The organism is Cellulomonas carbonis (genome assembly GCF_014636275.1).
Taxonomy (GTDB): Bacteria; Actinomycetota; Actinomycetes; order Actinomycetales; family Cellulomonadaceae; genus Actinotalea; species Actinotalea carbonis.
This window is the reverse complement of record NZ_BMEB01000010.1, coordinates 1-54885: the sequence shown is the minus strand read 5'-3', so window position 1 is coordinate 54885 and position 54885 is coordinate 1. Positions and strand designations below refer to the sequence as shown.

48 protein-coding genes are annotated in these 54885 nt (G+C 68.7%); 26 read left to right on the top strand and 22 right to left on the bottom strand.

What is annotated here, in order from left to right:
* Positions 1 to 220 precede the first annotated feature (220 nt).
* Genes IEV86_RS17035 through IEV86_RS17020 form a run of 4 tightly spaced genes read left to right on the top strand, consistent with a single transcriptional unit; the run spans position 221 to position 2271 of the window.
* On the top strand, positions 221 to 418 hold the full coding sequence (locus tag IEV86_RS17035; RefSeq protein ID WP_229734716.1) for an antitoxin VbhA family protein: 198 nt from the start codon (positions 221 to 223) through the stop codon (positions 416 to 418).
* Positions 411 to 1184 carry a Fic/DOC family protein gene (locus tag IEV86_RS17030; RefSeq protein WP_188484820.1) on the top strand — a complete coding sequence of 258 codons (774 nt, stop codon included), beginning with the start codon at positions 411 to 413 and terminating at the stop codon, positions 1182 to 1184. Before IEV86_RS17035 ends, IEV86_RS17030 begins: the two co-directional genes overlap by 8 nt.
* On the top strand, positions 1181 to 1756 hold the full coding sequence (locus tag IEV86_RS17025; RefSeq protein WP_188484819.1) for a recombinase family protein: 576 nt from the start codon (positions 1181 to 1183) through the stop codon (positions 1754 to 1756). Before IEV86_RS17030 ends, IEV86_RS17025 begins: the two co-directional genes overlap by 4 nt.
* The gene (locus tag IEV86_RS17020; protein WP_188484818.1) at positions 1753 to 2271 is read left to right on the top strand and encodes a hypothetical protein; all 519 of its coding nucleotides are present in this window, start codon (positions 1753 to 1755) and stop codon (positions 2269 to 2271) included. The genes IEV86_RS17025 and IEV86_RS17020 overlap by 4 nt, the downstream gene beginning before the upstream one ends.
* A gap of 100 nt (positions 2272 to 2371) precedes the next feature.
* Here the strand turns inward: IEV86_RS17020 and IEV86_RS17015 are convergent, their stop codons facing one another.
* On the bottom strand, positions 2372 to 2713 hold the full coding sequence (locus IEV86_RS17015) for a hypothetical protein (RefSeq protein ID WP_188484817.1): 342 nt from the start codon (positions 2711 to 2713) through the stop codon (positions 2372 to 2374).
* Positions 2714 to 2862: 149 nt separating this feature from the next.
* Between IEV86_RS17015 and IEV86_RS18315 the strand changes: the two genes are divergently transcribed.
* The 7 genes from IEV86_RS18315 (at position 2863) to IEV86_RS16980 (ending at position 9054) form a co-directional block, all read left to right on the top strand.
* A complete protein-coding gene (locus IEV86_RS18315; RefSeq protein ID WP_438820995.1) occupies positions 2863 to 3291 on the top strand; it encodes a MobC family plasmid mobilization relaxosome protein in 429 nt (142 codons plus the stop codon).
* Entirely contained in the window at positions 3288 to 5018 is a 1731-nt protein-coding gene (locus IEV86_RS17005) for a relaxase/mobilization nuclease domain-containing protein (protein WP_188484816.1), read from the top strand. Before IEV86_RS18315 ends, IEV86_RS17005 begins: the two co-directional genes overlap by 4 nt.
* Positions 5019 to 5085: 67 nt before the next feature.
* On the top strand, positions 5086 to 6090 hold the full coding sequence (locus IEV86_RS17000) for a hypothetical protein (RefSeq protein WP_188484815.1): 1005 nt from the start codon (positions 5086 to 5088) through the stop codon (positions 6088 to 6090).
* 76 nt (positions 6091 to 6166) lie between these two features.
* Positions 6167 to 7351 carry an ATP-binding protein gene (locus IEV86_RS16995; protein WP_188484814.1) on the top strand — a complete coding sequence of 395 codons (1185 nt, stop codon included), beginning with the start codon at positions 6167 to 6169 and terminating at the stop codon, positions 7349 to 7351.
* Positions 7348 to 7965 carry a DUF8453 domain-containing protein gene (locus IEV86_RS16990; protein WP_188484813.1) on the top strand — a complete coding sequence of 206 codons (618 nt, stop codon included), beginning with the start codon at positions 7348 to 7350 and terminating at the stop codon, positions 7963 to 7965. The genes IEV86_RS16995 and IEV86_RS16990 overlap by 4 nt, the downstream gene beginning before the upstream one ends.
* A 176-nt stretch (positions 7966 to 8141) precedes the next feature.
* Complete coding sequence (locus IEV86_RS16985; protein WP_188484812.1) at positions 8142 to 8573, top strand: hypothetical protein; 432 nt, start codon at positions 8142 to 8144, stop codon at positions 8571 to 8573.
* A gap of 178 nt (positions 8574 to 8751) precedes the next feature.
* Complete coding sequence (locus IEV86_RS16980) at positions 8752 to 9054, top strand: hypothetical protein (protein WP_188484811.1); 303 nt, start codon at positions 8752 to 8754, stop codon at positions 9052 to 9054.
* A gap of 468 nt (positions 9055 to 9522) precedes the next feature.
* On the opposite strand, the gene IEV86_RS16975 is transcribed toward IEV86_RS16980, so the two are convergent.
* From IEV86_RS16975 to IEV86_RS16930, 10 genes are all read right to left on the bottom strand, one after another.
* Positions 9523 to 14046: an AMP-binding protein gene (locus IEV86_RS16975; RefSeq protein ID WP_188484810.1), complete on the bottom strand. Its 4524-nt coding sequence runs from the start codon at positions 14044 to 14046 to the stop codon at positions 9523 to 9525.
* Positions 14047 to 14057: 11 nt separating this feature from the next.
* A complete protein-coding gene (locus tag IEV86_RS16970) occupies positions 14058 to 14750 on the bottom strand; it encodes an FMN-binding negative transcriptional regulator (RefSeq protein WP_188484809.1) in 693 nt (230 codons plus the stop codon).
* Positions 14750 to 16021, bottom strand: coding sequence for a SidA/IucD/PvdA family monooxygenase (locus tag IEV86_RS16965; protein ID WP_188484808.1), 1272 nt, complete (start codon positions 16019 to 16021; stop codon positions 14750 to 14752). Before IEV86_RS16965 ends, IEV86_RS16970 begins: the two co-directional genes overlap by 1 nt.
* Positions 16022 to 16059: 38 nt before the next feature.
* Positions 16060 to 17403 (bottom strand): acyl carrier protein, encoded by a 1344-nt coding sequence (locus IEV86_RS16960; protein WP_188484807.1) that lies wholly within the window; start codon positions 17401 to 17403, stop codon positions 16060 to 16062.
* A 134-nt stretch (positions 17404 to 17537) separates the two neighbouring features.
* Positions 17538 to 18248: a hypothetical protein gene (locus IEV86_RS16955; RefSeq protein WP_188484806.1), complete on the bottom strand. Its 711-nt coding sequence runs from the start codon at positions 18246 to 18248 to the stop codon at positions 17538 to 17540.
* Positions 18245 to 18967, bottom strand: a complete 723-nt coding sequence (locus IEV86_RS16950) for a class I SAM-dependent methyltransferase (RefSeq protein ID WP_188484805.1) — start codon at positions 18965 to 18967, stop codon at positions 18245 to 18247. The genes IEV86_RS16955 and IEV86_RS16950 overlap by 4 nt, the downstream gene beginning before the upstream one ends.
* 32 nt (positions 18968 to 18999) lie before the next feature.
* Positions 19000 to 23220: an AMP-binding protein gene (locus tag IEV86_RS16945; protein WP_188484804.1), complete on the bottom strand. Its 4221-nt coding sequence runs from the start codon at positions 23218 to 23220 to the stop codon at positions 19000 to 19002.
* Positions 23217 to 23552: a PqqD family protein gene (locus IEV86_RS16940; protein WP_188484803.1), complete on the bottom strand. Its 336-nt coding sequence runs from the start codon at positions 23550 to 23552 to the stop codon at positions 23217 to 23219. Before IEV86_RS16940 ends, IEV86_RS16945 begins: the two co-directional genes overlap by 4 nt.
* 196 nt (positions 23553 to 23748) lie before the next feature.
* Positions 23749 to 24177, bottom strand: coding sequence for a hypothetical protein (locus IEV86_RS16935; protein WP_188484802.1), 429 nt, complete (start codon positions 24175 to 24177; stop codon positions 23749 to 23751).
* A complete protein-coding gene (locus tag IEV86_RS16930; RefSeq protein WP_188484801.1) occupies positions 24174 to 25109 on the bottom strand; it encodes a radical SAM protein in 936 nt (311 codons plus the stop codon). Before IEV86_RS16930 ends, IEV86_RS16935 begins: the two co-directional genes overlap by 4 nt.
* Before the next feature lie 887 nt (positions 25110 to 25996).
* Here IEV86_RS16930 and IEV86_RS16925 point away from each other — a divergent pair.
* Entirely contained in the window at positions 25997 to 26602 is a 606-nt protein-coding gene (locus IEV86_RS16925) for a 4'-phosphopantetheinyl transferase family protein (protein ID WP_188484800.1), read from the top strand.
* A 13-nt stretch (positions 26603 to 26615) separates the two neighbouring features.
* Here the strand turns inward: IEV86_RS16925 and IEV86_RS16920 are convergent, their stop codons facing one another.
* Both IEV86_RS16920 and thrS read right to left on the bottom strand, forming a co-directional pair.
* A complete protein-coding gene (locus IEV86_RS16920; RefSeq protein ID WP_188484799.1) occupies positions 26616 to 28403 on the bottom strand; it encodes an AMP-binding protein in 1788 nt (595 codons plus the stop codon).
* Positions 28404 to 28562: 159 nt separating this feature from the next.
* Positions 28563 to 30476, bottom strand: a complete 1914-nt coding sequence (thrS, locus tag IEV86_RS16915; RefSeq protein WP_188484798.1) for a threonine--tRNA ligase — start codon at positions 30474 to 30476, stop codon at positions 28563 to 28565.
* 530 nt (positions 30477 to 31006) lie between these two features.
* On the opposite strand from thrS, the gene IEV86_RS16910 reads away from it, so the two are divergent.
* Complete coding sequence (locus IEV86_RS16910) at positions 31007 to 32212, top strand: MFS transporter (protein WP_188484797.1); 1206 nt, start codon at positions 31007 to 31009, stop codon at positions 32210 to 32212.
* Positions 32213 to 32367: 155 nt separating this feature from the next.
* Here the strand turns inward: IEV86_RS16910 and IEV86_RS16905 are convergent, their stop codons facing one another.
* Genes IEV86_RS16905 through IEV86_RS18215 form a run of 8 tightly spaced genes read right to left on the bottom strand, consistent with a single transcriptional unit; the run spans position 32368 to position 40870 of the window.
* A complete protein-coding gene (locus tag IEV86_RS16905; protein WP_188484796.1) occupies positions 32368 to 32913 on the bottom strand; it encodes a DUF4913 domain-containing protein in 546 nt (181 codons plus the stop codon).
* Positions 32910 to 34700 carry a type IV secretory system conjugative DNA transfer family protein gene (locus IEV86_RS16900; protein ID WP_438820994.1) on the bottom strand — a complete coding sequence of 597 codons (1791 nt, stop codon included), beginning with the start codon at positions 34698 to 34700 and terminating at the stop codon, positions 32910 to 32912. Before IEV86_RS16900 ends, IEV86_RS16905 begins: the two co-directional genes overlap by 4 nt.
* Positions 34697 to 36205 (bottom strand): putative type IV secretion/conjugal transfer ATPase, encoded by a 1509-nt coding sequence (locus IEV86_RS16895; RefSeq protein WP_188484795.1) that lies wholly within the window; start codon positions 36203 to 36205, stop codon positions 34697 to 34699. Before IEV86_RS16895 ends, IEV86_RS16900 begins: the two co-directional genes overlap by 4 nt.
* A gap of 22 nt (positions 36206 to 36227) precedes the next feature.
* On the bottom strand, positions 36228 to 37739 hold the full coding sequence (locus IEV86_RS16890; protein WP_188484794.1) for an SCO6880 family protein: 1512 nt from the start codon (positions 37737 to 37739) through the stop codon (positions 36228 to 36230).
* Entirely contained in the window at positions 37726 to 39315 is a 1590-nt protein-coding gene (locus IEV86_RS16885) for a TrbL/VirB6 family protein (RefSeq protein ID WP_188484793.1), read from the bottom strand. Before IEV86_RS16885 ends, IEV86_RS16890 begins: the two co-directional genes overlap by 14 nt.
* 3 nt (positions 39316 to 39318) lie before the next feature.
* Positions 39319 to 40071 carry a DUF8175 domain-containg protein gene (locus IEV86_RS16880; RefSeq protein ID WP_188484792.1) on the bottom strand — a complete coding sequence of 251 codons (753 nt, stop codon included), beginning with the start codon at positions 40069 to 40071 and terminating at the stop codon, positions 39319 to 39321.
* Between the two features lie 8 nt (positions 40072 to 40079).
* Complete coding sequence (locus IEV86_RS16875) at positions 40080 to 40358, bottom strand: hypothetical protein (RefSeq protein WP_188484791.1); 279 nt, start codon at positions 40356 to 40358, stop codon at positions 40080 to 40082.
* 14 nt (positions 40359 to 40372) lie between these two features.
* Entirely contained in the window at positions 40373 to 40870 is a 498-nt protein-coding gene (locus IEV86_RS18215; RefSeq protein ID WP_308463450.1) for a DUF6668 family protein, read from the bottom strand.
* Between the two features lie 274 nt (positions 40871 to 41144).
* Between IEV86_RS18215 and IEV86_RS16870 the strand changes: the two genes are divergently transcribed.
* The 11 genes from IEV86_RS16870 to IEV86_RS16825 all read left to right on the top strand — a co-directional run bounded on the left by IEV86_RS16870 (position 41145) and on the right by IEV86_RS16825 (position 51933).
* Positions 41145 to 41408 (top strand): helix-turn-helix domain-containing protein, encoded by a 264-nt coding sequence (locus IEV86_RS16870; protein ID WP_188484790.1) that lies wholly within the window; start codon positions 41145 to 41147, stop codon positions 41406 to 41408.
* A gap of 221 nt (positions 41409 to 41629) precedes the next feature.
* Positions 41630 to 41986, top strand: a complete 357-nt coding sequence (locus IEV86_RS16865) for a hypothetical protein (RefSeq protein WP_188484789.1) — start codon at positions 41630 to 41632, stop codon at positions 41984 to 41986.
* 1 nt (position 41987) lies between these two features.
* A complete protein-coding gene (locus tag IEV86_RS16860; protein ID WP_229734714.1) occupies positions 41988 to 43040 on the top strand; it encodes a M23 family metallopeptidase in 1053 nt (350 codons plus the stop codon).
* Positions 43037 to 43663 (top strand): FHA domain-containing protein, encoded by a 627-nt coding sequence (locus IEV86_RS16855; protein WP_188484788.1) that lies wholly within the window; start codon positions 43037 to 43039, stop codon positions 43661 to 43663. The genes IEV86_RS16860 and IEV86_RS16855 overlap by 4 nt, the downstream gene beginning before the upstream one ends.
* Positions 43664 to 43731: 68 nt before the next feature.
* Positions 43732 to 43968 carry a hypothetical protein gene (locus IEV86_RS16850; RefSeq protein ID WP_188484787.1) on the top strand — a complete coding sequence of 79 codons (237 nt, stop codon included), beginning with the start codon at positions 43732 to 43734 and terminating at the stop codon, positions 43966 to 43968.
* A gap of 397 nt (positions 43969 to 44365) precedes the next feature.
* A complete protein-coding gene (locus tag IEV86_RS16845; RefSeq protein WP_188484786.1) occupies positions 44366 to 46027 on the top strand; it encodes a helix-turn-helix domain-containing protein in 1662 nt (553 codons plus the stop codon).
* A 131-nt stretch (positions 46028 to 46158) separates the two neighbouring features.
* The gene (locus tag IEV86_RS16840) at positions 46159 to 46404 is read left to right on the top strand and encodes a hypothetical protein (RefSeq protein WP_188484785.1); all 246 of its coding nucleotides are present in this window, start codon (positions 46159 to 46161) and stop codon (positions 46402 to 46404) included.
* A 258-nt stretch (positions 46405 to 46662) separates the two neighbouring features.
* The gene (locus IEV86_RS16835) at positions 46663 to 47577 is read left to right on the top strand and encodes a ParA family protein (RefSeq protein ID WP_188484784.1); all 915 of its coding nucleotides are present in this window, start codon (positions 46663 to 46665) and stop codon (positions 47575 to 47577) included.
* Positions 47574 to 48011 carry a ParB family protein gene (locus tag IEV86_RS16830; protein ID WP_188484783.1) on the top strand — a complete coding sequence of 146 codons (438 nt, stop codon included), beginning with the start codon at positions 47574 to 47576 and terminating at the stop codon, positions 48009 to 48011. Before IEV86_RS16835 ends, IEV86_RS16830 begins: the two co-directional genes overlap by 4 nt.
* Complete coding sequence (locus IEV86_RS18310) at positions 48008 to 48238, top strand: DUF6225 family protein (protein WP_438820993.1); 231 nt, start codon at positions 48008 to 48010, stop codon at positions 48236 to 48238. Before IEV86_RS16830 ends, IEV86_RS18310 begins: the two co-directional genes overlap by 4 nt.
* 170 nt (positions 48239 to 48408) lie before the next feature.
* A complete protein-coding gene (locus tag IEV86_RS16825) occupies positions 48409 to 51933 on the top strand; it encodes an RHS repeat domain-containing protein (RefSeq protein ID WP_188484782.1) in 3525 nt (1174 codons plus the stop codon).
* Between the two features lie 320 nt (positions 51934 to 52253).
* Here the strand turns inward: IEV86_RS16825 and IEV86_RS16820 are convergent.
* Positions 52254 to 53413 (bottom strand): IS3 family transposase gene (locus IEV86_RS16820; protein ID WP_188484781.1). Its coding sequence is split into 2 segments (ribosomal slippage): positions 52254 to 53132 and positions 53135 to 53413, totalling 1158 coding nucleotides; the frame shifts between segments, so codons are not numbered across the junction.
* Positions 53414 to 53611: 198 nt separating this feature from the next.
* Here IEV86_RS16820 and IEV86_RS16815 point away from each other — a divergent pair.
* Both IEV86_RS16815 and IEV86_RS16810 read left to right on the top strand, forming a co-directional pair.
* Positions 53612 to 54211 (top strand): recombinase family protein, encoded by a 600-nt coding sequence (locus tag IEV86_RS16815; protein WP_188484780.1) that lies wholly within the window; start codon positions 53612 to 53614, stop codon positions 54209 to 54211.
* Positions 54212 to 54218: 7 nt separating this feature from the next.
* Positions 54219 to 54885: TnsB C-terminal domain-containing protein (locus tag IEV86_RS16810; protein WP_188484779.1), on the top strand; the 667-nt coding region annotated here is incomplete at its 3' end.

The following is a 54885-nucleotide window of genomic DNA, read 5'->3' as shown; positions in this document are numbered from 1 at the left end:
GTCGTCGAAGCCGCCGCCAGCACCCTCGTCATCGGGACCACCTAGACACCGCCATCGATCAGCGCCAGCAGCCCGCCACATACCGGCGAAAGCCACACCGACGTCGCACACGGGGCCGCCCTGACCGAAACCCGTGGCCGAAACGGCCATGACCAAAACGCTCGGTCGACCGTTTTCGGGCAGTGAGGTAGGATGGGAACCCGACGGGGGAGGTGATCCCGTGGCTGACGTCACGGTGAAGACGGACGCGGCGCGCGCGGAGCGGCGCCGTCGTGTGCGGGAGGCGATCCACTCGGGGGAGATGGAGGGCGCGTTCGTGACCGTCGAGGGTCGCGCTGACGCCGAGGAGTACGTCGCCGGCCGCATCGACAGTGACGAGCTGGTCGCACGGGCGCGGGCCCGCTACGGCCTTGCCTGACTTCGTCGACCCTTACACCGATCCGGAGACCGGCCTGCTGGCCAACCTTGTCGGTGCCCGAACGAAGGTCGACCTCGACGACGCCGAGGCCGACCTTTCGTTTGCTCGGCTGGTGCAGCTGATGCACCGTCCGCCACGCATCGACGACGACGTCCTGGGTGGCCTGCGCATGATCCACCGGCGCCTGTTCCAGGACGTGTATGCGTGGGCGGGGCAGGTGCGCACGGTGGACATCCGCAAGAACGTGGAGGGCGCTGAGTTCTTCCTGCCGGTGTCGGTGATCGAGCGGGCTGCTGGGTTCGCGGCCGATGAGCTACGGCGGGATCGGATGCTGCAGGGGATGGCTCGGGACCGGTTCATCGAGCGTCTGGCTCACCACTACGACCAGGTTAACTACCTGCACCCGTTCCGCGAGGGCAACGGCCGGACGCAGCGCGTGTTCTGGAACCTCGTCGCGGAGCAGGCAGGCTGGCGTCTGGACTGGCGTGGTGTCCAGGGCCGGGTCAACGACGCGGCGTGCCGAGCGGCCAGTGAGCGTCGCGACTTCGGTCCGCTGCACGTCATGTTCGACCGGGTTGTCTCCGTTGCTGAGCCGGTGGCTGGCGATGACGCGTGGCGCGCGGTGCAGCTGGCGCGCCTGTCCTTCGCTCGTTCTGCCACCGAGGCGACTCGTCAGTCACCGGGCCCGGGGAGGGTGGCTGATGGCGGTGGTGCAGCGCCTCCACGACCAGGCCTTGATCGCGGGGGAGAGGGGCGAGGCCGGTGAGCAGCGTCGTCGGGTACGCGCGGGTGTCGACCCGTGAGCAGAACGCCGAGGTCCAGGAGGCAGCGCTGCGGGCCGCCGGCGCGGGTCGGGTGTTCGTGGACCGTGGTGAGTCCAGTCGGCGTCGTGACCGCCCGCAGTGGGTGGCGTGCATGGACTACCTGCGCGACGGCGACACGTTGCTGGTGTACCGGTTGGACCGGATCGCCGGGACTACGTCGACCGTCATCCAGGTCATCACCGACCTGGGGGAGCGGGGCGTGAACATCCGCTCCTTGAAGGAGCCGGAGATCGACACGACCAGCCCGATGGGCAAGGCGTTGTTCGGGATCGTGGCTGTTTTCGCCCAGCTGCGTGTGGACACGATCCGCCAGAACACGATCGATGGGTTGGCCCACGCACGAGCCCAGGGCCGCGTCGGTGGCCGCCCAACGGTGATGACCCCGGAGCGGGTCGACGCCGCGCTGCGGCTGCGCGCGGCCGGCACGCCCGTCATAGACATCGCCAGGGCCCTCGGCGTCGGGCGGTCGTCTGTCGCTCGAGCGCTGGCTCGCGTGGATCAGGCCGCAGAGTGAAGCCGTCGATCCGCTTCTACGTGGGTGGCGCGGCTGTCGTGGTGAACGGTGTCTTCGCGGGCGAGGTGTGGGGCTCTGGGTTCGGGGTCGCGTGTCTGGCCACGAGCACGGTGGTGGCTGTAGCCGCTGTCATCCCGTGGCGCTCGCCCTCGATGGTTCGAGCTCTCCGGTTGCTCTCGGGTGGCGTCGCCGCCGTCCTCGGCTCCCTGGTGTCGATCCTGCTCGCTGGTGCAGCGCAGGCAGGTGGGCTGGGTCCGGGCGACCAACGCTTGCTTGTTGCGCTGCCGGGGGCGGTCCTGGTCGCAGCCGGAGGGGCGTGGGTCGCCGACATCGCCCTCGCCGCGAAGGCAGACCAGGAAGCCGCCGACCGCCATGAAGAGTTGTTCGCGCGGCTAGCTCAGGTAGGTGCCAGTACGCCCGCGAGCGAGCACCCGGCTGCCGCGCAGTTGCGTGCTCGGGATGTCGTCCTCGCCGCTCTCGCCGTCCGCGTTGTCAGGAGGCGGCAGCGCCGGTAGCGACTGACGGCCGTGCACATGCGGCCGCCGGGTGATCTCGTCAGTTGCCGGCTGCTCGGCTGCGTTGCCGCCCAACCGGGCCGGTCGCGCAGCGGGACGGTTAGTGCTGCTCGCCGTCAGGCGAGTCCTCAGCGGGAGTCGGCGTACTGGGTGTGTCAGTCGTGTCACCAGCGCGGCGAGCCGCCGTCGCCCGGCGGCGCACTCGCGCCTTCTTCTCCGGCTCGGGGATGCCGAGGCGGCGCAGCTCGTCGGCGGTCCAGCCGTCCGTGATCGCCGCGTTGTAGAGCCGTACGTCTTCGCGTTCGGCCTGCCCGACCTGCTCGCGGAGATCGGCGAGTCGCTGGCGCGCCGCCACGACCGCTCGGACGGAGCTGATGCGCGCGTCGAGGAGTGCGCGTGCCTGTCGTTCTGCGTCTTCGACGCTGAGCCCCCTGGTAGCCATAGTGGCACCGTAGGCCGCGCTGCGCCGTCGGAGCAAGTTATAGGATCAGCACGGCTGATCGGTTGCCCGGCGAGTGGCCCACCGTCCAAACTGGACCGGGATCCGCACGTTGCGGGGTCGCTGCGCTGGGCCGAAGGAGGTGCGAAGACATGGCTGGCACGTCACCTGAGGGAATGGGTGCGGTGACAGTGCCGCGCGCACCGAGGCGACGTACCCGGGTCGAGGGCGGTCGCCGTCACCGGCATGAGGTCAAGGTGACGCCAGAGGAGGAGGGGCAGCTCCTCGCGAAGGCTCTGCGGTACGGGGTCAGCGTGCCGAAGCTGCTGATCGACTCCGCTCTTGCCGATGGTGCTGTGAGCGCCTCGGCGAACGCGTCGGTGCGCGAAGAGCTGCTCGTCGAGCTGTTCCGTGCGCACCGTCTGCTAGCTGGCATTGCGAACAACGTGAACCAGATCGCACGGGCTACGAACGCGACCGGGCAGGTGCAAGACGAGACGTCGGCGACGCTCGCGGCCGTGCGTCGGACGGCTGAACGAATCGATGCGCTGGTGGACGAGGTCGCGGAGGCGCGTCGGTGATCCCGCACATCGTTCGCGGTGACCGGATGGCCGGCCTGATGACGTACCTGGTGGGTGAAGGTCGGCACAACGAGCACACCGAGCCGCACCTGGTCGCCGGCGACGCGGCGATGATGGCGTGGCACGACGACGCCGAGCTGGGACGTGACTCGGCGCTGGCGATCGCGCGTCACCTGGACCGCCCGCGCGCCGGGTTCGGGGTGGAGGTGCAGGGCGGCCACGTCTGGCACTGCTCGTTGTCGCTGCGCGCTGAGGAAGGGCTGCGGACCGACGAGGAGTGGGGCGCGATTGCGCGCGACTTCGTCACCGCGATGGAGTTCGACGACCACGACGGGACCAAGGCGCCGTGTCGGTGGGTTGCGGTGCGGCACGGGGTCTCCCGCAATGGCAACGACCACATCCACATCGCGGTGAGTCTGGTCCGCGACGACGGCACGAAGGCGTCGGTGCACAACGACTTCCGCCGTGCGCAGATCGCCGCCCGCGCGTTGGAAGCCAAGTACGGGCTGGAGCAGCTGGAGTCCGCGACCGCCGAGCGCGGAACACGAGGGTTCAGCCCTGCCGAGCAGGCGCGGGTGGAGGACCGGGCGCGCCGCATCGCACAGCGCAAGTACGAGCAGGACCAGGCGCGCCGCGGACTGACCGCCGCGCCGACCTGGGACCGGTTGAGCCCGCAGGAGCGGCACGCCAGGATCACGGCCGAGGTGCGGCTGAACGTGCCGCGCAACGACCTGGCACGGCGGGTGCGCGGCGCCGCTACCGCGAGTGAGTCCGAGGCGGAGTTCGTGCGCCGGATGCGTCGCGAGGGTCTGCTGGTGCGGCCGCGCTACGCCGACGGTCGCACGGACGTCATCACCGGGTACTCCGTCGCTGCGCGACCTGAGGTCGGGCAGCGGCCGATCTGGTACGGCGGGGGACACCTGGGCCGGGACCTGACACTGCCCCGACTGCGCGACGGGTGGCCCGATACGCCCACCGGTGCCAGTGAGGCGGCGGGGGAGTGGGGCGCCGCCAAGCGCGGCCGGCGGGTGGTCGCGCCGGGGCGGGAGACGCGCGAGCCGAGCCCGGAGCAGTGGCAGCGTCAGAACGACGAGCTGCACGCCCTGGTCGAGCGTCTGCGGTCGGTCCCGGTGCAGGACCGGGACACCTGGGCGACCGTCGCCCGCCAGACCGCGGGAGCGCTGTCGGCGTGGTCCACCGCGACGGAGGAGACCCCTGGGGATCTTGCGGCCGCTGCCGAGGCGCTGTCCCGTTCGGCGCAGACGTACCGGCGCACCGTTCCCCCGGACAAGGCCGGCACGGTCGCGATTTCCGGGGCGGCGATGCTGCTGGCCAGCGCCACCCGGGGCGGGCAGGGGACCGTCCCGCAGGCGGCCATGATCCGTCAGCTGCTGCGCCTGACGCAGGCCGTGCACGACGCCGCCCAGGCGGCTCAGCAGGCCCGGCACGCGCGGCTCCTGGCCGAGGACACCCGGGCGCGCCTGACCCGCGTCCGTGACGCGCTGCCCGCACCTGATGCCCGTACCGCCGTGGCCGCGCCGGGCGCCGCCACCGCCGTGCTCGAGCGTCCCCAGCTGGACCCGGAGGCGCAGGCGGTGCTGGAGCGGTTGCGCGCCAGCCAGGCGCACGAGGCGGCCAGGGCGACGTCGCCGGTGCCGACCACCATCGAGCCGCAGCCGGTTCGCCAGAGGACGACGCCGGGCACCGAACGCGGCCCGGAACGCTAGGAGAAGGGGGACCACCATGGCTGAGGACAGCGACGGGATCGAGGAGGCGTTCGAGGGCCAGCTGCGCGTGCTGGTCACCGCCGCCGGCCAGATCGGTGAGCGGATCGCCCGGGCGCGGGAGGAGTCGCTGCGCCGGGCGCAGGCCCTCAGCGAGCAGCAGGCCCGGGAGCTGGCTTCACGGCTGGCCGCCGAGCGGAGCGCCGCGCGCCTGGAACTCGCCGAGGTGTACCGGGCGCAGTGGTGGGACCAGGCCACCCCGGACCAGATCAGCCACGCCCACCAGGTCGCCCGCGCGTGGTCCGGTGAGGACCCCGAAGCGGTCCGCGCTGAGCAGCGCATCCGCGACGAGGTCCGCACCCGCTTCGGCGTCGACGTCGACGATGCCCACGGGGTCCCGGCCGCCGTGCGGGCCGCCGTGGAACGCGCTGACCTCACGTGGCGCGGCGACGCGCCGTCGCCAGCGCACGCCGGAACCGCGGACGAGCTGCGTCAGGCGCGTGAGTGGTTCGCTCAGCACGACCCGCAGTGGCTCGAGCAGTGGGAGTCCCAGTACCGCGGTGCGGACACCCTCTCCGGGATGCGCAGCGGCGAACGAGCCCTCATCGAGGCCTGGCGATCACGGCTCGCCGCAGCAGAGGTCGCCCGCCCGCACGCTGACGCCGAGCACACCCGCGCAGCCGAGGAGAGCGCGGAGGCGCACCAGCTGATGCAGTTGGCCGACCGAGAGGACGCTGCGGCCGAACAGGCCCGCGCCACGGCCGACCACGAACCGGACCCCGACGAGCGGGCCGCGGCGCTCCGCGACCTCGAGGACCACCACCGCTCTGCGCGGGCTGCTCGAGTGGCCGCGGAGCCCTTGTATGACTCTGCCGAGCGCCGGGGGATCACCGCACAGGAGATGAAAGCCCAAGGCGTGCCGCCGGAGCAGGTCGCGACGATGATGCGCGCCGACGTCAGCCAGGCCAGACCCGCCACCGAGGCGACCAAGAGTCCAACCGGCCGCGCGCCCAAGGCGCGGCGCAGCTCGCGCACCCGGGGCGCGCAGGTCCAGCGCACCGGCCTGGACGGGTGAGACTCACCGCAGGGCCGTTCTACAAACGTCTAGTGGTGTATTCGGATAATCCCAATAGTCAACTAGAGTGCGGTAGATGGACCCATCGCTGAACCCGTACAGTCCGGGCTCCGGGCGGCGACCACCCGAGCTGGTGGGTAGGACGGGGGAGTTGGAGGCCTTCGACACCCTGGTCGCTCGCACCCGCAACCGTCTGTCCGATCGCGGCATCGTCCTGACCGGCTTGCGCGGTGTCGGTAAGACGGTCCTGCTGAACGAGATGCATGCTCACGCCGACCGCTTCGAGTGGCTGACCGTGCGCCTGGAAGCCCGCCGCGACGAAGCCGGCGCAGCAGCGGTGCGCCGGGCACTAGCGCGCGACCTCGTCGCCGCGGCGCGCAAGCTGACCCGACGCTCCGTCGGCGCGCGCATGCGGCAGGCGCTGGAGACGATCAGCGCTTTCAACGCCACGATCGGTGCGACAGGGATCTCCCTGGGGGTGGACCTGGCCAACGGCAGGGCTGACTCCGGTGACCCGGAGGTCGACCTGCTCGAGCTCGTCGAAGACGTCTCCCTCGCCCTAGCCGAGGATGGCCGCGCGTTCGGCCTGTTCATCGACGAGATGCAGGACCTCGACCAGATCACCATGGGGGCGCTGATCGCCGCTCAGCACCTCGCCGGGCAGCGGGGATGGCCGTTCTACGTGATCGGTGCTGGCTTGCCGAACCTGCCGCGCGTCCTGACCGAGACCCGCTCCTACGCCGAACGGCTCTTCAACTACCGCCCCATCGGGCAGCTGCCACCAGGTGAAGCAGCCCGCGCGCTCGTCGAGCCAGCCGAACGGCTCGGCGCTGGGTTCGCTGCCGACGGGCTGGACACCATCCTCGAGGCGGCTGGCGGGTACCCTTACTTCCTGCAGGAGTACGGCCAGGCGATCTGGAACCTCGCCCCCGCCAAGACCTTCACCGCCGACGATGCCGCGGCCGCGGTGCAGTTCGGTCTGGAGCACCTCGACGCGGCGTTCTTCCGCTCACGCTGGGAACGTGCCACACCAGCCGAGCGCCGTGTCCTGCTCGCCATGGCCCAGGACCACGATGCACCGTCGCAGACCTCCGACGTGGCCCGACGAGTCGGGCTGAAGATCACCAGCCTCGGGCCGTACCGGGCCAACCTGATGGCCAAGGGCCTGATCTACTCGCCCGAGCACGGGCAGGTGGCCTACACCGTTCCCGGTATGGCGGCGTTCGTCGACCGTCACCGCGACGACCTGGACCGCGCATGACACCAGGGGACTGGATCACCCTGGCGGCCGTCGTTGTCGCCATCGTCGCGGTCGTTGTCGCCATCGTCGCGACCGTGCCAGCTTGGGTATCGCTTCGCTTCACCCGGCAGGCGGCCGCCGCCGCGTCTGCACAGACTGAGCTGCAGCGGCAGGTCGCTCAAGAGGCTCGCCTCCCGTTGCTGTGGGCGGACGTACGTCCCGACGAGCATCGCCTGCCGATGATGCTTCTCGTCGTTGGGAATAGTGGCCCCACCGTCGCGCGGGACGTGCGCGTCGTCATCGAGCCCCGGCTGCGTGCACCCGCCAAGGCCTTCAACTGCGATAGGGCGCAGGACGACGCCGCCGCCGGCATCACGGCGCTGCCGCCTGGCCGCGTGCTGTCATGGACGATCGGGCTCGGTCCGGAGCTGCTCGAGGCTCAGCAAGGTATCGACACCTTCACGATGACGCTCACTGGCACGGCGGCCGACGGCACGCCGCTCGCGGACTCCTTCGCCTTCCGTCTTGAAGACCTCCGCTACACCGACGCGACGGCCGGCCCCGCACAGGCCACCGTCGACCAGCTGAAGCACGTCGTCACTGAACTCCGCACGCTTGTGAAGAAGATCGAGTGAATCCGGTCACGACTCTCCGAGCCGGTAACTGCTGAACACGGATGCCAGCGCCGACATCTCGCTCGGGTCGCTAGTACGTCGCGGCGCTCTGCGGGGCGTCTCGGGCCAGGCCGTCCCCAGAGCCGACCTTCGCGAAGTTCCCTCTGATTGGACGAGGTAGGGGGCACGATGGTGGCATGACGACGATTACGTTCGAAGGGCCAATCCGGGGTGGTGGCGCGCCACCGTGTGCAGTGCTGCGGTGCAGTGCCGCTGCTGAGTGGGTGGCCGCCCTGGCGACGCGGGCGACGGGCCGCACGGAGACGCTGCTGTGCGGCGCACACAAGGCGCAGGTGGACGGTGGGACTCCGTGGCGGTGGGACAGCGCCGAGCGCGTCTTCCTTGTGGGGCCTGACCGTCTCACGGCGGGGCCAACTCCCGTGGACGACTATCGGTTCAACGTTCAGGTGGGCGACATCGACAGCGCAGTTGGGCCCGCCCCGGTGGTGCTGAAGCTGACGGCGGGTCGCGACGAAGTGCCAGCGGTGATGATGAGCCGGGAGACCGCGGCCGCGCTCGGAAGGGCGCTACTAGACATCGGTGAGCCGGGGTGGCGAACGCAGCGCTGACAAACGCAGATCTGGCCGGGCGACGTCCGACATAACGTAAGTTATCGGAACTCCGACGGCACCTCACCGCTGTCGCCTGGTTGGATACCCCGGGGGGGTATGGCGTGTCCACGGTGGGCGGTCAACCGTGGAACGATCCTCAAGTCTGCAAGACGACGTGGAAGAAGAGGGTGCGCAAATGAGTGTGGTCGTGACGGTGAGGGTCGATGTGTACGACTCGAAGGACCAGTACCTCGGATCACTGTCCCGCGAGGGGGTGCGGCTCGAAGCTGCACCGAGAGTCGGAGAGAAGATCGCACTCACGGCCTTCGGCCTGCCGCTCGGCGGCCCAGTGGATTTGGAGCCAGTGCACTCTGTGGAGCACCACCCGTCCGGCCAAAGCCTCGCGGTCGTCGTGCGTCGCCACGCGCAGGGTGAGGCGGCGTTTGCAGAGCAGGTCAGTGCCGCTGAGGCTGAGTGGAAGCCGTTCGAGGCTTTCTAGCCAATCTCGACGGACGGGGGCTGCGGGCTGTGCTTCGACTGCAGAGCGCGAGCCAGCCGGTCGCGACTGACTTGCCCGACGCCCCCTTGATGGGCAACGCGTCAGGACGCGGCCCCCCTGCGAGCGACGCTCCCACACTCGCGACCAGCCCGTCGCGATCTGAACATAAGTCCTCTATCCGTGCGCGATCGCGCCGGCCGATATCCGTCGCCGACGTCTGACTGACACATCCCCAGTTGCGCCCCTCGGCAGCGCATAGCAGCCGGTCGCCACCGATAGACCATCTCGTAGTCATTCCGAACTCGGTCGGGATCGCTCAGTACATGGGGGCGCTCTTCTCCCTCCAGAGTGCCGGCGCGTGCTCAGCTCCCGTTCGACATCTCCCCCGGCATGCTCCGTCCCCGCCCTGGAATGCCTCGGGAGTTCCCGGGTTATCGACGTGCCCCTGACGCGGCCGTCCGAACCCGCCTACATCTGCAGGTCCTCGACGAGCCGCCTGAGGGAAGAGTTGGAGAGAATGGCCGAGAGAGGAATGTGCAGGCCCATCCTGTTCGCCACCGTCGCTTGCAGGCGGAGGGCGCTCAGCGAATGCCCGCCAAGCTCCAAGAAGTTGTCGTGCGGACCTACAGCGTCCACCTCCAGGACATCACGCCACGTGGCTGCCAGCGCCGCTTCCAAGCCGGCCCGCAGGTTGGACGACCCAGGTGGAGTGCCCGGAACGTCGCGATGTTGCTGCGGGAGCAGCCTCTGATCGATCTTCCCGTTCTCCGTGAGCGGCAGCTTCTCGACACGGACGAGACGCGGCACCGAGGCAGGCGGGAGCCGGTGCTTCACCCACCGGGCGAGAGCCGTGACGTCCAGAGACGTCTTGACATAAGCCTCGACCTCGCTTTCACGCGCCCGTTCCGTGAGAACGGCCACACAGTCGCGAACGTCCGGGTGCCTCAGGAGCACGTCCTCGATCTCGCTCAGATCGACGCGGAAGCCCCGCACTTTGACTTGCCTGTCCTGCCTGCCGAGATAGTCGAGATTGCCATCTCGAGACATGCGCACCATGTCTCCCGTCCGGTACACGCGGCCGGACCCGAACGGGTTGTCCATGAAGCGGCTGGGGGCTCCGTCGTTACTACCGCCGTATCCGCGGGCCACCGCTGCCCCAGACAACCACAACTCGCCTATCTCGCCACGCTCGACGACGCCGTTGTCGCCGACGACATAGGCGGTCACATTTGGGAGCGGCCGCCCGATAACGTTCCGATGGCCGGGAAAGACGGTTCGACCGCTGTGCACCACGTAGCAGGACACGGGAGCGATGGTCGCTTCTGCCGGGCCATAGCTGTTCATCACCGCCACGCGGGGAGCGAGTCGGCTGATGAGATCGAGACGCGAAGGACGGTACGCCTCGCCTCCGATGATGATGAGTCTCAAACTTGGCGGCGGCGCTTCTCTGCACTCCTCCAGGTGGTCTACGAGCAGGTGGAAGAGAGCCGTCGTCATGCCGATGACGGTCACGGATTCGCGTCGTGCCAGATCCATGAGTGCCGCCATTCCTTGATGCGCATCACCCACCACGAGCCGGGCCCCCGCCGCGAGGGGGCTCACTGTCTCCTCCCAGAAGGCGTCGAAGGCAAAGGACGAGAGTGTCATGAACACATCACCCGAGTGGAGGCCGGATGCCTGAACGAAACCCGCCACATGATTGGCGAGGCTCTTGCGATCCACGAGTACGACCTTCGAGGTGCTCGACGAGCCAGACGTCCTCACCGCGTACGCGACATCACGGTCCTCCGACAAGGCACTCGACGTTGGATGGGGCGACTCTTCGCTGTAGGGCGCGGTCGGGCGTCGCTGGTGGAGACGTCGCAGGACCTCCACCACATGCTCGGCGGATCGCTCGCGGAACGACAAGGCACAAGGGCTGGGCTCGTCGCGACGCATGATTCTTCCCAGTTGCCGCCAGGAGACGACGGTGCCCTCGCTCGACACCGCTGTATCCGTGTCCTGTCGCGCGACGAGGCGCGCGGTGATCTCCTCAATGGTCTCCACCTCCAGTGCAGGGCCCTCGATCGCGCTGGCCAAACCGGGCGGTTTCATCGAGGTTTCCCCCAGGTCGTGAAGGGCCCCCTGGAAAGCGAGCCAGAGAGAGTCCATCTGCGCGTCGTCGAACATGTCCCGCGCATACTCCCAGCGCACTTCCCAGTCCTCGTCCGTCGACGCCTCGTCGGAGATGACCGTCACATCGATCGGCGCCTTCACCCATCCGTTCGACTCGAAACTGGCGGCCACTCCTCCAGCTGCCGCGAAGTCCTCACGAGGAAAGGCGCCTTGATGCATGCTGAAGAGGGCGTGGAAAGGAACGACGTCGGGCCCCTGCCGCTTACGCAGCCGCTCGAGCACGTCGCGATAGGGCGTGATGCCTCGCATCACCGCATGAGCGACGGACACCCTGAGGCTCGCCAGCCCTTCCTCATCCGTCGCGGTGGTGTCCAGACGGAGACATGCCGTGTTCACGAACATGCCCACGACCGACTCGCTTTCGCTGGACCGTCCCGACACGGCCGTCCCGAGAACGACGTCCGGTTCGCCGCTCGCCGCCGCCAGCGCCTTGGCGAAGGCCCAGGCGAGCACATCGAAAGCGGTTGAGCCCCTGAAGCGCGCCTGCGCCGCGTCGAGGACCGAGCGCGGCATGGCGTAGGACCGGCTCCGAGCCGCCTGCGGGCCCTTTCCGGCCTCCGACAGCGGAGTCGGTCCTGCTGGAGGCCGAGGCACGTCGTGGAGGTACTCCTCCCAGTACGTCAGATCGGCAGACGGATCATGCCGTTCGTAGCTCATCGTCGCCGAGGCGTAGTCGCTACCCGCCGGTACCAGTCCGTTCCGGTAGTGGCGGAACACCTGTCCCGCCAGGATCGAGAAGGACAGGCCGTCGTGGACGAAGTGATGCTCCGCCTGGCTGACGCGCCAGTGCCCGCCCGGGAGAGAGACCAGTCGCAGCCGGATCAGCGGGCCGCTCTCACGATCCCACGGCTCGGTCGCTGCGTCGTCGAGCCACGAATCCGCGGACTCCAGCGTCTCCGCCATTTGGAAGCTGGCATCGAACCTCGTCTCTTCCCACGGAACCACGCGAAGGGCTGACCCGTCGTAGTGATAACCCTGCGCGAAGACGCTGTGCTGAGCGAGGACGACAGCCACCGAGTTCACGAACCGTTCGGGATCGAAGACCGGCGAGAACGTGTACCGGACCTCGAACTGATACGCGGTCCCAGGAGCGAGCTGCTCTTCGATGTATGCACTCAGCTGCTGGGGGGTGGCGAGAGCCGATCGCGACGTCGGCGCCGCTGCATCCTGCGCCGTGAGCGTCGCCTCGACGAACGTGTACGGCTTGTCCGAGAGCAAGGCTGCGAGCGAGAGGTTCCAGCCGGCCCGTCGCACGGCTGCTCGGCACCTCAGTGCGGCCAACGAGTCCCCGCCTGAGGACACGAAACCGGCGGTTGCTCCCGGGCGGCCGACTAGATCCGCCCACACTTCCCTCAGCACCTGTTCGCCTGTCGCGGTCGCTGAACGAGAGGCAAAGACGATCCTCTCCACCTCCGGGTAGTCCACTTTCGCGCGGGGCGTGAGTGGCAGCCCGGCGGCGACCCGGATGACGTTGGGTTGGCTCGCCGACGGCAGGATGTCCTGCAAGTACTCGCGAAAGGACTCGATCGCGATCTGTCTGCCCCCACGAGGGGCGAGTAGCAAACCCACCTCGCACGCTGCATCTCCTCCGGAGACGACCGCCGCCGCAGCTGCTACGCCGTCGAAGCAGCGTGCGGCGGCCTCGATGCCTTCCAGCTCGACGCGCAAGCCCGCCACTTTGACCTGCCGGTCCCTGCGACCGATGTACAGGAGCTCGCCGCTCTCAGCACGCCTACCCAGGTCCCCAGTGCGGTACCACGTCTCGCCCGACCGTTCCACGAAGCTCTGTCGGTCTGAGTCCGAAGCCGTGACGTAGCCTGACGCGATTCGCGGCCCACCGATGCATATCTCACCGAGCGCGCCCGCTCCGACCTCCTCGCCGGCGTCGTCGACGAGAACCACCACTGCCCCGGCAACAGCTGTGCCGATGGATCGTGAGTCCTTCTCGGGGCTGGCCGACACCTCCACGGCGGTCGAGACCACGTTCGCTTCCGCCGGCCCGTACATGTTCCAGTAGCGCACGCCGCTGAGGGCGTCGGGCAGTGCATGGAGTGGACCGCCCCCGACGGCGACGACGAGGGGCGGATGCGACTCACCGGTGCGGACGCGCGAAAGGGCGAGAGCGAACTCATCCAGGTAGATGGATGGCACGAAGACGCTCGTGGCTTCGGCGGCTTGAACGTACTCGGCAAGCCTGGACATGTCCGCACGGGTATGAGGATCGGAAAGCATGAGAGTCCCGCCCGCCAGCAGTGTGGCCCAGACCTCCATGACGTGGGCGTCGAAAGCCGGGTTGGCTGTGACTAGGGTGGCGCCGCCGATTCCGTAGCCGATGCAGTGGAGCCACCCGCAGAGGGACGCGTGGGCGGACTCCTTGATGACGACGCACTTGGGCCGCCCGCTCGTTCCTGACGTGAAGACTCCGTAGCCGTCGTCAGGGCCCACCATCACGGCGTCTCGAGCCGCAAGGCCGGTCGAGGTCTCTGCCGAAATGTAGGCACCGGCTCGCAGCTCCTCGACGAGATCCATCGCCATCTCACGTCTGAGCGACACGTCCAAGACGATCGGAACGGCGCCGGCAAGGCGCGCTGCGACCTCTGCCACCACCAGTTCCTCACTCAAGGGCAGGTGGAGGATCCATCGAGTTCCGTCAGCCCCGAGGCGAGCCCTGAGCCGGGTGGCTCGGACCAATAGCTCACGGTACGTCAGGCATCTTCCGGCGGATGTCACCGCGAGCCGCTCCGGGCTCTCCTTCGCATGGCGCCGAACCGCCTGGCCGAGTCGAGACGGACCATATCGCTGTGCGATCGCTGCCATGGGTCCTCCCCCTAGTCGACCGACGAGAACGGTGGTGACACGACGTCGCCTGAATTCGCCCCGCTCAACCTCTCCATGAGGAGCCCGCACTCCTCTGCAGATCCCGATCTGCTCTTCAAAGACTCGGCCACGTGGGCACGCTGGTCAGGAGCGAGCTCCTGACTGAGCTTGTACATCGCATCGAAGCGGAGATCCTCCAGCTCGAACGCACGAACACCAGGAAGGAGCTGCTCGATGTAGGAGGTGTGGAGGTCGGCCCGCCATTCGCCGGGTCCGAACTTCTGCTCGAATCGATCAGCGGTGTCGGTCACGACGGCTCGCGCGTCCGCCGGGCGGTCCAGCCACCGCAGTGCTCCGGTCACGTGCACCGTCACGAAGTTCCACGTCGGCGCCGAGGGCCTGGTGGTGTAGACGGAGGGTGAGACATAGCCGTTCGGCCCGTTGAACACCAGGTATGCCGCAGCACCGTCCGCCGCGGACCTCGCGTGGGGATTGGCGCGGTTCATATGTCCGCGCAGGCGCACACCTCCCGTAGCGCTCGACTGAGCGCCGGCGCCGCGCGTCGCCGAACGATCAGCGACGATCGGCACTTGCGAGACATGGATGTCCGGGGCAGCGGTGATCAGAGTCGCCAGTGGGAAGTCTTCGATGACTTGCAGGACGTGCGATTGATCCGGCGCCTGGTACTTCCGTGGGACTAGCACTATGCCGCCCTCCCCGTCCGGAGAAGCGCTTTGATTCGTGACGCCATCGCACCTGCCCGCGTGGCGATGTTGCTGACGAGTCCCACACCGAGCCCATGGCTCGGCTCGGCGTGCGCTCCATGGATGAGCAGATTCTCGATCGGGCGACCCAAGACGTCGACAGCCTCGAAATGTGCCGTGAGAAGGGGAGCGCCGTCAGCCCAGCTGAGCCGGAGTGAAGGGTCCGACAGGAGGGGGCGGAGGTCGACAGGCCTGTACCCCGTGGCGCAGAGGAGCAGTGCCACACGTCTCAGGACGCGCTTACCGGAGTGGTCCTCCAGCAACACCTCGACGTGCCCATCTTTCTCCGTGACCGCGTTTAGGGTCGAGCCGCGCCACGCGGTGTATCGCGCACCGCCGGCAAGGCGGTGGTCCTGAATGGTGTCGTAGAGCCGCTGCAGCGTGTCCGCATCCACGACTCCGTAGTTCGTGTTCGCGTGCGCGCTTCGCCATGCGCTCCGCACCGAGTCCTTGGCACCGAACATCACCTCGGGGCCGGTCCGGTCGAAGAGCTCGTTCGCGAACGGATTGTCATCGGCGCGCATCATCCCGTACGGGTGGAAGTAGTGCTCGAAGTCTGACGTCCCGTTATGACGCCGGAGCAGCATCAACAGGACCTCCGCCGCGCTCTGGCCGGCGCCGAGGACCCCGATCGGGCCGTCGATACGGTCCTGCAGGCCTGGCAACTGGGATGCGTTGGCGCTGTGCAGCACACGCCGGGACCTCGCGACACCACCCGGCATGTGCGGCTCCGAGCCGACCCCGAGCACCACCACCCGAGCTCTCACCTCGTGCGGTCCGACGTCACCGTGGCCCGCCGCCGCACCGGCTGGTTCGGACCTGACCGTCCACAGATCGGAGTACGTGCATCGGGCGATCGACGTGACCGTACGTGCGAAGGTGCACACATCCTTGATCGCATCCGCTGACCAGCACAGGTACTCGTGAAACAGCTCCCGCGTCGCGGTCGTGTGCGCTGCGTTCACGAACGACTCAAAGGCACCGACCTCGTGGAGATAGTTGACGAATGTCAGTGGATGCGTAGGGTCCCGAGGTGTGACGAGGTCTTTGAGAAAGTGGACCTGCATCCTCGTCCCCGGCAGGAGCGCCTCCCTGTGCCAGGTGAAGCTCGGCTCCTTCTCCAGGACGGTGACATCAATCCCCGCGTCCTTCAGTGCTATGGCGAGTGCCAGATTGGCGGGTCCGAGGCCGACAACGCACACGTCGGTCACGGTCACTCCGCTCGGCGACTGCGCGCCCATTGTGGCGCTCATCTGATTCGCTCAGCCAGCAGGCGAGGTGTAGGGCATTGCTTTAGGTCGTAGAGACGGGGCGGATCGATGCCTTCGACCTGCGCGAGGCGGTACAGGACCGCCAGAGCGGAGAGAGAGTTTCCTCCGGCCCTGAAAAAGTCCGTGTCCGCTGACACGGCGCTTCCCGGCGGCAGCATCTCGCGGAAGAGACGGACTATCCGCGATACCGCTGCGGCATCGGGTGCGGCTTCTCCCACGACCGGCCGGGACGGACCACGCGGATGCCCTGCGTCCGGTTCCTGCTCCGCAACTGGCGTGGGCCCGAGCTGCCAGGCCGTTGCGTTCACCGGCGCCTGGGTCAAGGAGCCCACCAGGTCGCGCGCGAAGGCGGTCACGGCGGTCACTCGATCTGTGTGGTCGGAAGCGATCAGGAGCTCCGCACCACGGTTCGAGGGCTTCCACTGCACCATCAGCGGATACAGGCACGACGGGTTCGGGCTCTCAACTGCCTCACCGCGCCAGTCCCCGAGCTTCAGAGGAGCGGTCGCCGACGACATGTAGTTCACGCAGACGTCCAGGGGGTCGATGGCGGAACCGCGTGTGAACCGCGGTGCGCCCTGACCGCCGTTCAGGCGATCCAGATGATCCAGCATGCGACGCCGCACCGCGTCGTAGATGGCTTCCAGCGGAAGCTGTTGGAGGTCGTGCAACCCGTTGAGGACCGGAAGGGAGACGGTTGCATGGCGGATTGAATCGTCATGGTCAAGTCTGGTGGGGACACCCAGGATCTGCTGTGGGATGTCCTTCCCCTCCAACGCCTGCACGACGCGCGCGACGAGAAGCACTGCCGGCGTCACACCGGCACGACGGGCCTCGCCGAGAACTTCGTCGACCGTTCCCGATTTCAGCGACGCCCGACCGACAAGCGCTGCCGAGCCGTGACGGCTGTCGCTCGCCCCGACAACCGCCTGCACGACTTCCCCGGGAGCCGAGACGCCTCTCGACCACGACGGCCGATACGTGACCGCGCGGGAGAACGACGACTCCAGCCGTTCTCGCAGCGTCGACAGTGCGACTCCGTCCGCCGCCAGGTGATGACCTCGGATCGCAATGGCTGTCTGCTGCGGCCAGAGAATCACCTCCACCGTGAGGAGAGGAGCGTGTGCCAGCTCCTCCGGTCGCCAACTGCGATGTAGCTCACCGAGCACCGACTCCAGCGAGGGCGGGTCCGAGTCGGGCAGCGCCGTCGTGCGCAGCACGGCGTCAGCAGTGATGGTCGGATCGCACTCACGCCAGGTCTCACCGCCGGCGGTGACGAAGCGAACCGAGAACGCCGCCACCTCCTGGATGAGGATCTCCACCGCTCCCCGAAGCCTTTCGAGGTCGGGCCGGTGCGCGCCGATCCACGCCTGCATGATGCTGTAGGCGCCATCCGGAGAGGGCCGGGAGTGCACGTCCAGCCAAGTAGCGAGCTCTGCGGGCGAAAGAGCGTGTCTCATCGTGCACCCGATCGCAGTCGACGGATCGGGGGATCCTCGACGTCGTCCCGGGGAATCACCCGCTCGCCCGGGAACGGGTCAGCCGTAAGGCTCACTGCGCAGACGGCGATGAACGCCGTGTACTGCCACGCATGGGCTATAAGTGCCTCGATCAGGTCAGTGCGGGCAGCCTCGCCGAGGCCTGCTAACGCCGCGCGGTTCCAAAGCCCCTCCCGCAAGCTGTCCACCATCTCGCCGTGGAGCGAACCGGCCACGGCGTTGTACTCCGCCCAGTTTTCGGGTGAGGACGAGGAGTGCGCGACCGGAACTCGGAGGCCGACCGGTCCCGTGGCCGCGCCGACAGAGCCGTCGAGCTGGGCGAGCAGGCCGTTGATGCAGTCGGAGACGACCGCGGGTGCATCGCCAGCGGCGGGAGTCCGCAGCCACAGACCTTCCACCGGCGTTGCGGAGGCCTGCAGCAGCTGTGCACATCGCCTTCCCAGTCCCACGGCAGCGCAGTGCGCGACGACGAGGCACGGCTCGTCACGCTGACCCGCCGACTCCAGCGACGATCGCAGCGCTCCGGTCAGACTCTCGACGCCCGGACCCAGACCTGGTGCGAAGGGATCGATGCGGTGTCTCACGCGCGGCTGCAGCGGTGCGGCGTCGAATCGATCGGCGAACCGAAGCTCGAGCAGCGGTGATTCGAGAGACAGGAGGGTCGTCACGCCGACCTGCTTCTCTTGACCGCCACCACCACGAGTCGGGAGCTGTCACGAGAGTAGTCGGCGCCACGCTCGTCGAGGACCGCGGTCGTGGTGAGACCGACTCGTCCCAGCAGTCCATGCATCTCGCTGGCGGGGTAGAGCCTGGTCTCGAAGAAGAAGGACGATCGTCGACCGTCACGGCTGATGTCGCGCCACTGTCGGAGCCGGGACGTCGGCGCGTCCCAGCTGAGTCGGTCGGTCTGCACGTCGTCACCACGGCGCACCTCCATGAACTCGCGGAAGTAACGGACCACGTAGTCGTAGGCGATGATGTCGAGGAGAAGAAGGCCGCCCGGGACGAGGTGGTCGGCTGCTCGTCGCAGGATCGACTCGTTCACCTCATCCGAGTAGTACGAGAACCCCGTGTTCCAGTTGATGGCCACGTCGAACTTGCGCTCGAGGTCCAGGTGACGGATGTCCTGGCGCACATATTCGGCTGGGCCATCCGTTTTGGCTGACCTGAGGTATGCGTCCTGGATGTCCACACCGAGGACGTTGAAGTTGTACGGGGGCGACGCTAGTCGATTGGTCAGTCTGCCCCATCCGCATCCGAGGTCGAGGACGCTCACGGAACCTCGCCTGTGCTCGTCGATCAGGTCGTTGATAGAACGCACCTCCGCTTCAGTCCGTGCAGGGGGGCACATCACTTCGTGGAAGTAGCGGAAGTCGTCGTCGAACACCTCGTCCTCCTGAGTGCGAGCTCCGGCCACCGCTAGCTCCCCTCCCTCTGCGCTATCAGCTCGCCCACGGCGGCGGATGCGAAATCCGAGCACTCCCCTGCGGAGTAGACGCCCTCAGCACCTTCGGTCAGGACGCTCACCCGTCCGGTGCGCCCGAGCGAGGCATGGACGAAGAGACTCGCCGAGGGCTCGACGGCGGGTGGAAGGCGACAGTCCGCTTCGAGGAGCGTCGGTTCCGCGTCACCAGCCTCTTCTGCACCGTAGGTGACGCTCAGGAGCAGCTGGGGCTGGCGCCACGGGAAGGGATAACTAGACGGCTCCAGGACCTGATAGGCCGTTGCAAGAGGCAGACCCTGCCGCCTGCTCGCCCGTGCGAGAGCGATGTCCCAGGACGGCGGCCCTCGGTGATCGGGCGGGAGGATCACCGGCACGACGTTCGAGAAGTTGCCGACGGCGACCGCGGCTGAGCTGTCCTGCCGATTGGCGAACAGCATGCCGATCTGCCACACGGGCTCCCCGAACACCTTGTGCGCCGCGGCCGCGGCCGCGATCAGCACCGACACGGCCGGCTCGCGTGTGGCACCGACGGGAGCATCGGGCCCCGGCGGATCCATGACGCCGGAAGACGTGCCAGTGAACATCCGGGACCGCACCGGGGACGATGGCCGTGGCCGATTGGGGAAGCCGCCCGACAGGGGTCGGCCAGCGAGGTCGGATCTCAACGCAGCCAGGTCTGCGTCCCGATCTGCGGTCGACTGCTCGACGCACCAGTGAAGCCAGCTCTCCGGGGGGACGGAGGGCGGCTGCCCACGGAGCATGCCGCTCAGATCCCGCTTGATCACCGACACGCTCGCGCCGTCGACGAAGAGCCTGTTCAGGCCGATGCAGAGGTATGCGGAGGACGCGGGTCCCTCAACTGTCGCCAGCGTCATCGTGCTGGTGCTCGCGCGGGTGAAGCGCATGGTCGTGAACACGGTCGGCACGTCGTCCGGCCGTCCGACCCGCATTACCTCGAAGCGCGCGCTCGCGCCGACCGTCGACTGAACGCCTTCATCGGTTACGTAGCATCTCAGGGCGTCGTGGCGTTCCACGAGGGCCGACCACGCCTCCCTGATGGCGTCGACCTCGACGCCATCGCTCAGTCGGTACACCAGCCGCAGCATGTCCGCTTCCGGTGACACGGCCGACGTCGTCGTCTGCCGTCGGTACTCGAGACGACCCCGTTGGCCCGCCGTCAGCGCGGCTGAAGGTGGTGCCTCGAGCTCCTGCGGTCGTCCGTGCTGAACGAGCTGGTGCAGGCGGGAGAGGCTCGGTGCCCGGAGGAACTCCTTGAGGTCAAGCGTGACCCTGTAGGCGTCCTGCACACGTCGGACGAGCGTGAGGGCACTGAGGGAGTTCCCGCCTGCTGCGTAGAAATCCTCTGCTGCTCCGTCGTCGCTCGGAGAGCCAAGCACGGATCGCCAGATGTCCGCGAGCTGCGATGGGACGACGGTCCGCTGTTCTCCGTCAGCGGCGCACGGCGCTGCGGTACGGCGCCACACTCTTGCACCGCGGGAGGCCAGTGCTGAGAGATCGATCTTGTCCGTCGTAGTTCTCGGAAAGCGCTCGAGGACGACTATCTCGTCAGGAAGCATGTACTCCGGGAGTCTCTCTTCGAGCCGCGTCCACAACTCGCCGGGATTGCATCGGAGGCCCGTGACATAGACCGAAAGGAGAGCACGGGTCCCGTCTTCCGGAGGCGCGAACTTGACCGCTACCTCTTCGCAGAGTTGGGTGTCGGTGACCGCCCAACGAACCTCCGACAGCTCAGCACGTTGACCACGGATCTTGATCTGATCGTCCGTACGTCCGACGAACACGATGTTGCCGTGCCGGTCGTGGATGCCATAGTCACCCGTGCGATAGAGCAACCGCCCGGGGGTGTAGGGGTCCTCGACCAACGCATCCGATGGCCCGTTGAGGTAACCAGGGAAGAGTCCGACACCGCTGATGCACAACTCTCCGGGAGTGCCGGGGACCACCCGTCGGAGCGATTCGCCGAGCAGCCTCACGGTTCGACCCGGCAGGGGCCTTCCTACGGTGACCGGTTGGCCGGGCAGCACTTCAGCGAGGGTGGTCCAGACCGACAACTCGGTTGGTCCGTAGATGTTGAACAGGCGGCACGACGTCTGCAGGATGCGATCGGCCAGGGAGGCGGTCAAGGCCTCTCCGCCCGAGACGATGGTTGTTCTCTCCGGCGGGAACGGCCAGTCGCTCAAGAGACTGCTGAGCACTGTGGGCGTGGCTTGGACCAGTAGTCGCTCCTCGCCGTTGAAGCGGGCGCCGGGAAGCGTCTCGGGTGGCGCGTCGATCCAGTCGCCGCCCACCAGTGCTGCGAGGGTCATGTCGAGGATCGACACGTCGAAGGAGGGCTGGGAGACCGATACAATCGCGCAACGGTCGTTCAGTTGGAACTCGTCCAACAGCGTCCTGGCGATGTGCCAGAGACCAGCGCGCGACGTCGGTATAGCCTTCGGTGAGCCTGTGGATCCGGACGTGAACGTGATGTAGGCCGTGTCGGCGAGCTGTGACCTCGAGTCGCGTCGTCCGGAAGCCGTCCGGGCTCTGGCGCGGTTTCCGTGCTCGACGACCACGTCGGGCTGGACGATCGCGAGGGCCGCATCCTTCCGTTCGGCCGGCCAGCGCGCGTCCACGGGGATGTAGGTGTCTCCACGTGCATGGCATGCGAGGAACCAACACAGGCGGTCGACGTCGCGTTGCGCGAGGTGGGACACCTTCAGAGGATGTGGTCCGACTGCGTCGAGCCACGCGGTGCGTTCGTCCACCATCCGCTGCAGCGAGTGCCGCATCGTGCGCCCAGATCCTGCCTCGATGGTTGCGCTGCGCATCACGCGCGCAGACCTTGGGAAGCCCAGGCTCGCGCCCGCAGGTGATGGCGAGCTGCTGACGTCGCTCCTCTGTGACGCGACGGTCACGGGCGATTCGTTGCACTCGTATGCCCGAGCCAGTTCGCAGATCGGCGAGTCCGGGGCGCGCAGTGCCGCACTTGCGAGAGCGGTGAACGAGCGCGCGAACCCCGCCAACGCTTCGCGGCTGAAGATGTCGGCTCTGGCTGTGAACCTCAGCGTCCGACCGTCGACGTCGGCGGCGGAACGAAGGACGTCGATCGTCAGGTCCATGATGGAGCGCTCCGGCTGGATGTCCATCCGGTGGCAGAGCGCGCCGTCGAGGTGCAGCGTCGTCGAGCCGAGATACTGGACGTTCAGTCGTACACCCGTCACCGGGTGTCCTGTTCCTCGACGCTGCAGTGCCGTGATCCGAGCGATGCGGGAGAGTTGGGTGAAGCAGTGCTGCCAGGCCTCGTAGAACCTCGACTGCGCTTCTTCGCTCACGTCTCCGATGGAGCGGTCGGTGGGCGCAGTCACGACGACCGGCACGAACATCGAGGTCAACCCGATTGCACGGCTCGAGGCAAACCTCGGGTCCAAGGCCATGCTGCCGACGACAGCCGCGTCCTGCCCACTCGCCTGCGCCACCGCGACGGCTGTCACTCCGAGCCACATGCTGAACTCGGTGAGGCCGCGACTCCTCGCGTAGCTGCAGATCATCTCGGCGGCCTCCCGCGTCAACGCCTCCTCGTGCACATGCGTCAGGTAGGTCACGTCCAGCGGCACCGGGCGCCCCAGGCTCTGATCCCTCGGCGCAGACGCGAAGTGCCGCAGCCAGAACTCGTCGGCGTCCTGCTGGTCATCGGTGTAGGCAGGGGACGTCTCGGACTGGATGCAGCTCGGGTCGCCAGAGTTGTACACAGCCGCGAGATCCTCGAGGAAGACCACCTCGGACCGTCCGTCGAAGAACGCATGGTGAAACACCAGCAAGAGTGACGCCTCTTTTGGGCCGGATATCCAAACGTGCGCTCGGAACGGGGACTCGCTCCGCCAGTCGAACCGAGCGTCGAAGACTTCCCTGAGATCAGCAGGACTGGGTTTCGCTGCCGTACGGTGGACGGTCAGCCTGGGGCGGGGATCCGACGGGGACGTCGGATCAAGCACGACCCGCGGAACCGTCGACTGGTCGAACTCGACCCGGCACCGGAGCAAGGGATGGGCCGCACAGACCGCCTCGACCGCGTATGCGAGGCGCTCTACGTCGAGCCGCCCGGAGATCTCCAGCGCGAGCCCGACGTTGTGTATTTGGATACCCGTCACCTCTTCCTGGACGAGCATAGCTAGCTGCTGTTCGGTCAGGCTCATTCGCGCTGCGCCACCCTGCTGACCAGTTGATGCCGCTCAAGCGTGCCGAGTACCGCAGCCACGTCCTCCATCGCGCGGAGAGAGGTCACCGTGAAATGCCGGGATATCACCTCGGCGATCTCGTCCACGGAGCAACCCTCTGTCACCATCTCCCACGTCAGGGCGGCCAGCAGGTTCAACTCGTAGAGTTCCCCCCGATCACTCAGGAGAGCGACCGAATCGGACGCTTCGAGACGCAGGTCGTCTCGAGAAAGGCAGTCCTTGAGCGTGCCGGCGTCACGGAGGCTCAGTGCCCGCTGGAACAGTACGCCGTCTTTTGGTTGAAACCGCATGTGGGTCCTCCTTGATGACGGTGCCCCGGAAAGGATGGCTTCCCTGTTCCGGGGCACCGACCCACCTCGTCGTCAGCAGGTCATCGGCGCATCCGGAAGACCGAGGACCTCCGGCGGCACATACTCGCGTCGCTCATCGCTCGTCGGCTCGTCGCTCATCGCTACACCCCCTTCCCGTTGCGACCTCCCGTGCCGGCTATTCCGGCTTACGGAGGACCTTGTACGGCTCGCCAGCCGCCGAACCGGACCGGCGATGCACGACGGGCCATGAGGAGTCGAACGGGCGGTCCTCACCGACCAGGACAAGGAGGCCGAGGGCGGCGACGAGGTCCATCACCTCATCGGTGGATGTGACGAGCTCAAGGGGGCAATCTGGTCCGACGACGACCACGTCGTACCAGTTCATGGGCAGATCGCGGACGTCCGGCCCCTTCTCCTGCGGGCCACTGCCCACGGCTCCCGGGACCGGATCCGCACCCCCTCCAGCCACCGTCACCTCGACTCCCGAATCCACCATCGCGGCCGCAGCAGAACCGTCGAGACAAGCCCCCAGGTCCAGGAGTCGATCCGGTCGCCGGCCCCTCCAGCGGTCAAGGTCCGCTACGTCCAGCCCGAGCGCCGTCACAGCGCTGCAGACTGCTCGCGGACCGCTGACCTGCGCGGACGCGGCGTGTCGAAGGACCCCGGGTTGGACGGTGCCCTGTGCTCGTCGAGTGCAAGGCAACCGGGATGGCTACGCATGTCGGCGAGGAAGTTTGAGCCCTGCCAGATGTCCGTCAGTCGCGTCGAGGATAGGTTGCCGATGATTCGTTCGGTGTACGCGCACGGTGCGACGTCACCATTCGGCCGGAGGGTGATGCTGCGAGTACCGCAAGGGCAGCCGGCGTCCAGATCCGCTCCACCCGGCTCGTCCCCGTAGATGAGGACGACCTTGATCGGGGACGATCGCGCCAGGTCCTCCATCGTCTCCCGCAGGACCTCTTCGTCCTCGGAAGTCAGCTCGTAGAGCGATCGTGACGCGACCCCGTTCCCCGCCGGGCGGAATCGCTTAAGTTCGAGGCAGTCGACGCCCTTGAAGCGATCTTCCTGGGTGAGATCGCGGAGTCGTCGAAGATTCTGCCGCGTCACAACCGTTGACAACCTGACCCGGAGGCCCATCTTCACGCTCGCGCTGATCGCTGAGACCGCCCGGTCGAAGCTGCCGTTCTTGCGCCGGAAGAGGTCATGTGTCGCCGCGTCGACGCCGTCGATCGACACGTACAGGGAGTTCAGGCCCGCGTCGCTGAGACGGCCTGCGACGTTCTCGTCCACCAACCAGCCATTGGTCGTGATGTTGGTGTCGACGCCTCCAGAGGCGAGCTTCTCCACGACCTCGATTGCATCGCGCCGAATCAGCGGCTCCCCACCGCCCAGTCCTACCTTGAAGACCCCCGCCGACGTCATCTGGTCAGCGATGTCCAGATACGCCTGCCTGTCCAGCTCCTTCGGGTACCACGGTGCTCTGCTGTAGCAGTGTGAGCAGTTGAAGTTGCACGCATACGTGTAGTTCCAGGCCACGTAAATTGGTGCGCTCGTCAGTACCGCCATCGGGTCCCCCGCCCTTCGGAATCACTGATCGTTGCGACCGTAGCCGCCCATCCCCAGGCTCGTCTAGGTGCTGCGGCTCGCGAACTCCGAGCCGATACCGAGCGCCCGCGCAGACCTCAGCGTGGCCGGGTCATAGAGGAGTTGACTGTGTGACGCTCGTGTTCATCGGCTGGTCTCTCTTGGCCCGCGCGGCCTGCGGGGCCGTGAGGAGGCTCGATCATCGCGCTGGCCAGGCGCGTCACTTAGGCGGCGCGAGTGGGAGCACCCTCCCCACCGGCATGCCGGCCGGTTCGGCGACCGCCGGAGCTTCGCGGCCGCTTGCGGGCGGCCGTTCGGCAACCACGGCCGTCGCTGGGGCGTGATCGACCTCCGGTCACGACGCTGAGGTGAAGGTGCTCAGGCGAGGCTCCCACCGTCTCCGGACCGCGACCTCGGCCGAGCGCCCGGCCCGAGCGCCGCCTGGACGCGAACAGTGGGGCGAACCATTTCAGCGGCGTCAGATCGCCGTGCGAGCCGACCTTGACAACCGTCAGTGACCGAACGAGGGCGGCGCCCCATCGGCGGAGCGTCTCTTCCCGATACCTTTTCTGGAGACATTCACGGGCTGACCGGCCGCGGGGTGTCTCGAGTAGGAAGCGACGCGGCCGACACGCACGTCGACGAACGGGTGCGAACACTGTCGGCATTCCTGACGTCACCGAGGCGGGGGCCAGGGCGCCCGTTGAATCGACCCGTGTCATCGAGGTAGGTACAGTCTTGGCTCATGCATCGCCGCCCGGCGTCCGACCATCGCTCAGTATCGAGAAGTCGAGCCCAGGTGCCTCAGGGAAGCGATCGGCCGAAACCCGGGAGGTCAGGTGACGTTCTCCGGACTAGTGCCCACGGGCGTGATCACCGTCGAGGTCCCGGGGCCGGGGGCTGGAGCGGTCAGCGGCCGCCGTGCACGCGAGTTTCTCGAGGGGCGCCGGTGTGCCAGCGAGGCTCTTCGTCAACTCGGTTCGAGTGACTGCGCGGTCCTTGTAGGTCACGCCCGCCAGCCGATTTGGCCGTTTGGGGTGGTGGGCTCGATCACGCATTGCTGCGGACTCACGGCGGCATCCGTGGCGTGGCGGGACGCGATCTCCGGCCTGGGCATCGATGCGGAACCAGCCGAGCCGCTTCCCGAGGGGTTGCACGAACTGGTTGCCTCCCGTGACGAGTGGACTTCCTACTTCTCACAGCTGGGAGCGCACCCGAGGACCGAGAGACTGCTGTTCAGTGCCAAGGAGAGCGTGTTCAAGGCGCTCTTTCCTCTCTACGGAGAATGGCTGGAGTTCGAGGACGTCACCGTCTTCATCGCACGGCGTACGTTTACCGCCACTGCCCGCTTGAGCAGTCGAACACCCCTGGAGATCATCGGCCGCTGGAGCGTCGACGCGGACCATCTCCGGACGGCGGTGGCCATCCCGGCATCACGTGCTTAGGCGACCGAGCCGCTCACTGCGCAGGGCACTGCTCAGACGCGTGACCCCCCGTGATCCACTCCCTCAGACGAGGAAGCGTCGCGTCGAGACACTCGTGCGGAGGCACCGTTCTGCCAGAGCGCTCCGCGAGCACCCGGCAGAGGGCCAAGGCTCCGAGCGACGTCCCTCCCGCCTCACGGAGGGTCATGCCGTTCGGCGCCGCCGGGTCGGCGCCGGCCATGCACCACCACTCCAGCGCCTCGTCGTCCGTAGGTCCTGCGCCCACGATCACGCTTGAGACGAGCGACGCTCGGTCCCGCTTCCCACTGGACGTCCGTGGCCACTCATCCACGAGCACGATCCTGCTGGGGCGCAGATGCTCCGGTAGGCGTCCAGCGATCGCTCTTCCCACGTCCGTGACGTCGACGTCCCCGAGCACCCATGACACGAGCTGTTGTGAGCCGGACGGCAGGGTGATCACATCGGTGAGCGCATCCCGGACACCCTCCGACTGAAGAAGCGCCTCGTCGACGCTGTTCAGGTCGACCCTAATGCCGTTGCACTTCCTCTGATCGTCCCGGCGGCCACGGAAGTGGATGACACCCGCGGCGTCCCGCACCCCGAAGTCGCCGCTCCTGTACAGACGACGCGAGGCGAATTCTCCGGACTCGGGCGACTGGTGTGCCGGCGAGGTCCGCATTGAGGTCCCGACATAGCCCGGTGATATGCCCGTGTCCGCCAGGATCCACAGCTCACCCGTCGCTCCGACCGGCGCCGCGTTGCCCTCCTCGTCGACCACGACGACGTCATAGGCCCCCATCGGCCGACCGAGCGGGACGAAGAGCTCCTCACAGGTCCTGCCGCTCCAGCCGAGGACTTCAGAGGTCTCGGTCTGCCCATAGAGGTTGTGGTACTCGACGCTCGCGGGGAAATGGCTGTCGAGCCGCCGCAAGGTCTGCCGGCGCATGGCCTCGCCCGATGTGCAGAGCCACCGTAGTCCCGGATAGCGCGCGGACGGGACGCTCAGGAGGTATTGATCGAGCATCGTCGGCACGAAGTGGACCGCCCGGATGTCCTCCTGTTCGAGGACCGATGCCAGGTATCGAGGATCGGACTCCCTCCCCGGTGGCACGACGTCGACCGTCGCTCCTGCTACTAGGGGGCCAAGGAGCTCCCAGAGGAAGACGTCGAACGTGAACTGGCACTTGAGAGGCACCGCGTCGCCCGGAACCATTGGGAAGCGCGACTGGAGCTCGTGGACGCGTGCGTCGAGTGACTCGTGGGAGACGGCAACCCCCTTCGGCTGCCCTGTGGATCCCGACGTATGGTAGATGAAGGCGATCGCCTCATCGACATGCTGACCAGGGAAGCGCCCCGCCAAAGGCGCTGGCTCCGAGGCGGTCGCGCCTCGCTCCGCCGCTGACGGCGAAGCGATTCTGATGTCGAACGGGTCAGCGCCGCTACCGGCGAAAACAGCGGCGCGGACGTTGAGCATCCGCCCCAGGTTCTCGAGGAGCTCATCGCTGGTCTGCGGTGATATCGGAACGATCGGCAATCGGCAGGAGAGAGCCGCCAGGACAGTCAGGCACAGGAGGTGGGAGCGAGGGATGCCGATAGCCACGGTGTTGCCGGGCCTCAGACCAGCACCGCGGAGGGCGTCCTCCACCTGCGCGACGCCCTGCGCTAGCTCCGCATAGGTGATGCCGGTATCGGACAGGGTCCGCAAGGCGACAGACCCTGGTCGGACGCCGATCCAGTAGTCGATCCTCTCGAGGATGCTGCGAGGGTGCGTCTCCGCAGCGACTCCTGCCGGCTCCCCCATGGCCCCCTCCTGTTTCGGCCTCTCGCGCCCGCCGCTGCATGAGAGGCTGGGCAACTGCGGCCCGTGCGCGAAGTCTGCTGGCTACGTCGAACTACAGGGCGGAGACGAGTACCGCCGAAGAGGCTTTGGTTGCGGGCCCCCTGTCAGCGCCAACAACGCTCATCCTTCTCCTACGGGCAGGATGAGTTCGGAGCGTGACCTGACGGCTTTGGCCACCGCGTCGACGAAGAGCTCACGGTCGACGGTGACGGTGGAGCGTTGACCCCTGAGCCGTACCGCAGCAGTACCGTCCTCGCGCTCGCGCAGACCGAGCACCACGGTGAGGGGGACCTTCTGGGCCTGAGCGACCCTAACCCTGTTACCGAGCGTCTCGTCGCGACCGTCCACCTCGACGGCCACGCCAGCGCGACGGAGCCCGGCTGCGGTCTCCTCGGCGTACTCGAGGTAGTCAGCCATCACGGGGATGATGACGACCTGGACGGGCGCCATCCACAAGGGGAAAGCGCCCGCGGTGTGTTCGATGTAGATGCCGATGAAGCGCTCGAGCGATCCGTAGATCACGCGATGCACGACAACGGGCGTCTCGCGCTCGCCGCGTTCGTTGGTGACGGCGCATTCAAATCGGCGCGGCAGCTGGAAGTCCAGCTGAATTGTCCCCGTTTGCCACTGCCGGCCCAGCGCGTCTTCCATCAAGATATCAATCTTCGGCCCGTAGAACGCTCCCCCACCTTCTTCCACGAGGTAGTCTCCATCGGTCCTTCGGTCGAGAATCGCACGGAGGGTCGCCTCTGCCTGGTCCCACGTGCCGATGTCGCCGAGGAATCCCTCAGGGCGCGTCCCGAGCCGCAGCTTGTACGTGAGGCCGAAGATCGAGTAGAAGCGGTCCGCGATATCGAAGATGCGTTCGTACTCCTCGGAGATCTGGTCCGCGCGCAAGAAGATGTGCGCGTCATCCTGCTGAAACTTTTGGACGCGCATGAGGCCGTGGAGAGTCCCTGAGCGCTCGTTCCGATGCAGAGGGTCGCAGTCGCTGAACCTGAGCGGCAGGTCGCGGTACGACCGGGTCTTCAGATTGAAGACCACCATCGCGTTAGGGCAGTTCATCGGCTTCACTGCGTAGGTCGCGTCGTCCCCGCCCGGCACGACGAACATGTCTTCGCGGTAGTGCTCCCAATGCCCCGACGTTTCCCAGAGTAGTTTGTTGTTGATCAGCGGCGTGGAGATCTCCTGGTACCCCCGCGCCTCATGTTCCTCTCGCCAGAACGCAAGCAGGTTATTCAGGAGCCGCATACCGTTGGGTAGCCAGTACGGCATGCCCGGCGCCGTTGCGTCGAGATGGAACAGCTCCAGCTCGCGCCCGAGACGGCGGTGGTCTCGCCGCTCAGCCTCGGCGATCAAGTCTTGATGGCGATCGAGCGCCTCCTGGCTCTCCCATGCGGTGCCGTAGATGCGCTGAAGTTGAGGGTTCTTTTCGGAACCACGCCAGTAGGCGGCGGCCACCCTCGTGAGCTTGAAGGCGGGGATGAACCTGGTGCTGGGCACGTGCGGCCCGCGGCACAGATCCCGCCAGACCGTCCTTCCGCCGCGGTCCACGTTGTCGTAGATCGTGAGCTCGCCGTCCCCCACCTCCACCGCGGCGTCCTCACCTGCGACGTCTTTGAGGGAGATGAGGTCCATCTTGAACGGTTCGGCGGCCAGCTCGTAAGCGGCTTCGGCGGCCGTGACTACGCGGCGCACGAAACGCTGATCCGCGGCGATGATCCCGCGCATACGCTTTTCGAGCCGGGTCAGGTCGGCCGTCGAGAACGAACCGTCCAGCCCGAAGTCGTAGTAGAAGCCGTCGCGGATAGGAGGGCCGATGCCCAGCCGGGCATCGGGGAAGTAGGACTGCACCGCCTGCGCCAAGACGTGCGCGCACGAGTGGCGGATGATCCGCAAGCCGTCCTCGGAGTCCGCGGTGACCGGCTCGAGGGTGTCGTTGTCAGGCACTTCAGCCGACAAGTCGATGAGTCTGCCGCGGTATCTCGCCGCCACAGCCCCCTCGACTCCGGCGAGGTAGTCAGCAGCCTGCATCGTCTCCCTCTCCAGTAGGTCGTCGCAACGGGAGGTTCTTGTCACCGTCCACCGAGCCGAACTCTACCTGTCGATGCTTACCGAGGCCTCAGTGTTCTTCTACGGGGCCAGTGAGCGCTCTCCTGCGGGACCGTGCCGGGGCACCGAGCCGGCGCCTCACGATTCACGCACGGCGACGACTCCGAAATGAGTCGGACGACGGGAGGCGATCCGGTCCGCCGACGCCCTGGACGTCGACCGCCTGGAACCGCCTGTTCGTTACGAGGATGTAACGGAATTGGCTGGTCTTCCCCTGAGGCAGCTGAGACTGCGCAGAATAGCCCCCCGGAGGGCGGTTTCGCAGTGAACTGGTTGACACCTCCTACGACCGGCGCGAGGCTCCTGCCGTGACGTCCACGCCCTCGTCGTCGACTCCACCGACGCGGGCCCCCGCGGCGGTTCCGGCGGACCCGCCCGCCTCACGCCCTCGATGGCGCGAGCGGGCCTCGTCCTCGTGGCGCGGCAGTTTGGTACGTCATCGGGACTTTCGGATGCTGTGGGCCGGCCAGTCGGTCACCCGGCTCGGCACAGAGCTCTCGGGGCTTGCGATCCCGGTCCTCGCCGTGCAGCTTCTCGGCGCGGACGAACTCGAGATGGGTCTGCTCGGCGCGGCGGACACGGCGGCATTCCTGGTGCTGGGGCTGCCGGCTGGCGCCTGGGTCGACCGCCTGCGCAAGCGACGAGTTATGACGGTCACCGACCTGCTGCGCGGGGTCGCCCTTGCCAGCCTGCCGGCAGCGTGGGTGCTCGGCATCCTCAGTTTCTGGCACCTGCTCGCGGTCACGCTGATCGTGGGCGCGGGCGCCGTCTTCTTCGACATCAGCTACCAGTCGATCCTTCCCACGCTCGTCCGCAAGGACCAAATCGTGGAGGCCAACGCGAAGCTCGAGATGAGCACGAGCATCTCGATGGTTGGCGGTCCCGCCGTGGGCGGCCAGCTCCTGCGGATCATGTCAGCACCGTTCGTCATAGCGCTCGATGCGCTCAGCTTCCTGCTGTCGGCGTTGTTCCTGTCGCGCATCCGCACGCCGGACCTTGCCCCCGACAAGTCCACGCGCCGCAACCTGCGCGTGGAAGTCGCGGAGGGCATGTCGTTCGTCCTGCGCCAACCGCTGCTCCGCCGGATCGTGGCGTGCACGGCGATCAGCAACCTCTTCTCGTCCGCGACGGGCGCGCTGATCGTCCTGTACGCACTGCGCGACCTCCAGCTGTCCGCCGGGACGCTGGGCCTCGTCTTCTCACTGGGCGCCGTCGGCGCACTGCTTGGCGCTGTCACCACGACGCCCTTCACGAAAGGGGTCGGCGAGGGCCGCGCGATCCCGATCGCCGCTCTGTCGTTCGTGCCGTCGGCGGCCCTCATTCCACTGGCGGGGACGCTGCTCCCCCCGGCCCCGACGCTGATCGCCAGCTGGTTCCTCACCACCGTCTCGATCGTCCTCTACAACGTCACCCAGGTCAGCTTCCGGCAGCGCCTCTGCCCCACGGAACTGCTCGGGCGCATGAACGCGTCGGTCCGGTTCATCGTCTGGGGCACGATGCCGATCGGGTCGCTGCTCGGAGGCTTGGTCGCTCAACAGTGGGGCATCCGCGCAGTGCTGTGGGCGGCGGTCTTCGGGCAGATGATGGCTGCTCTGCCCGTGCTGCTGTCACCGCTGGTCCGTATGCGAGACCTGCCGACCGCGCTCAAAGCGGGGTGACTGCCGCGTGAGCATGCAGACCCTCAACCCCTTCAGCTGTGGCGGGGTCATGAAGACCCGCGGCCAGCATCGGGCGACACAGTGCCAGCAACCGGACTGGCTAACGGCCGCTTCGCGACTGTTCCCTCGAATGGCTCATCTTTCTGGATAGGTCACTAGGCGGGCGTCGCGTTCCCGCCTAGTGACTGAGCGGTCGGCGCCGCCGAGAGGCGGGACGCGCGAACGTCCGCGAACATGCCCGCCGGTGGCGGGGCATAGGGCAGTGGCTCGCCCCGCTTGCAAGAGTTGTTGAGACCCTCCGCACCGGCGAACGGGCCATCGGGGTCCATCAGCATGGCCATGTGGTGGTCGGCGTGGTCGCGCCACCACACGCTCATGCCGGTGGTGGGCTCTTGACGTAGGTGCTCCCAGGCGCGCCAAAGCGCCTCAAGGCGGATCACGGCCTCGTCGTACTTCCACCACTCGGCGGCCCAGACTCGGGTACGGCCGTCACCGGCGATCTTGCGCCGGTAGACGTTGCGTAGGTACTCGCGCACGAACTCATCGACCGACCCGAAGTAGAGGGTCGGAGCTGACTTATGGACGTCCTCGTTGTCGGCAGGTGCCTCGAACGGGTGACCTGCACCGAGCGGCCGGTCGTCGGCGACGGGCTCAGCCTGAATGCCTGGCTCGTCGTACTCGTCGGCTCCCCAGTCGCTCATGGCATCTCCCTAGTCGCTTCTACTACCCGCACGGCGGCGAGTTCGGCGTCGGCATTGCTGAGGGTGCGGGCCGCCTGGGGATCGTGGGCGGCGATCGAGGCCCGCACCGCGTCAGCGTGGCGCCCGGCCATCCACGGCTGGGTGCGGATCAGGGTCGGGCGGGAACCGGAGGCGAGCACGATCGCTCGGCCCTTGGGCATCGCTGCCAGGTCCGCGACGTCCAGGATCCGTTCACGGTGCAGCTGGTAGGACACACCGCGCCCACCTCGGCCGGTGGACAGGGTGGAGGCCTGCCGGTCGTAGTCCCCGACCATCCGGGACAGGTCCTCCAGGAACGCCGGCTCCTTGACGCCGCCGCCGTAGACGGCGACGTTGGCCGCGCTCCACAGCTTCTTCATCCCGGACTCTCCCCAGACCTCCACGCCCTGGGACCAGCTCTGCAGGATCGTCATCAGCACGATGCCGCGGGAGCCGTAGTGGCTGTACAGGTTCGGCAGCTCCCGCCACCGGCACACGTTCGCGGCCTCGTCCAGCACGCCCAGCAGCGGTGTGGTCAGCCGCCCGCCGGCCGAGCGTGCGGCCAGCTCCTCGGCCGCCTCCACGACCGCGACGGTCAGCGCGGTAACCAGGGGCCCGGCGGTGCCGCGGCCTTCCTTGGACAGCGAGTACAGGGTGCCCCCGCCGGCCACGAACGCGGCGGGGTCGAAGTGCGGGCGGGTGTCGATCGGCCCGCGGGGCGTCACCCAGGTGGCGACCTGCCTGTTCGTCAGACAGGAGGCCATCTGCTGGGCGGTGCCGAACACGCCACCGCGCTGCTTGTCCGGGGCGGCGACGATCCCGGCGACCTGCGCCGCGGTCAGCGTGAAGCCGTGGTCACGCAGGATGTCCGCCGCGGCCTCGTCCGTGGGACGCGTGGTCCACCTGTACACGTCGGTAATGGGGCGCCGATCCAGCGCGGCGGCCAGCAGGAGCCCGGTGAGCAGGTCCTGCCCGGCGGGCTCGAAGTAGGCATCCGTGCGAGCGCCGGGGTCACGGGACCCGGAGGCGAAGTGCTCGGCCAGCTTGGCGGCGCGGACCTCGTCCGTCACGTACGACAGGGGGTTCCACCACCATGTCGGCTCCTCGAGGGAGATGCCTTGCGGGTCGAACACCCACACTGGGCCGGTGCGGGCTCGCACGTCGCGGGTGGCGTCGACGACGTCGCGCTTGTTGGAGGTGACCAGCACCGCGCCGGGGGCGTCCAGGATCGCCGGCACTGCCCGGCTGGTGGTCTTGCCGGTGCGCGGCCCCCAGATGTCGATGTGCATGTCCTCCCAGGAGCCGTACAGCGTCTGCCCCCCGCCCACCGTGCGGCCGATGGGCACGCCCGGGGACGCGGTGACTCCCAGACGCTTGGCGCTGGCCTGGGCATGGCGTCGGGTCAACGCCTCGACGTCACGACCGCGACCCATGTAGGCGGCGGCGCGGTCAACGCGCGTGCGGCGCTGACGGATCCCCCGCCACCACAGGCCCACCAGCGTGGCCAGGGCTGCGACGAGCACGACCACACCCGCCAACGCCCACGTCGCCTGCGGCGGCCAGGGGATGTCGCCGCCGAGGACACTGAAGAACACCGCGAACGGGTCCGCAGGCACGGGGGTGCCCGTCCCGGCGAGTCGATGCCCGACGTGGACGGCGACGTTCACCGACGCCACGGCCAGGACCACCACGACGATGCCGACCCACAGCAGCACCATCTCGGCGCCCATGGCGCCGGGGTCCTTGCGGCGGTTGTTGGGGGTGCTCACGATGTCGCCTCGACGCCGGTGGCCTCGCCGATGCGGGACTGGGAGTGCCACAGCTTGTTGGTGTCGTTGATCGCGAGCTCGGCCTGGGTCAACTCGACCCGCACCGGGATCCCGGGGCGCCCGCCGACCTTGAGCAGGAACCGGCCGCGGCCGGGTGGTTCGGCCTCACGGCCGCGGGCCGCGTCCCAGGCGGGAGGGTCGGACCAGGAGACCATCAGGTCCTGCTCGGCGCGGGAGAACGGCACCGCCGAGTTCAGCTGCGGCATCTCCGCCGGCGGCAGGCCCCCGCAGATCACCATCCCGGCACGCTCCACGAAACCGCGCGCCTTCATCCGGTCCTCCTCACTGGGCAGCGCCAGCAGGTCGGACATGGTGTGGGACACCATCGCCATCCCGACCCCGCGGGTGCGGTTCAGGCGGGTCAGGGCATCAACCCGATCGACCATCCCCTTCCCGGCACGCAGCGCCCGCCACAGCTCGTCCAGGATCACGAAGTAGTGCCGGCGCGGTTCCAGGCCCGCGTCGGCGAGGGCGTTGGCGACGTTGACGGTGCCGAACCCGGCCGACCAGCACGCCAGCAGCGCGGCGGCCTGCAGGTCGTGGTCGCCCTCGTCGATCGCGGACACGTCGTACACGACCGGCCGGTCCCGCCGCATCGGGTTGGTCGTCGGATGGGAGAACGTCTCCCCCAGGCGGCCACCGCCGACCAGGCCGATCAGGGACGCCTCGAGGTCCTCGGTGATCTGCCCGTACCGCTCGGGTGAGCCGCGGTCCAACGCCACGGTCCGCACCTCCGGTGGGGCGTCACGGATGACCTGCAGCAGGTCACCAAGCACCGGCACCCCGTCGTGGCGCTCGTCGAGGACCTCCAGCGCGCGGTCCAGGATCGTCTCTTCACGGTCGGTGGGTGGGGCCTTGCGGGTGATGGTGATCAGCGCGGACACCATCTGGTGGCGGCGACCGTGGGCGTCGGCGAGGACCTGGGCGCGGGCGGTGCCGGTCAGGCGCTGCGCAGCCGCGGCGGCCTCGCCTGGGTCGAGCACGTTCAGGTACCCGCGGCCTCGGCCCAGGGTGATGACCTGACCGCCAAGAGCCTGGATCAGCTCGACGTAGTCCGGCTTGAGGTCCCCCAGGACCAACGGCATGACCCCGTACCCGGCCAGGCCCGTCGCCATCCGCCGAGTCAGGGTCGACTTGCCCAGGCCGGGCCGGCCCAGCACGAACGCGGAAGGGTTGGAGATCAGCTGGGCGCGCTGGAACCAGGAGATCGGGTCGCAGCACACCGTGGCACCGGTGAACAGGTGCCGGCCGATCGGTGCCCCGGTCATCGGAGCCCCGGCGCCGACCGAGAACGGCCACAGACCACAGACCTGAACCGTGGTGCCCCGCCACTCATCAGCGGCCTGCACCATGAACGACTCACCACGCCCGCGCCCCAGCCACCCACGCATCGGTGGCCGCAGCACCCGGGGCTTCGCCGCGGCTGTGGTCTTCTGCCGGCTCATCGCTCGCGCTCCCCCGTGGTGGTCACAGCTTGTTCCGTAGCTCGGCGGGCACCTTCAGGTGACGCGGCAGGACCAGACCCAGCGGAAGCGCGGCCGTGAACGCGGAGTCCTGCGCCCCGTAGACCGGGCGCAGACCCACGCGCGCGGCCGAGGCCAGGTAGGACACCGCGGCACGGGCATCCGCCTCGTCGGCCGGGTCCAGGACGCTGGCGGTGATGAGCATCCCGAAGTTCACCAGCCCCGCCCCGGCTGCCTCTTCGGCAGCGGTCGCGGCCGCTGAACGCACCGCGAGGATGTCCCGGGCCGCAGGCTTGGCCGTCGCGCTCTGGCGGAACTCCGCCGCGCGCAGGTCCGCCTCAACGATCGCGGCCGCACGGGCGGGATCGATCGGCCGGTACAGCAGCGTGACGCGCTTACGGGCGATGTCCCGGTGCGGGGCGAGGACCTTCGCCAGCATCTTGGCCTGGACCAGACCCTGCGGTGCGGTGGTCATCGCCCACGTCACCGATGTCGCCGAGTCGTGGCGGTAGGCATCCCACGACGCCTCATGTGCCGTCGGCCCGACCTCGGTCCACGACAGCTCGGGGGTCTGCCCCACGGCGTGCGCTTCGTCGATCAGGGTCGCGGCAGCCGGGTCGTAGGCCACGCGCACCACCTCACACAGCTCCTGGGCGGGGACGGGGTGCGCCGCACCGGCACCGGTGGCCTGCAGCGACAACGTCAGCCCGGGGATCCGCGCAGCGAGCTCGCGGCCCATCTCCTCCGCGGTGCGCTTACGCGCACCCGGCCGCGCCGCGGCGTTGAACGTCAGCGCGACGAACGCGCGGACCGTGGAGGACCCGATCGGGTACCGGGCCACGACCTCGTCCAGCATCGCCCGCGCGAACACCGGGGCGTTCGGGTCCACGTTCAGCGCGACCTCACGACGAAGCCGCGACCCCGTGTCCGGGGCCGTCTCGATCGTCACCGACGCCGCATCCAGGCCCGGCTCGTCCGCCAGCGTGGCCAGCCAGTGCCCCCATGCGGAGACCCACAGGTCCACCTGGTCCTCATCGACCAGCGCCGCCCCGTCCGGCTCAGTACCCAGCACAACGGTGAAGTGCGCCGTGGCCGGCACATGCAGCAGCGCGAACGGGCGCCCGTAGGAGTCGGTGTGCTCCGACAGGCGCGAGGCGGCCAACAGGCCGGGCAGCTGGAAGGTCCCCCACAGGGCTCGCCCCAAGGGCCCCGAGCGGTACAGGTGCGACCCGCGTGAACGGGCCATCCCCCACCCGACGCGGGTCACTGCCCGCGACAGCAGGCTGCGTCCGTGGCGGTCCTTGCTGACCAGGAGCAGCAACACCAGGCCCAGCACCCCGGCCGTGGCGAGCCCCTGCAACGGACCGGCGACCATCACCGTCATCACCACGAAGATCAGGCCACCGAGCAGCACCGCGGTGCCGACCGAACCCAGGCCCAACAACCCCGGCGACGTCGGTCGACGCCAGTTCCCGTACGTGCGCGGACTGCGCGCCGCCTCATCAACGACTGCCACTTGGACCATCCCCCTCGCCGACACTGCGCTCACCGAACGCACGCGCCGCACCAGCGGCGGCCTGCCCGGCCCTCATCCCTGCATCCAGCGCCACCCCAGCGGCCATACCGACCGGTCCACCGGCCGCACCAGCAGTCGACGCCCCACCCGCACCGGCGCCCGCCCCAGCACCCGCCGCAGCGGACGCCCCGCCGCCGGCGCTGCCCGAAGCACCTGGCGGCGGTGCGGACGTCGCCGCGGTGCCGCTCGGAGCCTGGGGACCGGAGCCGCTCGGACCGGAGTCCCCGCCTCGATTCGTGGAGCCCGTCGGTCCGGACATCGGCGCGCTGCCTGCTTCCCGTCCCACGCCGAGGAACCGCCCCGCGGCGATCGCGCCGGTCGGCAGCGCCGCCAGTGCACCCATCGCGACCGCTCCCCCGGCCCCACCGGCGGTCATAGCCCCCACCATCGGCGTCACGAAGCGCATCAGCGCAGGCATCGCGAATAGCGCGATCACCATCAACATCAAACCGGTCAGCACCGCAAGGAGGCCTGACCCGTCATCGGTGAACACGCCGACGTCGGTCCCGGTGAGCTGGAACGCTGCCGCGTAGACGACCGCTGCGGCCGGCTTGTAGAGCACGAAGGCGACCAGCCAAGCCACACACTTCTTGAACCACTGTCGACCCATCTCGGTGTTCGTCGCCGATGCCGACAACGGCAGGATCCCAGTCAAGATCACCAGCATCCCCGCGCGGGCAACCATCAGGATGATCTGCACGACGCTGGCCAGGATCGCGATCAGCCCCAGGATGATGACCAACAGCGGGCCGAGAGCTGGGGTGGCCGGATTGAGGCCCAGTTGCAGCAGGCGCGCGATGTTCTCGCCGAAGCACGCCCCGTCACTGGTCACATCGCAGTTCAGCGAGTTGTTCAGCAGCCACACCGAGAAGCTGTCCGACGCAGTGACCAACAGCGACACGACGGTCACCCCTGCACCAGACACGACGATGAGCGTCATCAGGCTGCGCAGCAGGTCCCGCCCCGGCTCGGCTCGCTGCTCCCACGCCAACCGCGCCGCGCCGATAAGAACGGACAGGACAGCGGCGGCGCCCATGTACCACCACAGCGACGACTGCAGGAACGCGACAGTGCCCGAGCCGCTCTCCGGGCCAGCAGGAAGCGCTTCGGAGACCAGTGCGCTTGCCGCGCTGATCAAGACCACCGCGGCGAGGACGAGCCCGATCCGGCCCACGCTTGCAAGGCCCTCACCGCGCCGCATGCGAACGGCAATCAGGCCGCCCAGGGCGAACAACGAGATCACAGCCACGATCAGCGCGACCCACGTGACGTACCCCAGGACCGTTGTGAGCCCCTGGGAGGCCTCGGCGCTGGAGCCCGCCGCAACAGGAGAGCCGGCGCCTGTCCCAGTCAGGTCAGGTGTGCCGATGTTCACCCAGACTGTCCCAAGAGAAGCGACGGTCCGGCCGAAGGCTTCCATCACGGCCTGGGCCAGATTGTCGATCGCGTCGCCGATCGCGCTCTTCGCTAGCTCCTCAGCCTTGCAACCGAAATCGAGGAGCCCACAGTCAGCCACGCGTCACGCTCCCCAGCTGATGTAGCCGGCGAGGTCCGGGATGGTGGCGATGTCGAGTGGTTGCCGGACATCAGCGTTGATCTTCCAGTCGCCGTCCTGCCATACGAGCTCGTAGACGCCGGACAAGGTGATGTTCTGGCCGCCAGCGGAGCCACGTACGCCGAGATCGATGGTGGCTGTCTCGCCGTCGTACGCCAGCACCCTGAACCCGGCGATGTTCAGTCGGCTCCCCGTCGCGTCGCTCCCCGCGCCACTGAGTTCCCCCAGTAGTTGATCGCGGTACTGCCCGTGGCCGAGTGCTGATTCAGCCCACACCGCACCAGTCACGGGGTCGCTTCCCTGAGCGAGAGCGTTCGCTGCCATCACGACCGCGCCCTGAGGCGAGCGCTGGAAGCACGCGCGGATCCCTTGGTCATCGGTGAGGCCTGGACCAAACTCCGGAGACGTGGGGTATGCGATCGTCCCTTGGAACTCCCATGTCGCTGGGATGGTGCTAGTAACGGCGTGCTCCGAGGCGACACCGTCGAGACCGCACACGCTCTCCCCGGTGGCTCCGGTCGGCTCGGGGTCCGCTGAGGGTTGCGTGGCCGTCGGGACGGCGGTTGGGTCTGCTGACGCCTCCGGGTCCGCGGTTGCGTTGTTCGCTGCGTTCAGTCCTAGGACCACGGCCAGGACGAGCACGATCGCCACGACCAGGCCTGCGGCGATGAAGCCGGGGCGTGTCCAGGGGCTCTGCTCGGTGTCGCCGCTTGCCATGGGGAGCCTCAGGCGCCCATGAGGAAGCCGACGAGGGCTCCGGCGGCGCTGATGACGATGACGCCGCCAAGGGCCATGCCGATCTTGCCGGCGTGCTCGCCGCCCTCGCCGCGGCGGGACTGGATGGCCATCATCGCTCCGGCGACGATCAGGCCGATGATGCAGATGGCGAGGGCGACCCACTTCACCCAGCCCATGATGTCCAGCAGGCCTTCGGTGCCCGGCGGCTGGACCGGGGTGGGATTGGGGATGGTCGTGATCACCGCGGCGGTGAGGCTGTCGAGCATGGAGGTTCCTTCCGTTAGAGGGTGCCGCCGGCGGCGGGTCCTGAGCTTGGGATGAGCGCGTGCAGGTCGGCGAGGAGGCGACGCACTGCGGCGGGCGCGGTCTCGGCGGTGGCATCACGTCCGAGGCGCCAGTCCTCGTTCCACGGGACGTGCCAGGCGCGGGGCACACCGCCGCAGACCAGTGCGGCGAGGTCGCGTAGCGGCCGCGGGAGCCGTCCCGGCGCGTCGGCGACGATCACCAGACCGAGCACTTCCATGTCGGGTAGATGGCCGCTGGCCCAGTGAGTGGCCGCTCTCTGGGCGGCTTGCAGCCCCGAGGCGTGGGAACGGGCGACGAGGACTACCCGGGTCGGCGTGTAGGTGGTCGCCGGCGGGCGCGGCCACGCATGGCCCGCGGCTCGCCCGCCCGGGAGGAGGCGAGCCAGCGTGGACTCCCCCGCGCCGCCGTGGACACCGAGCCACCACACGGCCACCGGCGCTGGCTGCTGGTGGATCGGGAGCTGGTCCACCATGTCGGGCGCCTGGACCCCGTGTTGCGGGCGCGTGGCACCTAGACGGCGCTCCGCGGGCAGCCGGACAGGCTCGACCGCGGCCGGCGCCTGGCTCGAGGCGTGCGGCGACAGCCACGGGTTTGTGGTCAAGGTCCCCCCTGCGTACTGCGACAATCCCGACATATAGGCCAGGGCGCGGAAGTACGGTACACCGCGACGCTATCTCAGGAAGCATATTGCGTCTATCTGTTACTAGTCTCTATAGTGCGCTGTGGCGGTCACTACTGTGTGGCGCATGGGCGAACCCTTGGATGAGCTGTTCGAGGGCCTACCGCGGCATCTGTCGGTGGAGCAGCTCGCCGAGGTGCTCGGCGTCTCTCGCCCGACCGCTTACAACTGGCTGAACCGGCGGGTGATCCCTGCCTACAAGGTCGAAGCGACGTGGGTGATCTTGCGCGACGAGGTGAAGAGCTACCTCAGGTCGCAGAGCAACCAGGCTCGGGCCACGCAAGAGCCACCAGCGCCGGTGAGCGAGGAGGACGATCCGCCCACCGGCTGATCGACAACTGCAGGGGGGCAGGGCTGTTGCGGTCACGGACACCGGTGGCGATCGCGCTGACACTGATGCTCGCGGGGTGCTCTAGTCCCCCAGGCGCGCCGGGCGAGGCCCGACCGGCGGCTGGGCCCGCCGCATCGCCCCCGACCGCGACGGAGCCTTCCCCCGCCGCCCCGGAGGTCTCATCAGGTGTGGGTGTGCCGGACTTCCACGATGGATCGCCCGTGACACCGCCAGGCGATCCGTCCTGGGACGAGGTCGACCGCGCCGCCGCTATCAGCGTCGCTGTCCAGGCCGTCACGCTGTTCGCGCGCCCGGACCAGCCCTACGAGCAGTGGTGGTCCGACCTCGCCCCGCTTATGAGCGTCCAGGCGCAGATGGACTACCAGTACGTGGACCCCACCAACGTGCCCGTGCGGGCGGTAACAGGCGAGGGCGTGCTGATCGACGATGCCAGCGCCTCGGTCGCTGGAGTCCAGGTGCCGACCGACGTCGGTCCCTACACGGTGCTCCTGAGCCGGACCGGCGAGGCAAGCCCGTGGCTCGTGGAGCGGATCAGTCCGCCGGAGAGCGTGGGCTGACGTGGCTCCTGCCCGGTCCCTGGCGGTCGTCGCCGGTGTTGTCGTCGCCCCACTCGCCCTGATTGGCGGGGCGCTGGGCTTCGTCCTGCTCGGTTCCACGGTCGCCGACGCCTCCTGCAACCCCGGCGACTCGAGCGTCATCGTCGATCCTGCCGCACTCCCCCAGCGCGCCGTCGCCGGCTACAGCGGGGAACAGCTGGCCAACGCCGTGCACATCCTGCGCGCCGGCGCAGACCTCGGCCTGGGCGTACGCGACCAGACCATCGGGGTGATGACCGCGATGGGAGAGTCCGGGCTGCGAGTCCTGGACTACGGCGACGCCGTCGGACCGGACAGCCGAGGCCTGTTCCAACAGCGCGACAACGGCGCCTGGGGCTCGTACGAGGACCGGATGGACCCGTACACCTCCGCCACGAACTTCTTCCGGGCGATGACCCGCATCGCCAACCGCGAGTCGATCGCACCGACGATCGTCGCCCACCGCACCCAGCGCAACGCCGACCCGTACCACTACGAACGGTACTGGGACGCGGCCGTGGCGGTCGTCGAAGCAGTCAGCGGTACCCGCACCGGCCTTACTCCGGGCACCGGCTCAAGCACCTGCACCGGCATCCCCGATGTACCGGGGCAGGTCAACCCCGACGGGTGGGCCCAGCCAGCGGCAGGACCCGTCACCAGCCAATACGGGATGCGCTTGCACCCGATCTTCCGCGAGTGGCGCCTCCACGCTGGTGTGGACCTGGGCGGCGGGGGGTGCAACAGCCCCGTATGGGCCGTCAACGACGGCGTCGTCACCGTCGCTGGGCCGGCCAGCGGCTATGGCCAGCTCATCGAGATCGACCACGGCGGTGGGCTGCGCACCAGGTACGCGCACATGTACGCCAACGGCGTCCTCGTCGACGTCGGCGACCACGTCGAAGGCGGCGACAACATCGCCCTGGTCGGCAACACCGGCTCGTCCACGGCCTGCCACCTGCACTTCGAGGTCTACGTCAACGGGGCGTCGACCGACCCCGTCACGTTCATGTCCGCTGTCGGGATCCAGCTGCGATGAGCACGGTCCCCCACTTCCCGCGGATCACGGTGACGATCCACCCGGACACCAGCGCAGAGGTCACCATCCAGGGGATCTCCTACCCCGTACCGCCCACCGGTGACGTCGTCTCCGCTCGCCAGGCCGCCATCGGCGTTGTGGCCCTGCGGGCAGCGTCCGCGCTGGGGCGACCGGTCCGAGTCACCGCCACTGACCCCGAGGGCAGCTGGCCGCTGATCGTCCACCCCAGTGGCTACGTGGACGGTGTAGAGCCGACGCCCGGCCGTGCTGCGGCCAACGCTGTCGCGCCCGTCCACCTCGTCGTAGACGACACCCAGGCCAGCCCGGCCGGACTGTCCTTCCTCATCGGACGCAACCCTCGGCCACGCCCAGGCGAGCTCGTCGACGTCGTGCTTGCCGTCAGTGATCCCACCCGCCTGCTGAGCAAGACGCACAGCCGGATCGATGTCGACGACAAAGGTGCGGTCACCGTCACCGACCGAGACTCCACCAACGGCACCGCCGTGGAACTTCACGGCACACGCCGCGACGCCCAGCCGGAACGACCTCTGCACGTGCCTCCCGGCGCAGCCGTCCTCGTCGGGGACCACCGTGTGGTCATCGTTCGGACGGAGACGGCATGACGATCCCGTCCTCGACACGCCGATCAAGTTCGCCCGGGCTGCCTATGTCTATGTCTAGGTTGACCACCATGGCAGTCAAGACCACGCGGCGTGCCCGCGGCACAGGAGCTGGACGCGTCGCCGTGTTCGCCGAGGTCGACGCCGAAGCCAAGCAGAAGCTCGAGGCCATGGTCGCTGCTACCGGCGCGCCGAAGTGGGCAATCCTCGAGGCGCTGATCGACCGGGCGGAGCTTGACCCGACTGGCCGCCCGGTGTGGTGGGAAGAGCCGGACAACCATCAGGAGGCGCTCGACATCCCAGCCTGACCCAGACAAAGCGATGGCCCGCCCCCCTGAGGGGACGGGCCGAGTTCAAAGTTCTTCACCCGTGTGGTTGGCGCCCGGGAGGTGAAGAGCTCCGTTCGACACACCCTTCGGCGTGTCTGTTCGCTTGGAGCCCAAGGTAACTCACACACACGCACCCGCACTAGCGCACCCGGCTGACACGCCGAGGCGTGTCGTCGGCGATTCACCCGAAGCGCCTCCCAGCGCGACCCTGCTCACCGCTCCCCCGGTAGTGCCTGCGCGCGGGTCGGCGGACGTGGAGGCAGCCCGTGCGGCGTGGGCTGCGTTGGCCCCGTTGCTGGCTGGTGCGCCGCGGATGCGTCTGGGTGTGCGGACCGCGCGCGGGTTGCTGGAGTACCGCACCCGGGATGAGCGGCCGTTGAGCAAGGCCCTGCCCACCGCCCCGGCCGCGGTGCGCGTCTACGGCGCGGATGGGTGCTGCGCAGCGCTGTGCCTGGACCTGGACGCCTCCCGCGGCGGCCCGGACGCGGTCGCGGCCGACGCCGCCCGCCTGACCGGGCTGCTGCGCGGTCACGGCGCCCGGTTCGTCACCGACGCCTCCCCCAGCGGCGGGGTGCACATCTACGTCCCGTTCACCGCCCGTGTCCCGTACGACGTGGCCCGCGAGCTCGTCGAGGCCCTGGCGACGTCGCATCCCACGCTGGACCCGGGCCCGCACCGGTCTTTGAAGACCGGGTGCATCCGCGTGCCCGGCTCCACGCACAAGACCGGCGGCCACCAACGGCTCACGATGCCGCTGGCCGCCGCGTACGACGTGCTGCGCCGCCCCAATCCCGCTGATGTGCTCACAGCCCTACGCACGGGCCTGGCTGCGGAGATCTCCGCCTGGAAGGCCGCCCAGACCGCCGCGTGGCCCCAGGAGCCCTCCGGGGTTCCGGCGGGCCGTGGTGGGCAGCTGTCCGCCCGGTTGCGCAGCATCGCCGAGACCGGCCTGTACGACACCAACCGCTACGCGTCCCCCTCCGAGGCACGTCAGGGCGTCATCGCCGGCGCCGTCGCCGCCGGGTGGTCCCTGGCCGACGTCGCGGCCCGCCTGCACGACGGCCGCTGGCCAGGACTGGCGGCCCTGTACGCCCGCTACCGCCCCACCCAGCGGCCCGCGTCCCTGGCCAAGGACTGGCACAACGCCCAGACGTTCCTGGCCACCGCCCGTCAAGAACCACCCACCAGAACCCCCGGGGAGAACCATGTCCGCAGATCCCACACAAGCCCCCTAAAGACACACGCGGGCATCCCCGCTCTACTGGACCCGCACGCGGAGCACGACCACATCCGCACCTGGCGCACCGTCCTGCGCGCCACGGAACAGCACCGGTTCCCCGGCAGGGCCGGGTACCTCACCCGGTTCGTCCTCCGTGCGCTCGGAGAAGCCGCACACAAGTCCGGGACCCGCTACATCGCCTACGGCACCAGGTCGCTCGCCATCGCGGTCGGAGCCGACCACTCCACCGTCGCCACGGTGCTGCGCCGGCTGGCGTCCGAGCCCGGTGGGTGGATCGACCTCATCGAACCGGCCCGCGGTGAGCACGGCGACCTGTACGAGCTCACTATCCCCACCGACCTGGTCGCCATGGCCGCTGACCTGCGCTGGGACCGCGGCAGGGCGCACGCGCTGCGGCCCGTGTTCCGCACCCTCGGACCCGTGGCGGCCCTGGTCTTCGAGGCCGTCGAGAACGGGCGCGCCAACACCATCACCTCCCTGGTCACCGCGACCGGGATCGCCAGGTCCTCCGTGCACGACGCGGTCGACACCCTCAGCTCCCACGGGCTGCTCGAGCGACACGACCGCACCCTGGTCGCTCTCCCCCACCACCTGCTGCGCGCGGCCGAGATCCTCGGTGTCCTGGACGACGTCGTGGCCCAGATGCGCCGCTACACCGCCGAACGGCGACGGTGGCGCGCGTGGCTCGCACGCCACGAGCAGCACACCGACTCCCCCGCGGATCCGGCCGAGGACTTCTGGTGGCCACCGGAGGACGACGACCCCTCCGGCTACACCCTCCTGGCCTTCGCCAGCTAGCCCACTCGCCCACCCCGGCGGGCGCAGCAGCATGGGCTATGCACGACGAGGACTCCGCTGGCCCGGCTCACCTGGCCACCAGGGGCAGGCAGCTCGAGGCCGATGTCAGGGGCTGGGCGCACACTGCGGTCGTGGACCGTCCGGCTCGAGCACACTACGACTCCTGGATCGTCACCAACGGTGACCCCAAGCCCGCCACGATGCTGCCCGCCCCACGACGCGCAGTCATCACCACCCACACCTACGGCGGACACAAGATCACCGTCCAGCTCTACGTCGTCGCCCGCTCCCGCGGCTTCGTCTGCGTCGAGCAAGACATCTCCGGACGCGCCCCCTGGTACGCCTGGATCCCCGACCGCCAGGCGATGCCCGTCTGACTAAGGCAACTGGCCTAAGGGACCTAGAAATCCTAGGAGTTAGAGCAAACCTAGGGCACCTAGGATCGCTAGGAAAACTAGGAAGGCTAGCGGCATGGTTCGCGCGGCCGGCCGCTCTCGGGCGCGCGAGCGAAGCTGGTGGCCCGCGACAGCGGAATCCTAGGATTCCTAGCGGCGCTTAGGCTGGTCGGGTGGCGTGTCTGCGACGCTATGAATCCTAGGTGGGCTAGGTTCGCTAGCAGACCTAGGAGGTATCCAATGGAGATCGACCGCTCGCTCCTGACTCGTGTCGTCGCTGTAATCAACGGCAAGGGCGGCGCCGGCAAGACATCCGTCACGGCCAACGTCGCTGGACTCGTCGCCCACTCCGGCTTCCGAGTGCTCGCCGTGGACATGGACCCGCAGGGAAACCTGGGGGAGGACCTCGGCTACACCCAGAGCGACGTCGACGATCAAGGCCGCGCGCTCGCCGCCGCGCTGGCGTTCGGCCAGCCCGGCACGCCCGTGCCGTCAGTACGACCGAACCTCGACGTGATGATCGGCGGGCACCACCTCGACGCCGCAGCCGCAGCGCTGGCGGCAGCGAAGGACCAGACCGCCGCCCGGCTCGCGCTGGCTCGCGTGCTGCAGCCGCTGTCGGAGCAGTACGACCTCATCCTCATCGACTGCCCGCCCGGCATCGAAGCCCTCCAGACCGCCGCCGCGGCGGCGGCCCGGTGGGCGCTTGTGCCGGCGAAGTCCGACGCGAGCTCACGCAAGGGCATGCTCGACGTCGCCCGGCGCCTGGACGCCGTCGTCGACCTCAACCCCGGCCTGGACCTCCTCGGCGTTGTCCTGTTCGGCACCGGCAGCAGCGCCCACCGCATCAAGGAAGAAGCCCGAGCACGCATTGTCGAAGCCCTCGGTGCCGAGGACGTCGTCATGCAAGCCACCATCCGACACTCCGAAGCCACCGCCCACGCCGCGCGAGAGCGCGGCCAGCTCGTCCACGAGCTCGAAGACGAAGCCCGCAAGGGCCCCGCCTGGTGGCAAATCCGCCGCGGCGAAGCAGCCGCCGGGGGAGCGCCGCGCACCGCCAGCGGCGTCGCCGAGGACTACCACGCACTCGCCGCCGAAATCGTCGCCAAGATCACCGACGCCGAAGCCATCCAGCAGCAGGAGGTGCCGGCATGAGCGAGCCCGCCCCCAACCGCACCATCACCGGCTTCGGAGCCAGGCCCCGCAGCGGGGGAGTGCACCCCGACGCCAGCAGGCTCCTCGCACGAAACCGCACCACACAGCCCGCACCAGAGGCCTCGGTCAGCCTCAGCCCCCCCGCGACGGTCGCCCCCATCCCGCCAGCCCCCACCCCGCCAGCCCCCGCCGCGGCACGGAGGCCGACCAAGGCGAAGGAGCAGCTGAACGTCGCCGTACCGCGCGACGTGCGCGCACGCATCCGCGCCGCCTACCGCGCTACCGCCCACACCGAAGGCCACACCTCCTTCAGCGACCTCATCTCCGCCGTGCTCGACGCCGAGGCCACCCGCCTCGAGCAGCAGTACAACGAAGGCCGACCCTTCACCGGCGGGGAGCAGCCACTGCCCCCCGGCCGCCCCCTAGAGGGATGAACGTGACCCAGCCACGCCAACGCCCGCAGTGGACCGTCGGCCAGCTCCGCGCCGAACTCGTCGGCCTCCCCGACGACACACCCCTAGCCGTCGATATCTGCCTCGACGCCCACGGCCACTCCCGCCGCCGCGTCCCCCTCATCGGCGCCGGCTACGGGTGTGGTCTTCGCCGATCAATGGCGGGGTTCGTTCGGGGCTCGGTGGCGACCACGGTCGGGGCGGCATGACGCCGGGTGGGGTAGCCCGTTCGGGTGGTGTTGACGGGACTTGCTGTCGCGACCGGTTGTGACGGCGGTAGGCATTGGTGATCACTCGTCGCGATGGGGCGGCGGGGTGCGGGCTGGGGGCCTTGATGCGCACACGTCGTCGTTCTGGTGTTCGGTTCAGCGTGGTCGCGATGACCGCCACGGCCGCGGTGGTGGTCGGTGCGCTGCCGGCGGCGGCAGCGGCACCCACGGTGCCGACCGGTTTGACCTTCGAGCGGGCGGTGACGCACACCCCGGTGCTCGCTGGGACGGTCAGCGATCCCGATGGTGGGGCGGTCACCGCCAGGTTCTTCGCGCGTACGGCCGGTGCGAGCACGTGGAACGTGGTCAACGGCGCCACGGTCGCGGCGACGTCGGGACAGGTTGCACGGACGACCCTGCCGGTGCAGGCCGCCGGGACCACGCTGGAGTGGACGATGAAGTCCTGCGACGCCGCGACGTGTTCCGCGGCGGCGCCAGTGGTCACGAGCGTGGTCTCACCGATGCTGGGTGCGGGGCCGCGCAAGAACGCGACGGCGCTGCCGTTCCAGCTCGGTGACCGGGTCAGCGCCAAGGTCGACGTCGGGACAGGGAACCTGATGCTGACCGCCGAGGCCCTGTCGGTCCCCGGGGTGCACTCCGACGTCCCGGTCCAGCTGGTCTACAACTCCCTGTCCCTGGGTGCCGGTGTGGCGCAGGCGTCGACGTCGAACCCGACGGGGTACGGGTGGACCGTCAGCGTGGGGATGCGCCTGGAGGCGGCCGCGGACGGGTCGCTCGTGTTCCACGGCCCGGCCGGCCTGACCGGCACGTTCGTCCCGGCCGGCGGTGGGGCTTTCACCGCGCCCGCCGGTCTGACGGCGGACCTCGTCGCACTGTCGGGCGGTGGGTGGGCGCTGACGGACCACGCGTCGCAGCAGAAGCTGACGTTCAACGCCTCGGGAATCCTGACGACGATCGCGGACCGCAACGGCAACACCCACACCCTGACCTACGACCCCTACAACCCGACCCGCCTGGCCGGCATCACCGCCACCCGCGGCCCGGCCGGTTTGGATGTGACGTTCGCGTACACCTCGGGGCGGCTGACCTCGATCCGACAAGGGCCTTCGGGGTCGGTTCGCACCGTGGGGCTCGGCTACAACGGCTCCGGTGACCTGACGACGATCACCGATGCGTTAAACCGGACCACGACGTTCACCTACACCGCCCACCAGCTGACCCGCGTGCAGGCTCCCGGTGGGATCGACACGTACGTGGAGTACGACGTCCGCAACCGGGTCACCGCGGTGCGGCAGGTCAACGGCACGGCCGGGTCGGCCGGGGACTCCTGGACCCGGTTGGCGTACACCTCCGACACGCAGACGCTGGTCTCGGACGGGGAGCAGGAGACCACCGGGTCCCCCACCTCCGGGGAGCGCACCGCGTACACCCTTGCCGCGGACCGCACGGGGCGGGTGACCAAGGCGGTGGACGCCGAGGGGCGTGAGCGGGCGGCGACGTACACCGCGAACTACGACCCGGCCACGGCTACCACCGGCGCCGGGACCTCCGCGGCAACCACGACGATGACCTACGGGGCGAACAGCGGGGAGTCCCTGACGTCGCTGGCCTCGCCGACGGGTGCCACGCGCGGGTGGGAGTACACGAATACCGCCGCGGCCACGAAGTACCTGCCGACCTCCAGCACCGACGACGCCGGCAACTCTTCGGCGTACACGTACAACGGTGCCGGGAACGTCATGACCTCCACCGACGCCCTGGCCGCGCAGGCGGTGCTGACCCGCAACACCAACGGCACCGTCGTCACCGCGACCGCCCCGGGCAACGGGACGAACAAGACCACCTACACCTACACGAACGCGCAGGTGACGAAGGTCACCCCGGTGACGGGCTCGTCCCTGGGGGTGCGGGACTTCACCTACGACACCTACGGGCGGCTGAAGACGGCCACCAACGGCCGTGGGGTGACCACGACCTACAGCTATGACCTGCTGGACCGGCTGACCGGGGTGGACTACTCCGGCACCAACCCCAACCCCGACGTGTCGTTCACCTACGACACCGCCGGACGCCAGGGCACCCGCACCGACACCAGCGGCACGACCACCTGGACGTACGACCAAGTGGGGAACCTCACCTCGGTGGTGAATACGTTCGACAACGCGACGATCACCTACGGGTACGACAGGGTGGGGCGCATGGTCTCCACCACCGACTCCGGCGGGACCACCACCTACGGGTACGACGACGCCGGCGCGCTGGTCACGATGCAGTACCCGCACCCGAACGGCGGGACCGCGACGACGAACTTCGCCGTGGACGACAAGGGCCGGCGCACCGACACGTGGATGCGCACCAACCCGACCAACACCATCTGGGCCGCGCACTCGCACACCGATTACGACACGTCCGGGCGGCCGTCCCGGATCAAGGGCGAACGCCGCCAGCCCTCGTCCGGGTCGCAGGTGACCACCGTGGTGGACCTGCAGTACTGCTACGCGGCCAACTCCACCTACCCCACCTGCTCCACCAGCACCACGGACGACCGGTCGTTCGTGCAGTGGCGCCGTGACCACGTCACCGGGCAGACCACCACCTACACCTACGACGGCGCCGGGCGCCTGACCCAGGCCGCGACCACCGCCGGCACCAACGCCACGGCGCACCCCGCGGTCACGCACGCCTACGCCTACGACGCCCGCGGCAACCGCACCAGCGCCACGGTCACCACCGGCGGGTCGAGCACCACCCAGACGCGCACGCACAACGCCGCGAACCAGACCACCAGCAGCGGGTTCACCTACGACGGCGCGGGGAACCTCACCGCCGACCCGGCCGCCGGGACGATCGCGTACACCGCCGGGGACCAGATGGCCTCGGTCACCAAGGCCGGCACCACCTACGACTACACCTACGCCGGGGTCGGCAACGGTGAGCTCGTCCGCAACGAGACCCCCGGTGGGACGTACTCCTACACCTACGGCACCACCGGCGCCGTCGGCCGGCCCGCGATCGAACGGGTCACGCTCGACGGGAACACCGCCCACCTGGACAACGACCCCACCGGGCAACCGGTCCAGATCCGGACCTCCACCGGGCAGGACCTGCTGTACATCTACGACGGCCTGGGCTCCCCGGTGGCGCTGCTGTCGAACTTCAACACCACCGCGTTCGAGTACTCCTTCGACCCCTACGGCGTCGCCGAGCTCGAGACCACCTCCGGCGGGAACGCGACCGTGCAGACCCCGTTCCTGTACACCGGCGGCCTGCACGACCGCACCACCGACTGGATCAAGAACGGCGCCCGCTACTACACACCCACCGAAGGACGCTGGACCCAACACGACACCCTCGACGCACCCCTCGACCCCGCCAACGCCAACCGCTACGCCTACGCCGCCAACAACCCCATCAACTACATCGACCCGACGGGGCGCTTCAGCTGGGCTGAGTTCGGTGGGAACGCACTGGGCGCCTTCGTTGGAGCCCTAATCATCGTCCCAGCAGCACTGGGCGGGGGCCCGGTCGGTGCAGCGGCCGGCGCTGCAGTCGGCGGCTGTATCGGTGGTGCGGTCGCTGAGGGAACGTCTGCCGCGCTGAGTGGCGGGAGCGCTTCGCAAGGTGACATCGGCGGCGCGTGCCTCGGTGGTGCGGTGCTGAAGGCCTTCGGCTGATGCCACGCTCGCTGGTGCTTCTAGAGATCGTCCTCTTCTCGGTGGCGGGACTCCTGTGCCTCATCGCTCCCGATCTCATCAGCCGGCTCGTGGATCGACTCCCTGCGAGGCTGCGACCGAAGGAGGCCCGGGAAGGCGAGCGTGCACTTGTTCGGATTTTGGGAGTAGTGCTGCTGATACTTGCCGGGATCGGGGTGGTTGTGCTGCGCGACGCTTGATGACATCAGGCTCCTCCTCCGCCCGCTTGATCGCTGCACCGGACTCTACTGATTCACGTAAACGAACGTTGGGTCTGCTGCACGAGTAGGTGACAGTCGGTCTCAGGCGGCGAGTGCGACCTGAGTGGTCATGATGGTCTCGAACTCGACGGGTGTTAGGCGCCCGAGCCGGTGCTGGCGTCGGCGGCGGTGGTAGGTCCTTTCGATCCAGGTGATGATCGCGATCCGCAGGTCTTCGCGGGTGGCCCAGCGGCGCCGGTTGAGGACGTTCTTCTGCAGCAGCGAGAAGAAGCTCTCCATGGCAGCGTTGTCTCCCGCGGAGGCGACCTGGCCCATCGATCCGACCAGCTCGTGCGCCGCGAGGACGCGTGCGACCTTCCGGCTTCGAAATTGGCTGCCTCGGTCGGAGTGCACCACGCACCCGGCGACGTCGCGTCGCCGTTGCACGGCGCTGACCAGCGCGTTCACTGCGATCTGGGAGGCCATGCGGTCGCTGATCGAGTAGCCCACGATCCGGTTGGAGAACACGTCCTTGATCGCGCAGAGGTAGACCTTGCCCTCGGCCGTGGGGTGCTCGGTGATGTCCCAGAGCCACAACCGGTTCGGCGCGTCGGCGGCGAAGACCCGTCGCACGAGGTCGTCGTGGGCCGGTGGGCCGGCCTTCTTGCCGCCCCGGGTGCGCTTCTTGCCGAACGCCGACCACCAGCCGTTGCCGGAGCAGATCCGCCACACCCGCCGGTCGCAGGCAGCCAGGCCAGCCCTCGCGGCCTCGTCGGCCAGGAGCCGGTAGCCGAACTCCGGGTCGTCGCGGTGGGCGTCGAACAGCGCGTTCGCGAGGTATGCCTCCTCAAGCTCGCGGGCGCCGATCGGTGCGGCGAGCCAGCGGTAGTAGGGCTGGCGGGCGAGCTTGAGGACCCGGCACGTCACCGCGACGGGAACACCGTCGTCGGCGAGCTCAGTCACGAGCGGGTAGATCATTTTCCCGGCAGATGCGCCTGGGACAGGTAAGCCGCGGCGCGGCGCAGGATCTCGACCTCTTGCTCGAGCAGCCGGTTGCGGCGGCGCAGCTCACGCAGCTCAGCGGACTCGCTCGCGCTCGCTCCGGGGCGGTTGCCGTCCTCGACGTCCGCGTCACGCAGCCAGTTACGCAGGCACGACTCGGCGATCCCGAAGTCGGCCGCGACCTGCTTGATCGGCGCATCCCCGCGGCGAGCGACTGCCACGACGTCCCGGCGGAACTCCATCGGATAGGGCCTGGGCACGGTGCACATCCTTCCAGCGGGGACCTCGTCCCCACAGGTCAGGTGTCACCTATCCGTGCAGCAGACCCGTTTCCGCTACACCCGTCAGAGCTCAGCCGCCGTGGGGTGGTCGACGGGGCGCCCGATGTAGCGGAACTGTGTACCGGAATCTACGGTCCGATACTTCCCGTACCGGACGGGTTTCGCTACGGTCGGGGGGTGGGGCACCTTCTGGGCTACGCGCGCGTGTCGACGACCGACCAGGACGCGTCGTTGCAGATCGACGCGCTGACCAAGGCCGGGTGCTACCGGGTGTTCGTGGACACCGGCTCGGGGTCGCTGCAGCACCGCCCGGAGCTGGACAAGCTGCTGGACCAGCTGCGCCCGGGGGACACCTTGGTGGTGTGGCGGCTGGACCGGCTCGGCCGGTCGATCCGTCACCTGATCGACCAGCTGCAGGTTCTGGCCGACCGCGGCGTGGGGTTCCGGTCCTTGCAGGAGACGATCGACACGACCTCCCCGGGCGGACGATTGGTGTTCCACGTCTTCGCGGCCCTGGCCGAGTTCGAGCGTGACCTGATCCGGGAGCGGACCAACGCCGGCCTGGCGGCCGCTCGTGCTCGGGGCCGCACCGGTGGGCGGCCGTCGGCGTTGTCCGCGGACCAGGTCCGGGCTGCCCGGCGGATGTACGAGCAGAAGGACATGACGGTCGCCCAGATCGGTCAGGTGCTCGGCGTGTCCCGCACCACGATCTACCGGGCCTTGAACCGCCCACCCGCCGGCGCGGCGCCGTCACGACGAGCCACGAGCGCCGTGTAGGCCGGTCGTGGACGCGGACGGGCGGTGGCGGATCCTGCGGTCGCATGTCGAGGACCAGGTCCCGCTCGCCGCGCTGGCCCGTCACCACGGCCTGGGAGTGCGCACGCTGGAACGCTGGCATGCCCGCTACCGCGCCGGCGGTCTGCTGGCCCTGGGCCGACTGCCGCGGGCGGACGCGGGCGGGCATCGCCTGCCGGGGGAGCTCGTCGCGCTGATCGAAGGGCTCGGTCTGACTCGGCCGCGCCCACCGATCGCCGCGATCCACCGAACGGTGGTGAAGGTCTGCGCCGGCACCGGGTGGCCGGTCCCGTCCTACGGCGTCGTCCGATCGATCATCACCGCCCTGGACCCCGGCATGGTCACCCTCGCCCTCGAGGGACCGAGCTCCTACCGGGACAAGTACGAGCTCGCGCTACGGCGGACCGCGGACCGGCCCAACGCGATGTGGCAGGCGGACCACACCTTGCTGGACATCGTGCTCGTCGGCACGGACGGCAAGCCGGCCCGGCCGTGGCTGACCGTGGTGATGGACGACTGCTCCCGCGCGATCTGCGGCTACACGGTCTTCTTCGGTGCACCGTCGACGATGTACACCGCCCTGGCGTTGCGGCAGGCGATCTGGCCCAAGACCGACCCCCGGTGGCCGATGTGCGGGATCCCCGAGGTGCTGTATG

What these genes read in the sequence shown, in the direction of transcription:
- IEV86_RS18315 (WP_438820995.1), top strand. Translation starts at nt 2,863, where the DNA reads ATGGCTGGCACGTCACCTGAGGGAATGGGTGCGGTGACAGTGCCGCGC.
- IEV86_RS18215 (WP_308463450.1), bottom strand. Translation starts at nt 40,870, where the DNA reads ATGGTGGACCAGCTCCCGATCCACCAGCAGCCAGCGCCGGTGGCCGTG.
- IEV86_RS16870 (WP_188484790.1), top strand. Translation starts at nt 41,145, where the DNA reads ATGGGCGAACCCTTGGATGAGCTGTTCGAGGGCCTACCGCGGCATCTG.
- IEV86_RS16995 (WP_188484814.1), top strand. Translation starts at nt 6,167, where the DNA reads ATGGACCCATCGCTGAACCCGTACAGTCCGGGCTCCGGGCGGCGACCA.
- IEV86_RS16830 (WP_188484783.1), top strand. Translation starts at nt 47,574, where the DNA reads ATGAGCGAGCCCGCCCCCAACCGCACCATCACCGGCTTCGGAGCCAGG.
- IEV86_RS16835 (WP_188484784.1), top strand. Translation starts at nt 46,663, where the DNA reads ATGGAGATCGACCGCTCGCTCCTGACTCGTGTCGTCGCTGTAATCAAC.
- IEV86_RS16875 (WP_188484791.1), bottom strand. Translation starts at nt 40,358, where the DNA reads ATGCTCGACAGCCTCACCGCCGCGGTGATCACGACCATCCCCAATCCC.
- IEV86_RS16910 (WP_188484797.1), top strand. Translation starts at nt 31,007, where the DNA reads ATGCTGTGGGCCGGCCAGTCGGTCACCCGGCTCGGCACAGAGCTCTCG.
- IEV86_RS16850 (WP_188484787.1), top strand. Translation starts at nt 43,732, where the DNA reads ATGGCAGTCAAGACCACGCGGCGTGCCCGCGGCACAGGAGCTGGACGC.
- IEV86_RS16895 (WP_188484795.1), bottom strand. Translation starts at nt 36,205, where the DNA reads ATGAGCCGGCAGAAGACCACAGCCGCGGCGAAGCCCCGGGTGCTGCGG.
- IEV86_RS16825 (WP_188484782.1), top strand. Translation starts at nt 48,409, where the DNA reads ATGACCGCCACGGCCGCGGTGGTGGTCGGTGCGCTGCCGGCGGCGGCA.
- IEV86_RS16905 (WP_188484796.1), bottom strand. Translation starts at nt 32,913, where the DNA reads ATGAGCGACTGGGGAGCCGACGAGTACGACGAGCCAGGCATTCAGGCT.
- IEV86_RS16880 (WP_188484792.1), bottom strand. Translation starts at nt 40,071, where the DNA reads ATGGCAAGCGGCGACACCGAGCAGAGCCCCTGGACACGCCCCGGCTTC.
- IEV86_RS17015 (WP_188484817.1), bottom strand. Translation starts at nt 2,713, where the DNA reads ATGGCTACCAGGGGGCTCAGCGTCGAAGACGCAGAACGACAGGCACGC.
- IEV86_RS16855 (WP_188484788.1), top strand. Translation starts at nt 43,037, where the DNA reads ATGAGCACGGTCCCCCACTTCCCGCGGATCACGGTGACGATCCACCCG.
- IEV86_RS16975 (WP_188484810.1), bottom strand. Translation starts at nt 14,046, where the DNA reads ATGGCAGCGATCGCACAGCGATATGGTCCGTCTCGACTCGGCCAGGCG.
- IEV86_RS16985 (WP_188484812.1), top strand. Translation starts at nt 8,142, where the DNA reads ATGACGACGATTACGTTCGAAGGGCCAATCCGGGGTGGTGGCGCGCCA.
- IEV86_RS16980 (WP_188484811.1), top strand. Translation starts at nt 8,752, where the DNA reads ATGAGTGTGGTCGTGACGGTGAGGGTCGATGTGTACGACTCGAAGGAC.
- IEV86_RS16920 (WP_188484799.1), bottom strand. Translation starts at nt 28,403, where the DNA reads ATGGGGGAGCCGGCAGGAGTCGCTGCGGAGACGCACCCTCGCAGCATC.
- IEV86_RS16990 (WP_188484813.1), top strand. Translation starts at nt 7,348, where the DNA reads ATGACACCAGGGGACTGGATCACCCTGGCGGCCGTCGTTGTCGCCATC.
- IEV86_RS16940 (WP_188484803.1), bottom strand. Translation starts at nt 23,552, where the DNA reads ATGCGGTTTCAACCAAAAGACGGCGTACTGTTCCAGCGGGCACTGAGC.
- thrS (WP_188484798.1), bottom strand. Translation starts at nt 30,476, where the DNA reads ATGCAGGCTGCTGACTACCTCGCCGGAGTCGAGGGGGCTGTGGCGGCG.
- IEV86_RS18310 (WP_438820993.1), top strand. Translation starts at nt 48,008, where the DNA reads ATGAACGTGACCCAGCCACGCCAACGCCCGCAGTGGACCGTCGGCCAG.
- IEV86_RS16945 (WP_188484804.1), bottom strand. Translation starts at nt 23,220, where the DNA reads ATGAGCCTGACCGAACAGCAGCTAGCTATGCTCGTCCAGGAAGAGGTG.